This window comes from Micromonospora sp. DT201, assembly GCF_049841575.1.
Lineage (GTDB): Bacteria > Actinomycetota > Actinomycetes > Mycobacteriales > Micromonosporaceae > Micromonospora.
The window spans coordinates 18,462-76,132 of the sequence record NZ_JBNCKP010000007.1 but is presented as its reverse complement, the minus strand read 5'-3'; the positions used below and the strand labels follow the sequence as shown (position 1 = coordinate 76,132).

The 57,671-nt window shown below is 73.0% G+C and carries 11 protein-coding genes; 4 read left to right on the top strand and 7 right to left on the bottom strand.

The genetic code is table 11. The features are described 5' to 3' along the window. Positions 1–119 precede the first annotated feature (119 nt). Positions 120–1,487 carry a class II 3-deoxy-7-phosphoheptulonate synthase gene (locus ACLQ28_RS14955; RefSeq protein WP_425686983.1) on the bottom strand — a complete coding sequence of 456 codons (1,368 nt, stop codon included), beginning with the start codon at positions 1,485–1,487 and terminating at the stop codon, positions 120–122. Positions 1,488–1,955: 468 nt separating this feature from the next. Here ACLQ28_RS14955 and ACLQ28_RS14950 point away from each other — a divergent pair, with 468 nt between their 5' ends. The 3 genes from ACLQ28_RS14950 to ACLQ28_RS14940 all read left to right on the top strand — a co-directional run bounded on the left by ACLQ28_RS14950 (position 1,956) and on the right by ACLQ28_RS14940 (position 3,361). Continuing rightward, positions 1,956–2,225: a hypothetical protein gene (locus tag ACLQ28_RS14950; RefSeq protein ID WP_425686867.1), complete on the top strand. Its 270-nt coding sequence runs from the start codon at positions 1,956–1,958 to the stop codon at positions 2,223–2,225. A 268-nt stretch (positions 2,226–2,493) separates the two neighbouring features. Beyond that, positions 2,494–2,856, top strand: coding sequence for a hypothetical protein (locus ACLQ28_RS14945; RefSeq protein ID WP_425686866.1), 363 nt, complete (start codon positions 2,494–2,496; stop codon positions 2,854–2,856). Positions 2,857–2,995: 139 nt separating this feature from the next. Then, positions 2,996–3,361, top strand: a complete 366-nt coding sequence (locus ACLQ28_RS14940) for a hypothetical protein (protein WP_425686865.1) — start codon at positions 2,996–2,998, stop codon at positions 3,359–3,361. 65 nt (positions 3,362–3,426) lie between these two features. On the opposite strand, the gene ACLQ28_RS14935 is transcribed toward ACLQ28_RS14940, so the two are convergent. After that, a complete protein-coding gene (locus ACLQ28_RS14935) occupies positions 3,427–4,806 on the bottom strand; it encodes a phenylacetate--CoA ligase family protein (protein ID WP_425686864.1) in 1,380 nt (459 codons plus the stop codon). A 61-nt stretch (positions 4,807–4,867) separates the two neighbouring features. Here ACLQ28_RS14935 and ACLQ28_RS14930 point away from each other — a divergent pair, with 61 nt between their 5' ends. Continuing rightward, positions 4,868–5,656 (top strand): thioesterase II family protein, encoded by a 789-nt coding sequence (locus tag ACLQ28_RS14930; RefSeq protein WP_425686982.1) that lies wholly within the window; start codon positions 4,868–4,870, stop codon positions 5,654–5,656. Here ACLQ28_RS14930 and ACLQ28_RS14925 read toward each other — a convergent pair. From ACLQ28_RS14925 to ACLQ28_RS14905, 5 genes are read right to left on the bottom strand one after another with little or no spacing between them, the layout of a single operon-like run. Continuing rightward, a complete protein-coding gene (locus ACLQ28_RS14925; protein WP_425686863.1) occupies positions 5,625–9,314 on the bottom strand; it encodes a beta-ketoacyl synthase N-terminal-like domain-containing protein in 3,690 nt (1,229 codons plus the stop codon). The two genes, ACLQ28_RS14930 and ACLQ28_RS14925, sit on opposite strands and share 32 nt — an antisense overlap. Then, positions 9,304–20,763, bottom strand: coding sequence for an SDR family NAD(P)-dependent oxidoreductase (locus tag ACLQ28_RS14920; protein WP_425686862.1), 11,460 nt, complete (start codon positions 20,761–20,763; stop codon positions 9,304–9,306). Before ACLQ28_RS14920 ends, ACLQ28_RS14925 begins: the two co-directional genes overlap by 11 nt. After that, complete coding sequence (locus ACLQ28_RS14915) at positions 20,760–32,072, bottom strand: SDR family NAD(P)-dependent oxidoreductase (protein ID WP_425686861.1); 11,313 nt, start codon at positions 32,070–32,072, stop codon at positions 20,760–20,762. Before ACLQ28_RS14915 ends, ACLQ28_RS14920 begins: the two co-directional genes overlap by 4 nt. Beyond that, positions 32,069–44,710, bottom strand: a complete 12,642-nt coding sequence (locus ACLQ28_RS14910) for an SDR family NAD(P)-dependent oxidoreductase (RefSeq protein WP_425686860.1) — start codon at positions 44,708–44,710, stop codon at positions 32,069–32,071. Before ACLQ28_RS14910 ends, ACLQ28_RS14915 begins: the two co-directional genes overlap by 4 nt. Next, positions 44,707–57,477 carry an SDR family NAD(P)-dependent oxidoreductase gene (locus ACLQ28_RS14905; RefSeq protein ID WP_425686981.1) on the bottom strand — a complete coding sequence of 4,257 codons (12,771 nt, stop codon included), beginning with the start codon at positions 57,475–57,477 and terminating at the stop codon, positions 44,707–44,709. The genes ACLQ28_RS14910 and ACLQ28_RS14905 overlap by 4 nt, the downstream gene beginning before the upstream one ends. Between the last annotated feature and the right edge of the window lie 194 nt (positions 57,478–57,671).

Below are 57,671 nucleotides of genomic sequence, written 5' to 3'. Positions count from 1 at the left end.
GCGAGCTCGTCGCCGCCACGGACGGGTTCGCGCGAGGGACTGTGAGCGGCCGGTCGAACGCACGAGTGCGGTCCCGCCCGCCTCCTGACCCGAGCAACCGGCGCACCCGCTCAGCGAGGTCACCGAGTCGGCCGGGGCCGGCCCCGCAGCATCTCCGCGACGAGGAGAGCGAGCTCGAGGCTCTGCCGGGTGTTCAGTCGCGGGTCGCAGGCGGTCTCGTAGCGGCCGGGCAGGTCAAGGTCGGCGATGCCCTGCGCGCCACCCAGACACTCGGTGACGTCCTCGCCGGTCAGCTCGACGTGGATCCCACCCGGATGGGTGCCCAGACCACGGTGCACCTCGAAGAATCCCAGCACCTCGTCCACGATCCGGTCGAAGTGGCGGGTCTTGTAGCCGTTGGACGACTCGTGGGTGTTGCCGTGCATCGGATCGCACTGCCACACCACCTTCGCCCCGGACGCGTGGACCTTCTCCACGATCGACGGCAACACGTCCCGCAGCCTGCCGTTTCCCATCCGGCTGATCAACGTCAACCGACCGGGCACGTTGTCGGGGTTGAGCTTCTCGCACAGCTCGATCGCGGAGTCGGGTGACGTGCCAGGGCCGAGCTTGACGCCGATCGGGTTGGCGATGCGGGAGATGAAATCGATGTGCGCGTGGTCCAGTTGCCGCGTGCGCTCACCCACCCACAGGAAGTGCCCGGACAAGCCGTAGGCGCGACCGTCGCAGACCCGGGTGAGCGCCCGGTCGTACTCCAGGGCGAGAGCTTCGTGGGAGCAGTACAGGCTGACGGTGCGCAGGGCCTCACTGTCGGTCATGCCGCAGGCGCGGACGAAGTCCAGGGCCCGGTCGATCTCGCGGGCGATGGCCTCGTAGCGTTCCCCCGCCGGGGACACCCGCACGAAATCCCTGTTCCAGTCGTGCAGGCCGTGCAGGTCGGCCAGGCCTCCGGCGAGGTAGGCGCGCAGCATGTTCATCGCGGCGGCGGAGTTCGCGTACGCGCGGATCATCCGCTGCGGATCCGCCACCCGCGCCGTCTCGTCCGCGTCCGACGAGTTGATCATGTCACCGCGGTACGCCGGCAGGCCGAAGGAGTCCGTCGGCGCCGACCGTGGCTTGGTGTACTGGCCCGCCACCCGCGCGACCTTGACCACCGGCATGGATGCGCCGTAGGTCAGCACGACGGCCATCTGCAGCAACGTGCGGACGTTGCCGAGCAGGTGGCTCTCGGTGTTGTCGGCGAAGGTCTCCGCGCAGTCACCGCCCTGCAACAGGAACGCCCGGCCCTCGCACACCTCGGCCAGTCGCATCCGCAACTGGTCCACCTCGTACGGGGCGACGATCGTCGGAGCGTCATCAAGCACCTGGCACACCGAGGTCACCTCTGCGGTGTCCGCCCATGGCGGCATCTGCGCCCGCGGTAGATCCCGCCACCGGTCGAGACCGAGGGCGGTGTCCTCGGCGGAGCCGGTGGACGGACGGGACATCCGCTGGCCGGGGGCCTCCGCGCCCGGACGGCCGAGCCAGTGCCGATCTTCACGCACGCTGGGAAGGTCGGGGCCGGCGGGAACGTCTATCGCCATGATTCACCCTTTGCTCACGGTCCACTGTCATACCGGCTGTCGGCGCCTCCCGCCGGCACGACGCCGCGGGCGGTGGGGCTCGGGGCGCGGCGGGCGTGGCGGTGCCCTGGGATCTTCCGGCAGTACGTGCGCCTCACGCCACGACGCATCCGGAAATTCGATCGTGGACGAGGGCACCAGCCAAGCAACAAGATACTCGATCTCCCATAGATCGCTTCCTTTGAATGTTGCGAGGGTCGGCAGACCGAATTCGCCGTCACGCACGGGCTCGCCGCCAAGGCGATCCCGCACCCGGTAGCTGCCGTCCCCGAACGGGGGCCGGTCCACCTCCCTCGAATTCGGCAAACCCCCTGGAAGATGGAGGGAAGCACAATGAAGATCCGTCGCATCGCCGCGCTCGTGACCTCGACCGCGCTCTGTTCGGGCGCCCTGCTGCTGGGCGCGTCCTCCCCGGCGGCGGCCGCCGTACCGTCGGTCACCACTCCGGACGGCAAGGTCGTCTCCTACTCCTTAGGCGTTGGCCTGCACCAGGGCGAACTCAAGCCAGCTTCGGCCGTCGACTCGGTGTGGCTGGAGCGACCGGGCTCCACCCAGCAGCTTCGGGCGTCTCTCGCGCCTGCGCGAAGACGGGAACGGCCGTGACCTGCACCGGAGACGGCGCCTGAGCACACCACCCCCGGCCCGGCACGGCGACGCGGGCATTAGCCGCAAGCCCACACTTAATGCAAAGAGTATTTGATTCACTCTGGAGAGTGAGATTCCGGTCCGGGAGAGTCAACCCGACCGCACTCGCCGGTTCTGCCGGAAGTGGCGTTCTCCAACACTCCTCGAACTTTCGGCGTGTTCCGAGGACGGCCCGCGCCATTCACGGGCGGATCGGCCGGCGAGACGCCAAGCGAAAGGGAACACCATGAAGAAGCGGCTCGCCGCGGCGGTGGCGACCACACTCGGCGCTGGCGCCCTACTCCTCGGCGCGGCCGCTCCGGCCTCTGCCGCTACCCCGAGCGCCACCACTCCGGACGGCAAGACGGTCACCATCCGCGAGTTCGTCTCGGGCATGTTTGCCCTCGTTCAGCCCGTGTCGGCTGGCGACTCGGCGTGGACGGAGCGAAGGAACTTTACCGAGCAGCTGGGCAAGGTCACCGCCACCAGCGATGGCACAAGGCTCGAGTCGACGATGGTCGGTTCGGCCTTCTACGCGCACCGCGCCTGTGCGCAGACGGCGGGCGGGGTGACCTGCACCGGGTACTACAGCCCGTTTGGCCGCCAGTAACGCCGACAGCGCAGGCCCATATACGCCAGCCGCACCGGCTGGTCACGCCCGCTGACCGACCGAGCACAGCAGGGCGGTCATCAGGGCGTCACATCGCCGAGCCCCCCGCCGGCGAGGAACAACGGAGGAGAGGAACACCATGAGGAAGCGTTCTGCCGCACTCCTGGCGACCGCGATCGGCGCCAGCGCAATGTTCATGGGCGCCGCACCCGCAGCCGCGGCGGTCGACCCCCACCCGAAGGCCACCACCCCCGACGGCAAGCTCGTCCAGGTGCTGGACATCGTTTACGACTACCGCGCTTACCTGTCGCCGGCGCAGACCGGCGACAAGGTGTGGTTGGAGTCGTACGGCGGCGCGGCGGGCCCCAACTCCACGACGAAGACGGCCACCTCGGACGTCGACCTCCTGATCTCGGGGGGAGTTGCCTGGGGGGTCTATGCCAAGCTGCGCGCCTGCGCCCAGACGTCCGCGGGTGTGACCTGCACCGCCTGGAACAAGGCCTGATTTCGGCAACCCCCTGAGGGGCTGATGCGGCCGGAACATCCCGGCCGCACCGGCCCCTCGCCTCGTCAGCGGGACACTGCGGAGAACACCGTGCGGAACTTGCCGCCCGCGGTGCGCTGTGGGGGCTCCACGTCGCGCTCGACCCGCACGTCGGTGAGGCCGTGGCTGTCGAGCAGACCTCGCAGCGCTCGCTGAACCTGCGCCCAGACCTGGTCGGCATCAACGTCGTCCTGAATGATCAGCCGCACCGCGAGGCGCCGTGGGTCGGTCTGCACGATCTGGAACATGCGAACCCCCGCGGTGCTGTCGACGAGGGTGCCGAGCGCGAGGGGTGGCAGATCGACCGTCCGGCCGTCCGGGGCGGGAAAGGAGATCACCTCGGACGTGCGGCCCTGCACCCGAACCGCCGGCAGCGGATTGCCGCACGGGCACGGGTCCGGCCCCATCGTGACGCTGTCGCCGAGGTCGTAGCGGATGATCGGTTGCACCCGGTTGGCCAGGTTGGTGAGCAGCACCGTGTGCGACGGCTGCCCGGCCGGCACCTGGCGGAACTCCTCGTCGACCGGCTCCAGGATCGCCCAGTCGGCGTTGACGTGCAGCCAGTCGTGCTCGCAGCCGTGCGCCAGCCCCATGAACTCCGAGCAGGCGTACTGGTCGCGGACCTTGGCCGAGAAGGTCTCCCGGATGCGGGCGCGTTCCTCCGGCGGCAGGCTCTCCGCCGAGGTGATCACCAGGACCGGGCGGAGGCCGAGCCGGCCGGCGCGCTGCTCGCGGGCCAGCAGCGAGATGGCGCTGGCGTACCCGTTGAGGATGGTCGGGTTGAAGGCGCCGACGCCGCGCACCAGCTCGTCCAGTGGGGTGTGCACGGAGAAGATGCGAATGCTGCGCTTGCGGATCGGGCGTTCCCGGATCAGGCGCTGGGCGGTGGAGTAGCCGGCGAAGTGCCCGCCGACCGCCCAGATCGCGGCCACCTTGTTGCCCCGCCGCAGCATCGACAGGTAGTCGCGCCCGGCGAGCCAGGAGCCGCTGGCCCGCGCCACGGTGATCCCCGACAGCACGGCGTACGTCCGGTCGTCCTGGACGAAGACGCCACGGTGGCCGCTGGTGCCCGACGTGGTGACCACCTGGTAGCGGTCCCGGTAGAGGGTGCCGATCCGGTCGGTGTCGGCGACGAAGGCGCGCACCTCGTCCAGCGACACGGCGCGGTCGGTGACCCAGTCGTCGTACCGGCTCATCAGTTCGGCCTTGGTGGTGACCGGCAGCGACGTCACGTCCTCGATGCGCTCGGGCAGGTCGCGATACAGCTCCCGGTAGTACGGCGAGTCCGCCCGGGCCCGCGCCAGCAGGTCGGCGAGGCGGGTGCGCTGTCGTTCGGCGACGAGTTCCGGTCCGCCGCGGCGGACCCGGCGGAGATCCCAGACGACGGACATCAGGCTCTCGGCCATGATCGCTCCTCACTTCGGTTCATGCACGGTGGTGGATGCTACGCTGCGGCGGGTGACCCCGATGCGGCCAAGCCGATGGTTCCTGCGTCTGAACCCCCAGCCGGACCCGTTGTTCCGGCTGGTCATGTTTCCCAACGCCGGTGCCGGGGCGGGGGTGTTCCGGTCGTGGTCGACGGTGTTCGATCCGCGGGCCGAGGTGTGCGTCATGCGACCGCCGGGGCGCGACAACCGCAGCGACGAGCCGCTCTGCTCCGACCTTGAGGATCTCGCAGCCGGCGCGCTGGACGAGCTGGCGCCACTCGGGCCGGCGCCCCTCGCACTGTTCGGCCACAGCATGGGCGGCCTGGTGGCGTACGTGGCCGCCGTCGAGTGGCGGCGGCGCACCGGTGCCCCTCCCGTCTGGCTCGGTGTCGCGGCCCGGCGGGCACCGCAGTTCCGGCGCCGCCCGGACGCGTTGCTGGAGCTGCCCGACTTCGAGCTCGCCATGGTCCTCAACGGCCGGTACGGCGGCATCCCCGCCGAGGTGGCCGCCGACGCGGACCTGCTGGCGCACTACGCACGGATCCTGCGCGCGGACATCGCGGCGATGGACGGCTACACGCACCGACCGGGCGACCCACTGGACTGCCCGGTCGAGGTGTTCGGCGGGCGGCGCGACCCGGACGCGACCGAGCCGGAGCTGACCGGTTGGCAGGAGGTGACCACCCGACCGCTGCGGCGACACATGTTCGACGGCGGCCATTTCTTCCTGCACGATCACCGCGAGGCCGTCGCGGCCGCCACCGCCCGTGGGGTCCTGGCGGCGCTGGGCGTGGACCTCACCGGCCCAGCTCCCGCGCGATGGTCGTGACCACCTGATCCTCGGCCTGGTCGCCGTGCAGGAAGAAGTGGTCGCCGGGCACCACCTCGAGAGTGAACGGGCCGGTGGTCAGCTTGCCCCAGGCCCGCATCTCCTCCTCGGTGACGAAGGTGTCCCGGTCGCCGTGGAAGGCTGTCACCGGGATGGTCAGCGGCGGCTCGTCCGGGTCGTGCCGGTAGGTGTGCACGAGCCGGAAGTCGGCCAACCCCACCGGTTTCACTGCGGCGCGCACCTCCGCGTCGACGTCGATGCCGAACTCCTTGCGGATGAACGCCTCGTACCGCTGGTGGTCCTCCGGGGACGCGCCGGCCAACTCCTCCAACGCCGGCACGTCGTCGAAGCCGAACACCTTGAAGGTGTCCATCACCCGGCGGTACACCGGGTTCGGCTGCTCGGTGGGGGCGGTGTACGCGCCGACGAACAGGTGGCTGACCCGGCCGGTCCCGCTCAGGCGCCGGGCGACCCGGTACGCGACGAGCGCGCCGACGCTGTGCCCGTACAGGGCGACGGGCCGGTCGAGCCGGGTGGTGAGCACCTGTTCGAGGGCGTCGACGGCCTCGGTGAGGTCGGCGATGGGGCGTTCGGAGATCCGCTGTTCCTTGCCGGGGAACTGGATGGGGCAGACGTCGATGTGCTCGGGCAGCCGTTTCGCCCAGCGGGCGTAGAGCGATGCGCCCTTGACGCCGTACGGCACGCAGAACAGCCGGACGTCCGCGCCGGCCCGGTCGCTGCCGTGGGCGAGCCACGACTCGGGGCTCAGGTCGTAGTCCCGGCCGTACGCGGCACCGGGCTCGCCGCCGTCGCCGGTGCCGGTCAGCAGGGCGGCCAGCTCCCGGATCGACGGGCCCTGGAGCAGGTACTCGACCGGGATGTCGTGACCCAGGTCGGCCGTGATGCGGCGGCGCAGTTCGAGCACGGCGAGGGAGTCCATGCCGTACTCGGCCAGCGGCCGGTCCACTGCGGGGGTCTCCCCGGCGAGCAGGCCGCGGACGGCGGCGGTCAGGTAGCCGACGACGTCCTCGCCGGCGGTGCCGGTGTGCGTGTGGGTGGCCGCCTGCCGCACCAGCTCCACACGTCGCTGGTTGTCGATACGGGTGATCTGCACACCGGTGGCCCGCGCCACGAGTTCGCCGGAGTCGGCGAAGACGAGGATGTCGCCGCGCAGGCCCTCCCGTACGACGGCGTGGGCCCACAGCGGCCCGGTGGCCGGCCGGTCCACCACGAGCAGTTCGGCGACGCGACGGGTGATGAACGCGTCGCCGCCCAGCTCCGCGTGTCCGGCGGCGGCGAAGAGTTGCACGGCGGCGTCCAGCACGCCGGGGTGCACGGCCAACCCGCAGGCGTTCTCGTCCGCTGCGGCGGGCCGGAACCGGGCCAGCGCCTCGCCGTCACCCACGCTGATCCGGTCGACCCAGGTCACCGCGGGGCCCATCGTGAATCCCCGTGAGCGCAGGTCGGCGTGGAAGTCGTCGGCGGACATCGGGCGTGGGCAGCGTTGCGCCAGGCCGGCACGGTCGGCCGGTGTGGTCAGCATGCGGGTGGTGGTTGGCTCCGGGAAGAGCGTCGCCCGCAGGTGTGTGCTCCACTCGCCGTCGCCGGCCGGCCGGCTGTGCACGGCGCACGACCGTTCCGCACCGTCGGCGGCGGGCTCCACGACCACCTGCACGTCCCGCTCGGACTCGTCGGGAAAGTGCAGGGCCTCGACGAACTCCAGGCCACGCAGCAGGTAGCTGCGGGAGCCGGAGAGGTCACGCACCGCGGCGGCGACCATCGCGTGGTAGTAGCCGATGTGCAGCACGCCGTTGTTGTCCCGCAGCTCCGGCAGCGTGCCCGGGCCGACCCGCGCCTCGTACTGTGCGATGGGCAGCGGCGACGACACCCGGCGGCCGGGCAGCGGTGACACCGCCGACGGCGTCGCTGCGGACGGCGTTGTCGGCCAGCCGTGCCGGACCCGCTGGAACTGTCGCACCGGGAGCGGTACGGCACGTCCCGGCGCGTTCTGCGGGTCGCCGTCCGCCTGGTACGGCGCTCCGGCCGCCACGCCGCGCAGCCACACCACGAGGTCGTCGTGGTTCGACACGACCGCGGTGGCGCGGTGCGGAAAGACCGTCCGCCGGGCGGCGAGGGTGTGGCACACGTCGGCGAGCGCGAGGCCGGACCGGCCCTCCAGGTGCGCGGCCAGCTCCGCGGCGTGCCGCCGCAACAAAGCCGGTGTACGCGCGGACACGACCGCGGTGTACGGGCCCCCGCCATGCCTCGGCGCCGACGGCGGCGGCGCCTCGGCGAGCACGACGTGGGCGTTGGTGCCGCTGAAGCCGAAGGAACTGACACCGGCCACCCGGCGGTCGCCGGTGGTGTCCCAGGGCGTCAGCGCCGCCGGGAACCGCGCCGGGATCTTCTCCGGTGACAGGCGCGGGTTGATCCGGTTGAAGTGCAGGTTGGGCGGTATCTCGCCGTGCTGGAGCACCAGCACGGTCTTGATCAGACCGGCGATGCCGGCCGCCGCCTCCAGGTGCCCGATCGCCGGCTTCACCGCGCCGATCCACAGGGGTCGGTCGGGCGTACGGCCGGGGCCGAGCGCCTCGGTGAGCGCGTGCATCTCGATCGGATCGCCGAGCGCGGTGCCGGTGCCGTGCGCCTCCAGGTACCCGACCTCGTCCGGCGCCACCCCGGCCTGCCGTACCGCCTGCTGCACCACCGTACGCTGCGCCGAGCCGTTGGGCACGGTGAGCCCGCTGCTGCGCCCGTCCTGGTTGACCGCGCTGCCGTGGATGACGGCCAGCACCGGGTCGCCGTCGCGCTGCGCGTCGGCCAGCCGCCGCAGGACGACCATCCCGCAGCCCTCGCCGCGAACGTAGCCGTCGGCCGCCGCGTCGAACGTCTTGCACCGGCCGTCGCGGGCCAGCGCGCGCATCTTGCTCAGCACGATGAAGTTGCCCGGCGACATGAGGGCGTTGACCCCACCGGCGAGGGCGCTGTCGCACTCGCCCCGGCGCAGGCTCTCGACCGCCAGGTGCACCGCCACCAGCGACGACGAGCACGCCGTGTCCACCGCGAGGGCGGGGCCGCGCAGGCTCAGCGCGTGCGCGATGCGGCCGGCGGCGATGCTGACCGTGGCCCCGGTGGCCGTGTACGGCCCGATCCCGGCGGCCGGGCGCGGCAGCATGGCGTACTCGGACCCGGAGATCCCGACGAACACCCCGGTGCGGTCGCCGCCCGGGCCGCCGGCGACAATCCCGGCCGACTCCAGCGCCGCCCAGCTCACCTCCAGCAGCAGGCGTTGCTGCGGGTCCATCTCGGCGGCCTCGCCGGCCGGGACGCCGAACAGCTCGGCATCGAACTCCAGGATGTCCTCCCGGAGGAAGCCGCCCCGGTCGGTGTAGGTGGCGCCGGGTGCGTCCGGATCCGGGTCGACGTAGCTGCCGCCGCCCCACCGGCCGGCCGGCACCGGCACGACCGCGTCGCGTCCGTCGGCCAGCAGCCGCCAGAACGCCTCCGGGCTGTCCGCGCCGCCGGGGAAGCGGCAGCCCATCCCGGTGACCGCGATCGGCCCGGCGGCCCGGTCGTCCGATGATCCGCGTCGGTCCAGCTCGCGGCGCAGCTCCCGGATCGCGTGCAGCGAGCGCCGCAGCAGCAGGTCATGAGACATCGATGGGATCCCCTCCGGTCAGCTCGCCCAGCAACCGCTCCAGTTCGTCGGCCACGGCGGTCAGCGGCATCGCCGCGATGTCGGCCGCCACCTCGTCGTCGGCCTCGTCGGCCGGCAGCACGGGCAGCAGCCGCTCGAACTTGCTCCGTTCGGCCTGCAACACGCCGACCTCGGTGTGCCCGGCGGCCAGCACCGCGTCGAAGGCGGCGAGGCCGGCGGCGGTGTCGAGTTGGGCGAGGCCGAGGCGGCGGCGGACGAGCCGTGCGGTCTCCTCGTCCACACCCATGCCGCCGGCCCGCCAGAACGGCCAGACCACCGCCACCGAGCGTCCGCGTCGCTGGCCGGCCCGGCGCTCCTGCTCCCGGGCACCGGCGAAGGCGTTGAGGAACCGGTTGGCGATCGCGTAGTCGGCCTGCCCCGCGTTGCCCGCGAGCGCGGCCAGCGACGAGAACACCACGAAGAAGTCCAGGTCGTCGGCGGCGGTGGCCCGGTCGAGGTGCAGCGCACCGGACACCTTCGGGCCGAGCACCTCGCGGACCTCCTCGTCGGTCTTGTTGACCAGCAGGCTGTCGCGCAGCGCACCGGCGGCGTGCAGGACGCCGTCGAGGCGGCCGAAGCGGCGGCGTACCTCGGCCACAACCCGCTCGACGTCACCGGCATCGGTCACGTCGCCTTGCAGGTGACACACGCGGTCGCCCAGGTCGGCCAGCTCGGCGCGGCGAGCTGCGTCGAGCGGAGAACGCGACATCAGCACGACCGTGGCCCGGTACGTGGTGCAGAGATGCCGGGCGAAGATCAGGCCCAGACCGCCCCCGCCGCCGCTGATCAGATAGACACCGTCGCGGCGTACTGGGGGCACGGCCGTCGGCGCGGGGGCCAACTCGCGCAGCCGCCGGATCCAGCGCCGACCGCCGGAATACCGCGCCTCCCGCTCGTCGTGGTCGGTGACTGTGAATTCCGCGCCGCAGCGGGCGAGCAGCTCACCGGGCAATCCCACCGGCATGCCGACCGAGGCGCACCGCAGACGCGGACTCTCGTGCCCGATGCTGCGGGCCAGGCCACCTGTGGACTCGGCAGCCGGGTCGGGCCGGTCCGGGTCGTACGGGTAGACGTGCAGCAGCCGCAGTTCGGCGTCCGGCGCCGCGCGCAGCACCGCGCGGACGAAGGTCAGGACCGCCAGCGGGCCGTCGCGCAGCCCGGTCTCCGGCTCCGCGGCACGGGACCAGAGGTGGACCACACGGGTGGGCAGTCCGGCCGCCGACCCGCGCAGCTCGGTCACCAGCTGCTCGTGGTCGGCGGCGGAGTCGGGACGTACCTCGTACCGGTCGTCGCCCAAGCGGGCGAAGCCGGCGCCGGGGAGGACCAGCACCGACCCGGCCGGCGCGGCGGCGTGAACCGTGGCGTCGACGTCGAACAGCAACAGCCGGTCGGCGACGGTGACGTCGGGCAGGTGCTCACCCGGCTCCCACCCGACGCGGTAGCGCACCGTCTCGACGCCCTCCTCCACCACGGGCGGGTCGTCCGGCAGCACGGTGGCGAGGTACGCGGCCAGTTCGGTAACCGTGGGGTGGTCGAACAGGACGCTCGGGTAGAGCTCGACGCCCAACTCCTCCTCCAGCCGGTTGGTCAGCCGGGTGGCCAGCACCGAGTCCATGCCCAGGTCGAAGAAGCCGGTTCGCACGTCGGGCGGGGCACCGGGGTCGAACCCGAGCAGCGCGCCCACCATGTCTTGCAGGCGATCCTCCAGCCGGCCGGCGACGGGCGCGGGATCCGGTGCCGACGGCTGTCGGTCCACGATCCAGTACCGCTCACGGGCGAACCGGTAGGTGGGCAACGGAATCGGGCGTGCGGGGCGCTGCTCCCGGTGCACCTCGGCACCTGCCACCCACGCCTCCGCCTCGGACGCCCCGACGCCGGGTGCGTCGCGGCCCACCTGACCACGGGCAAGGCCGGGAACGCCGCCACCGGTGCTCAGCGCGTCCAGCATCCGCGCGGCGCTGTCGAGGTCCGCTGCCACGAACGCGGCCCGGTGGGCCAGCTCCTCGCGGCCGGTCCGCAGCGTGTACGCGACGTCGGACAGCCGGGGCGTGGCCGTGCGAAGGTGCGCGGCGAGCACGCCGGCGTACTCGCGCAGGCTCGCCTCGGTCCGCGCGGACAGGCACACCAGTTCCGGCCGTGGTTCGTCGGCGGGCCGTTCCGGAGGCAGCGGTGGCTCCTCGACGACGAGGTGCACGTTGACGCCGCCCACCCCGAACGAGCTGATCCCGGCGCGGCGGGGCACCGGGCTCCCGTCCACCACCGGACGCTCCCACGGTGCCCGTGCGTGTTGCAGGACGAACGGCGTCGCGGAGAAGTCGATCTCGGGGTTGACCCGGTCCGAGTGTGTCGGCGCGGGAGCCAGGGTGCCGTGCCGCATCTGGAGGATCACCTTGGTCAGCGCGGCGATACCGGCGGCTGCCTCGGCGTGGCCGATGACGGACTTGGCCGAGCCGATCGCGCAGTACCCGGTGCGGCCGGCCCCGAACGCCTCGGTCAGCCCCTGCACCTCGATCGGGTCACCGAGGCTGGTGCCGGTGCCGTGCGCCTCGACATAGCTGATCGTGTCGGCGGGGACCCCGGCCCGGTTCAGGGCGGACCGGACGAGGGCAGCCTGCGCCTTCGGGTTCGGCACGCTGAAGCCGAACGTACGCCCGTCGTGGTTGACCGCCGAGCCGAGGATCACGGCGTCGACCCGGTCACCGTCGGCCAGCGCCGCCGACAGTGGCTTGAGTAGCACCGCGCCCACCCCCTCGGCCGGCACGTAGCCGTCGCCGCCAGCACCGAACGAGTGGCAGCGGCCGTCGCCGGCGGTGAACCCTCCCTCGGTCAGCGTCACGTACTTGCTGGGATGCAGCGACAGGTTGACCCCGCCGGCGATCGCGGCCGCGCACTCGCCGCGGCGGATGCTCTCCACCGCCAGGTGCACCGCGTACAGCGAGGAGGAGCAGGCGGTGTCCAGGACCATGCTGGGGCCGCCGAGGTCGAACAGGTACGACACCCGGTTGGCGATGCCGAACGACTGCGAGTTGACAGGCGTCCACTCCTGGCCCGACTCGGCCGCGTACAACTGGTAGTTGTTGTAGGTCGCCCCCGCGAACACCCCGATCGGCGCTCCCGTGCCGGCGCCTCCCCCACGCCGGCTGCGCGGGTAGCCGGCGTCCTCGAAGCACTCCCACACCGCCTGGATGAACAGCCGTTCCTGCGGGTCCAGGTAGCGGGCCTCCAGCGGCGAGATCGCGAACAGTTGCGGGTCGAACGCGTCCACGTCGTCCAGGAAGCCGCCCCACCGGCAGTACGGCTTGCCGTCGGCCAGAGCGGCGAAGCGACGGTGGTCCCAGCGGTCGGCGGGGATCTCGGTGACGCAGTCCCGGCCGCCGGCCAGGTTGTCCCAGTAGGTGTCCAGGTCGGGTGAGCCGGGGTAGCGGCCACTGACCCCGATGACCGCGATCGGCTCCGCCGTGGCAGCGCGTGCGATGGCCGACACCGGGGCGTCCTGCTCGGAGAGGTGCCGGGCCAGGCCACGCAGGTTCCGCTCGGCGAACATCACAGTGGCGGACAGCTGCGGGAACCGTTCCCGGAGCCGGACGGTGAGTTCGCGGGCCAGCAGCGAGTCGAGACCGTACTCGTCGAAGCCGGTGTCGAGGTCGATCTCCTCCGGCCGCCAGCCGAGGGCGGCGGCGAAGACCTGCACCAGGTACGCCGCGGTGTCCTCGACGGGCTCCACCTCCTGCACGGCGGGCTCGGACCGGGCGTCGACCCAGCAGCGGCGGCGCTCGAACGGGTAGGTGGGCAACGACATCCGGATCGGCGGGGACGGATGCAGCTGACGCCAGTCGATTCCCGCGCCGGCCACCCACATGTCGGCCAACTTCGGCAGACGGCCGGCGGTGGCGAGGTCCCGGAGGAACCGCTCCCCCTCGGGGCCGTCCAGCATCGAGGCGAGCACCCGCCCGGTGTGCTGGGCGCCGCCGACGCGTACGCCGTCGGCGTCCTCGCCGGCAAGGAACGCGGTGAGCTTTCCGCGCAGGTCGGACACGTTCGAGGCGATCACGGCGAGGCGGTCGGTCATCGCCTCACGGCCCACCTGAAGCGTGTAGGCGAGCCGACCCAGGTCCACGTTGACCGGGACGGGCGGCGGCGCGGCGTGCTCGGTGCTGCCGCCGAGCACCCGGTTCGCGAGGTCGGTGATGCTGCTGTCGGCCGGGGTCAGCGTCGTGCCGTAGCGCTGGTTGAGCCGCCCGGTCAGGCGCGCGAGGGTGACCAGGTCGACGCCGTACTCGGACAGGTTCTCGTCGGGGCCCAGGTCGTCGGCGGACACGCCGGTCACCTCGGCGGCGAGCGCGCGGACCTCGTCGAGGACCGGCGTCGCGGGCAGCACGTCGTGCCCGCTGACCGGCTCGCCACCGATGAAGGCGAGCAGCCGCTCGGCCTGCTCGGTGAGGCGGTCGGGGTTCTTGGCGGACAGGGTGATGACCTGCGGGGTGGTGGTCGCGACGGTGGCCGGTGGGGGCTGGTGTTCCTCCACCACGAGGTGGGCGTTGACACCGCCGTAACCGAAGCCGGAGATACCCGCCCGACGCGGCCCCCCACCCGTGACCCACTCCCGGGTGCGGTCCAGGACGCTGAACGGGGTGCCGTCCAACCGGATGTACGGGTTCAGGGTGTTCAGGTGCAGATTGCCCGGCAGGACCCCATGACGCATCCCGAGCAGGACCTTGGTCAACCCGGCCATCCCCGCCGCGGTCTCCAAATGCCCCACGTTGCTCTTCACCGACCCCAGAGCACAGTGCGCGCTCGCCGGCGCGGCATGCCCCCACTGCTCATACAACGTCGCGAACGCCTGAGTCAGCGCCGTTGTCTCGATCGGATCACCCAACGCCGTGCCCGTGCCGTGCGTCTCCAGAAAAGTGCACGTCGCCGGATCCAGACCAGCCTGCCGCCACGCCTTCACGATCAACCGGGCCTGCGCCGTCGTGTTCGGAGCCGTCAACGACGCCGCACGACCACCATGATTGATCGCACTACCCCGAATCACCGCATACACGTGATCACCATCAGCGACCGCCCGGGACAACGGCTTGAGCAACACCGCCCCACAACCCTCACCCCGCACATAACCATCCGCCGCGGCGTCGAACACCTTGCACCGACCATCGGACGCCAACATGCCGGCGCGGCCGAAGGACAGGGTGGTCAGCGGGCTCAGGATCACGTTGACGCCGCCGGCGATGGCAGCGCTGCACTCACCCCGCTGGATGCTGCTCACCGCACGGTGCACCGCCACCAACGACGCCGAACAGGCCGTGTCCACCGGCTCGCTCGGTCCGTGCAGGTCCAACAGGAACGACACCCGGTTCGCGAGCATGGCGTGCGCCATCCCGGTCGAGCTGTGTGCCTGGATGTCCCCGGCCGCGCTCCTGAGCAGGTCGGCGTAGTCCATGCCGCTGACGCCGACGAACAGGCCGGTGTCGGTGCCGGCCAGGTCGGAGGCCCGGTAACCAGCATCTTCGATGGTCCGCCAGACGGTCTCCAGGAACACCCGCTGCTGCGGGTCCATCACGTTGGCCTCGGCCGCCGAGATGCCGAAGAAGCGCGGGTCGAAGCGGTCCACGTCGGATAGGAAGGACCCCCAGCGCAGGCCGCCGCCGGCCGGGTCCGCCTCCCAGCGCCGCCAGTCCCACCGGTTCGTCGGGACCTCGCCGACCAGGTCCCGGCCGGCGGTCAGGTCCGCGAAGAAGCCCTCCGCGTCGCCCGAGCCGGGGAACGCCCCGGCCAGGCCCACGATCGCGACAGCGTCCGCGTCGACGGGCGCGGGTGCCGCCACCGGCACCGACGGTAGGTGCTCGGCCACCGTCACGCGCGGGGTCGTCTTCGCCGGGACCACCACGTGGGCGGCCTCGGGCACGCGACCGGCCTCGGGCACGCGACCGGCGTCCGGCATCGCGCCGTGGCCGTAGTGGGCGGCAAGCCGCTCGGTCTCGCTCGCCACGATCATCTCGGCGAGCGCCGCCAACGTCGGGTGCTCGAAGAACACCGACGGCAGCAGGTTCAGACCGAGCTTGTCGTTCAGGGCGGTGGCCAGCTCGGTGAAGGACACCGAGTCGAAGCCGAAGTCGCTGAGGTCCGCCTCGATCTCCAGGTCGCCGGCCCGCATACCGAGCACCGCGGCGGCGGCACGGGCCACGTCCCGGCGCACCGAGGCGAGCACCTCGGCCGCGACGTCTCCGGCGACGGCCGGTGCCACCTCCGGCGCCGGGCCGTCGTTCAGCCAGCGGCTCAGCCGGTCGGGGTCGCCGCACAGCTCGATCACATGTGGTTCGTCGCCGGTCAGCGCACGACGCAGAATGTCCAGGCCGGTCGCCGTGGGCAGCGGGACCAGGCCCGTGGCCCGTTCCATGGCCCGCTGGGCGCTCTCGTCGATCCGCATGCCGCCGTCCGCCCAGTACGGCCACACCACCGACACGCTGCGCCCGGCCCGCCGCCGCAGGAACTCGTCGAGGAACCGGTTCGCGTACGCGTAGTCGCACTGACCAGGGTTGCCCACCAGTCCCGCCACCGACGAGAAACCGACGAAGACCTTCAAGTCGTCGGCGGCGGTGGCCTCGTCCAGCCACACCGCACCGGACACCTTCGGGGCAACCACCGACCGGAAGTCGGCCCCGGACTTGTCCCGCACCCACCCGTCCCGAATCACCCCGGCGGCGTGCACGACACCGTCCACCCGGCCGAAGCGCTCCCGTACCTCGGCCACCGCGGCGAACACGTCGGAACGCACCGACACGTCAGCTCGCACGAACGTCACCGCCTTGCCGAGACCCGCCAGCCACCGCGACGCCGACGCGTCCGGGGCCGAGCGGCCCAGCACCCCCACCCGCGCGCCGAACTGCCCGACCAGGAACTCCACCGCGAGCCGGCCCAGGGCGCCGAGCCCTCCCGACACCACGTACACGTCACCCGGCACGATCGACCCCGTGCCGGTCAGCGCGGGGGCCCGCCGGTAGCTCACGACCTCCCGTACGACGCCGTCCGCGCGCACCTCGACGGCCGCGTCGTCGCCGCTGATCTCCGACCACAACGCCGAGGCGAGCGGCTGCCCACGCAGGTCCCCCACGTCCACGACCCGCAGGCGCAACCAACCGCACTCCATGCCGACCGACCTGGCGAAACCGCAGAGGGCCGCCCCGGCGGCCGTTCCCTGATGCGCCACCACGATGCGTACCGGCGCGTCCACAGTCGTCCGCGCCACGGCCTTCACCAGCGCGAGTACGGCCTGGGCCCGCTGCTCGTCGGCGGAGTCACCGTCGGCGCCGGTCACCTCCCACGCGTACACGATGGTGTCTGGTGTGCCCCGGGCGGTGAGCCGTTCCCAGAGCCGTGCCATGTCGCCGGGGTCGTCGCCGACCCGGAACTCACCGCCGGGCAGCTCGGCGAAGGCCGCGCCGGTCGCCACCCGCGTGATGCCTGTCGCGTCCCAGCCGGGCAGATCCGCCGGGACGGCCTGGTCGGACACCACCACCACGTGCCCGACCGGGCGATGCCCCGTCGGCGGCGCGGTCGTCCACTCCTGCACGAAGCGAACGGTCGGCGGGACGGCCGTGCCCGGCACCGCCGGCGATATCGCACCGCTGGACGGCTTCAGGCTGCGCAGCGTCAAGCCGCGCACCACGACCAGCGGGCGACCGGCCTGGTCGACGACAGTGATGTCGAAGGCGGCAGTGCCGTCGTCCGGACCCCGACCGTCGGACCAGACGGCCACCGCGAAACAGTGCGCCGGCAGCGGGGCGAACACCTCGACTCGCCGGACCGCGAAGGGCACGTAGAGGGGCGCGTCGCCGCCCGGCGTGGTCTCGGGGAGCAGGCCGACGATGGACTGGAAGGCGGCGTCGAGCAGACCGGGATGCAGCACCCACCGGCCATCGACCGCGTCGGGCGGGAGGCGCAGCTCGGCGACCGCCTCGGTGGCGCCGCTGTGCAGACGCTCGACGGCCCGGTACCCGGGCCCGTACCACAGGCCCGCCTCCTCGAACGCGCGGTACGCGGACGCGCCGTCCCGCTGCCGGTCGCAGCGGGCGAGGACGGCGGCCACATCCACCGGCGCGGTGTCCGGCAGGTCGCCGAACAGCACCCGGCCCTGGCTGAACTTCGTGCCGTCGCCGTCGCCGACCACGAAGCCGGCGCTGTCCGGGCCGGCGGTGAGCTCCACAGTGATCCGCTGCCGCGCGCCGGCGGCCGGTCGGAGCCACACCACGTCGGCGAGCGCGGCGACCGGTCGGGACTCGGCACCCGCCGCGCGGGCGAATTCCAGCTGCGCGGCGCCGGGCAGCACGGGTACGCCCTGCACGACGTGGTCGGCCAACACCGCGTCGTCCGGGCCTAGCCGGACGGTGAAGGGCTGGGTGCCGGACGGCGGGGTGTGCGTGTACCCGTCCGGGATCCAGTAGTGGTCCGGGCTGAACGGGTAGGCGGGCAACTCGGCCAACTGTGGGTGGGCAGCGGGCCACGCCGCCGTCCAGTCGGCGTCGGCCCCGGCCGTCCACGCCTGCGCCCACTGCTCCCACGTCTGCCGGTCGGCGCCCGGACGCGTCGCCACCCGCGTCGGTCTCGGTCCGGTCGGAACCCTGCCGGTCCAGTGCGGCTCGCCGAGGGCGTCGATGGCCTCGTCGAGGGTCTCGGCCCAGATCGCGGCCCGGTGCTCGAACGCCTCCCGGCCGGTCTGCAACGTCCAGGCCACATCGGCCAGGTGCGGCCGATTCTCGCGCAGCGCCTCCGCCAGCCGTCCGCAGTGCGCTGCCAGCCGTTCGGGGGTACGCGCCGACACCACCAGCAACTGCCCGCCGCCGGGTCGCTCCGGCGCGGTCGTCCGTGGGGCCTCCTCGACCACCACGTGCGTGTTGCTGCCCGACATACCGAACGAGCTGATGCCCGCGCGGCGTACCACCCCGTCGGTGGCCGGCCACGACACTGTCTCGTTGTTGATGACGAACGGCGAGCCGTCCAGGTCGAGGAACGGGTTCAGCTCGTTCCAGCCGGCCATCGCCGGGATCGCCTCGTGGCGCAGCGCCAGAATGGCCCGCATCACCCCGGCGATGCCGGCCGCCGCCTCCAGGTGCCCGAGGTTCGCCTTCACCGACCCGAGGACGCAACTACCCGGCCGGCCCTCGTCGCCGAACGCCGTCCGCAGCGCGCGCACCTCGATCGGGTCGCCCAACAACGTGCCGGTCCCGTGCGCCTCCAGAAGACCGAGTTCGCCGGGTGACACCCCGGCGTCCGCCCACGCCTGCCGCAACACCTGCGCCTGCAATTCGGGCCGGGGAGCGGTCGGGCTGTTCGAGCGACCCACGTGGTTTGTCGCCGAGCCTCGTACGACAGCCAGCACCCGGTCGCCGTCGGCCAACGCCTTCTCCAGGGGGCGCAACACCAGCACGGCGACGCCCTCACCCGGGACGTAGCCGTCCGCGCCCGCGTCGAACGGCCGGCAGCGCCCGGTCGGCGACAGCGCCTGCGCCTTCGCGGTGTACACGTAGTGCAGGGGGCTCAGCAGCAGGTTGGCCCCGGCGACCACTGCCGTGTCGCACTCACCCGAGCGCAGCGCCCGCACGGCCAGGTGCAACGCCGTCAGCGACGACGCGCACGCGTTGTCCACCGGGATGCTCGGACCCTGGAGGTCGAAGACGTAGGAGAGCCGTCCGGCCAGTGCCGACGGCACGGCGGTGACGGCCTGGTAGTCCTGGATCGGTACGCGGGCCCGGACGATCTCGTCCCAGTACTCGTGGAACGACACCCCGAGGTAGACGCCGGTGCGGGTGCCCCGGATCCGCGCCGCACACCCCGCATCCTCGAACGCCTCATACGCCACCTCCAACAACAACCGCACCTGCGGATCCAGCCACACCGCCTCCCGCGGCGACACACCAAAAAACTCCGCATCAAACCGATCAACACCCGACAGAAAACTCCCCCACCGCCCATACGACCGATCCGCCACCGACCGATCCCCGTCAAACCACAACCGCCAATCCCACCGCCCCGACGGCACCTCCCCCACCACATCCACACCCGACACCAAATTCCCCCACAACGCCGACACATCCGACGCCCCCGCAAACCGCCCCGCCATCCCCACCACAGCCACCGCACCCGACAACCCACCACCACCGGGCCGTACCGACGACTCCCCCACCCACACCGGGCCCGCCGCCAACGGCCCGGCCTCGACCGGCGCCGGCTCCACCGAAACCGCCACCGGCGCGTGAGCGGCCACCGCCGACGCGTGCTCGGCAACGAAATACGCCGCCAACTCCGCCAGACTCTGATGCTCGAAGAACAACGTCGGATACAACTCCAGCCCGAGATCGTCCTCGATCCGCCGGGTCAGGTCGATCAGCTCGCCGGACTGCACGCCCAGCTCCATGAAGTTCGCCGCGCGGTCCAGACTCGTCGACTCGACGCCGAGGTGGCCGGCGACCAGCCCGGCCAGGTACGCCTCGACGCGCCCGGAAGGGTCGTCGGCGGGCCGCTCCTGCCCGGCGGCGGAGAACAGGGTGCTGTCACGCACGTGCCGGAAGGTGAAGCCGTCGACGGCCAGCAGCGGCCGGCCCGACTCGTCGGCCAGCACCAGGTCCAGGGTGAGGGCGTGCGCGTCCGCCCGGCGTACCCGGGCCCGGCAGTAGCAGACCTCGGGCAGCGGCCCGGATCCGTGCACGGCGGCGATCGCGACCGGAACCCACATGCCCGGCTTGCCCGGCGGTATCAGGATCTCGTCGTCCACGGCGGTGGCGCCCGTCACGAACCCGCCGTCGAGCAGCACGGGGTGCACGGCGAGCCCGGTCAGGGCGGCCCGCGCTTCGTCGGTCAGTCGGAGGCGGCCGAGGCTCTCGCCGTCGCCCACCCAGACCTGCTCGACGCACCGCAGCGCGGGCTCCCGCGCCAGCAACGGGTTGGTGGCGAGCTGTCCGGCGTCGCGGCTGCGCCCAGCCCGCAGCCCGTCGAGGTCCAGCGTGGACACCTCGGCGAGCCGGTCGCCGTCGCGCAGTTCGGCGGTGACGCTGAGCCGGGACTCCGCGTCCACCTCGTACCGGCTCTCGACCAGGTGTCGGCCCTCGCGCTCCGCGACGGTGACTGTCACCTCGGTGGCCGCGCCCGGGTCCAGCACGACCGGTTCGTGGAACGTCAGCCCGCGCAGGTGCCGCGGCGTGCCGCCGGCTCGGGTCAGCTCCAGCGCGAGGGAGCAGTGCGTCACCCCGAGCAGGACCTGCCGGCCGAAGACCTGGTGGGCGCGGAGATACGGGTCGTCGTGCCGGAAGGTACGGACGACTGTGGTCGGCGGTGATTCGAGGAGTGCCTTCACCTCGTCCCGGGAGAGCCGCCCGGCCCGGAAGTCGGCGAGAACGGCACGGATGTCGGTGTTCATGCCCGCTCCTTGCTCAGACGGACGACCGCAGCCGCCGCGTGGTCCAGGTCGACGTGCCCGTCCTGAAGCAGGTCGAGGAGGTCGTCGAGGCTCTCCGCCGGGGCGGTGACGGGTTCGCCGAGCCGGTAGCGGCGGCGGGTGAACCGTGGCGGCGGCAACGGTGACCGCGAGCCCGCCGCGCCCTCGTACTGCTCGACGACCACGTGCGCGTTGGTCCCACCGAACCCGAACGCCGACACCCCGGCGCGCCGCGGCGCCCCGTCCCAGGGCTGCGTCTCGGTCACCGGGAAGAACGGCGACTCGGCGAACCGGAACCGCGGATGCGGGCGCACACAGTGCAACGTCGCCGGGAGCACACCCGTCTGGACCGCGAGCACCGCCTTGATGAAGCCCACGACCCCGGCGGCCCGCATGAGGTGACCGACGTTCGACTTCACCGACCCGATCCCGCACCGGCCGTCGAAGACCCGCGACGCCGCCCGCACCTCGATCGGATCTCCCAGCAGCGTCCCCGTGCCGTGCGCCTCCAGATAGCCGATCGACTCGGCGGGTACGGCGGCGTCCACCAGAGCCGCCCGCAGCACCGCCTCCTGACCCTCCGGGCTGGGCACCGTCAGGCCCATGGTGCGGCCGTCGTTGTTCACCGCACCGCCGCGCACCACCGCCGCGACACGGTCACCACCGGCGACCGCGTCCGGCAGCCGGCGCAGGAGCACCAGACCACCGCCCTCACCGAGCACCAGCCCACGCGCGCTCTCGTCGAAGACCGCGCACACGCCGTCGGGCGCCAACGCCCCGGCCTCGCTGAATCCGACGTGCAGATCCGGCCCGATGATCAGCTCCACCCCGCCGGCGATCGCGACGTCGCACTCCCCGGCCCGCAGGGCGCGGCAGGCCGCATGAATCGCGACCAGCGCGGAGGAACACGCCGTGTCGATGGTCTGCGCCGGCCCGCGCAGGTCGAAGAAGTCCGACACCCGGGCGGCCATCATGTTCGGAATGGCGCCCACCAGGGCGTTGCGGCGGCTCTCCGCCGGCAGGTCGGCGATCCGTCCCCGCAGGTACGGGCTCTCGCCGCCGCCGATGAACACGCCGGTCCGGGAGCCCGCGACCTCGTCCGGCCGGTACCCCGCGTCGACGAACAGCTCCGCCGCCAGTTCCAGAACCAGCCGGTGATGCGGGTCCATCACCAGCGCGTCAGCCTCGGCGACACCGAAGTAGCCCGCGTCGAAGTCGAACGCCCCGTCCACGAACCCGGCCCACTTCGAGTACGACGAGTTCGGCCGCTGCCGCGTCGGATCGAAGACCGCGCCGACGTCCCACCGGTCCGCCGGCACCTCCGACACCAGACACCGGCCCGCCACCAGGTTGTCCCACAACGCCCGCACCGAAGCGGAGCCGGGGAAACGCCCCGCCATCCCCACCACCGCCACCGCGTTGTCCGGATGCGGAGCGGGAGGGGCCACGCCAGCCGGCAGCGCCGCTGCCCCGCTGCCCGACGACGCGGCGTCGAAGGACGGCCCGGCCGATGGCGTCGGCATGGTCTGCGCCAGGTGCGTCGCCAACGCGGCGATCGTCGGGTGCTCACTGACCGCGCTCGGCTCGACGACAGTGTCGAAGCGCGCCTCCAGGCGGTTCAGCAACGTCATCATCAGGATCGAGTCCAGGCCGTACGCGGACAGGTCCTCGTCCGGATCCAGCTCGGCCACGTCGACCTTCAGCACGTCGGCGCAGACCCGCGTCACGTCGGCGCGCAGGGCACCGTCATCGGCCGCAGCGGGCGGCGAAGTCGCCGCAGGCGTTGCGATCGAGTCGCGATCCGGCCCGAGGGCTGGGGCGGTGGTCAGGCCGAGGCCGACGCGCAGCCGGGCGGGGTCGCCGTACAGGAAGCGCACCTGGGGATCGGGAGGCTCGCCGGTCAGGACGGCGGTCAGCACGGCCAACCCTTCGACGGGCGGCAGAGGACGGGTGCCGGCCGTCTCCCACAGCCGCTTCCGCAGCGTCGCGTCGACCGTCATGCCGCCGCCGTCCCACAACGGCCAACCGACCGACACCGTCACGCCACCACGCCGGCTCGACCGCCACGCCGCGAACTCGTCGAGGAACCGGTTCGCGTACGCGTAATCGGCCTGGCCCACATTTCCGAGGGCGCCCGCCAGCGACGAGAACAGCACAAAGCGGTCGAGGTCGAGATCCGCTGTGGCCTCGTCCAGCCACCGCGCGCCGGCCACCTTCGGGCCGCACACCGTCGCCACGTCCACCGCCGACTTGCCCGCGACCAGGCCGTCACGCAGCACTCCGGCCGCGTGCACGACGACGTCCAACCGGCCGAAGCGCTCCCGCGCGGCCGTCACCGCCGCGAACGCCTCCGCCCGCACCGACACGTCGCCCCGCACGAACGCCACGGACGAGCCCAGGCCCGCGAGCCAGGCCGCGTCCGGCGCCGAGCGGCCCACCGCCACCACCCGCGCGCCGCCCGCCACCAGATGCTCGACCACCAGCCGGCCCAGCCCGCCCTGACCGCCGGTCACCAGACACACCTTCCCGACCGGCGGCTCCTGCCCGACCGGAGCGGTCGTCTCGCGCCAGCGCAACACCTCACGTCGTACGCCGAGGTAGCGGACCTCGACCTCGCCGCCCTCGCCGCTCAGCCGCCGCAGGAGCCCGGGATCCGCCACCGCGTCGTCGTCGATCCGCACCGCGCCGAACGCCAGGGCCGGGTGCTCCTGCCGGACGGTACGGGCGAATCCGGCCACCGCGGTGTGCTCCGGCGACGCAGCGGGATGCGCATACACCAGCGACACCGGGCGCCGCGACCGCGCCCAGGCCTGCGCGAGCGACAGCAGCGAGCCCATCGGATCGGCGGGCTCGCCGGGCGGCAGGGACCAGAGGTGCAGCACGGCCGAGGGTTCGTCGCCCCGAGCGGACAGCGCCTCCCGCACCATGCGGTGGTCGTCCACCGACAGTGGGTCCACCTCGTACTCCACGCCCGCGACCACCTCCCGGTACCGGTCGCCGGGCCGCACCAGCACGACGCCGGGACCGACCCGGCGGCGGTCGTGGTCGAGCAACAGAGTCGGCACGGGGGCCGACCCGGGCGCGGGGGCCGCGACCCAGTCCCCGGCGAAGAACAGCGGCCCGCCGCCGGCGGGTACGGCACGCAGGGCCAGGCCGCGCAACTCGACGCGGACGTCACCGTGGTCATCGGTGACGCGGACGTCGTACCGCCGCTCGGACTGCGTCCCGCCACGCGCGACCACGTGGGCGTACCCGGTCTCCGGCGTCGGACCGACCATCACCACCTCGGCGACGGCGAACGGCACGTACACCGTCGCGTCGCCCGCGGCCGACGGCTCATCCCATGCTCCGGCCACCGCCTGTAGGGCGCCGTCCAGGAAGGCCGGGTGCAGGTGGTAACCGGTGTCCGTCCGGCGGTGCTCGGGCAGTTCCAGGCGGGCCAGCACCTCACCCGGCCCGCACCGAAGCTCCCGCACGGCCCGGAACGAGGGCCCGTACCGCAGCCCGGCCGCGTCGAACGCCGCGTAGTAGGACGCGGCGTCCCGGCGGTCGGCGCACCGCTCCCGTACCTCGTCCAGATCGACAGGTTCCGGCTCGGACGGGATGCCGGTTTCGGCGTCGAGACGACCGTGCGGCACCCCGTCGGTCTCCCACTGGATCCGCAGCCGTCCGCCGACGGCGCGCACTGTGGTGTGCAACGACACCGGGTCACCGTCGACCTGCACCGGACGGGCGAGGACGACGTCGCGGAGCCGCCGCACCGGGCCGTCGCCAGCGGCCTCGGCGGCCTTCCGGGCGATCTCCAGCAGCGCCACCGCGGGCAGGGTGGGCCTTCCCGCCACGACATGGTCGGTGAGGGTGAACTCGCGTCCGGTCAGCTCCGTCCGGCCACCGTCATCCTCGAACCAGCACCGCGTCTCCGCGAAGGGGTACGTGGGGAGGGTGATCAGGTGGCCGGTCGGGTCCGGCCAGTCGACGTCCTCCCCGGCCGCCCAGGCGCGGGCCAGGCGGCTCGGCTCGTCCCCGGGCTCGGCGTCGTCCCGACCACCACGGAAGACTCCGGAGTCGTCGCCGACGGCGAACCCCGCAAGCGTCTGGGCGAGCGCGGCCGGGTCGTCCGCGACGATCGCGAGGCGTTCGGCCATCCGCTCCCGGCCGCTGCGCAGGGTGTACGCGACGTCGGCCAGCCGGATCGAGCAGTTGCCGCTCGGCAGCTGCCCCGTCACCGCGCGGACGGTGTCGGCGGGCCGGACGGTGCCGGTCCAGCCGTACCGGCCGCGCAGCCGTCCGGTGATCTCCGCGATGGTCACCTGGTCGACGCCGAGTTCGTCGAACTGCTCGTCGTCCGGCACCTCGTCCGCCGCCAGGCCCAGCACGGCGGCGACGACCGCTCGCACCTCGTCCACGGGTACGGGTTGGGCGGCGCCGAAGCCGCGCAGATGGTCGGCGAGCCGACCGGCGTACACCCGCAGCCGCTCCTCGGTCCGGGCCGACAGCACCACGACCTCCGGGCCGGGTGCCGGTGCCGGCGCGGCCTCCACCGGCGCCCATTCCTCGACGACGACGTGCGCGTTGGCGCCGCCGGCGCCGAAGGAGGAGATGCCGGCCCGCCGTGGCAGGTCCGGTGGCGACTCCCAGGGTGCGAGCGAGCGTTGCAGGACGAACGGCGTGCCGGCCAGGTCGAAGCCCGGGTTCGGCGGGTCGCAGTGCAGCGTGGGCGCGAGTTGCCGGTGCCGCAGCTGGAGGATCACCTTGGTCAGCCCGGCGATCCCGGCGGCCGCCTCGAGGTGCCCGATCAGCGACTTGGCCGAGCCGAGCCCGCAGTAGCCGTGGGCGTCCGTGCTGCGGCGGAACGCGCTGGTCAGGCCGGCCACCTCCAGCGGATCACCCAGCTCGGTGCCGGTGCCGTGCGCCTCGACGAACGTGACGGTGGCAGGGTCGACGGCACCCTCGCGCAGCGCGGCGTCGATCACGTCCGCCTGCGCGTTCGGGTCGGGCACTGTGAACCCCCGGGTGGCACCCGCGTGGTTCATGGCGCTGCCGCGGATGACGGCGTGGATGCGGTCGCCGTCGCGGACGGCCGCGGACAGCGGTTTGAGCAGCACCGCCCCGACGCCCTCGCCGGGCACGAACCCGTCGGCGCCGGCACCGAAGCTGCGGCACCGTTCGGTGGGCGAGAGCATGCGGGCCTGGCTGAGGGTGCTGAACCGGCTCGGGTGCAGGTACAGGTTGACGCCGCCGGCCAGGGCCATCTCGCACTCGCCGCGCCGGATGCTGGCACAGGCCAAATGGACGGCGGTCAGCGAGGACGAGCATGCGGTGTCGACAGGCATGCTGGGGCCGTGCAGGCCGAGCACGTACGAGACCCGGTTCGCGATCGACCACGGCGCGGTCTGCGGGTGCACCGCGACCCCGCTGGCCCACCGCTCCGGCCCCCACAACAGATACGTGTACGTGGTGACGCCTGTGAACACGCCGACGCGTCCGCCCCGCTCCCGCAGCCGGTGCCGGGGGTAGCCGGCATCCTCGAACGTGGCCCACGCCGTCTGCAGGAACAGCCGTTCCTGCGGGTCGATGTTCTCCGCCTCGCGCGGGGAGATGCCGAAGAAGAGCGGATCGAACCTGTCGACGCCGTCGAGGAACGCCCCGGAGCGGCAGTAGGTCTTCCCGTCCACGGCCCGCAGCGGGTCCGGATCGTAGTACCTCTCGACGTCCCAGCGGTCGGCCGGCACCTCGGTGACGCAATCCCGGCCCTCCGCCAGGTTGCGCCAGAACTCGTCCAGGTCGGCGGCCTGCGGGTAACGGCCACTCAGGCCGATGACGGCGATCGGCTCCGCCACCGGCAGCTCGGGCGGCACGGCGACCTCGGCAACCGCCGCGTACGCGGCGACCTCGGCTGTCGCCGCGTACGCGGCGACCCGTGGGCCGTGCGTGGTTTCGAGGTGGGCGGCCAGCGCGGTGGGCGTGCGGTGCTCGTACAGCAGGGTGGTGGGCACCGTGCCGAGCCGGCGGGTCAACTCGTCGCTGAACCGTCGCACCAGCAGCGAGTCGATGCCCAGGTCGTTGAGGTCGGCGTCGACGGCGAGGTCGTCCGGGTCGACACGCAGCAGGCCGGCGAGCACCTCACGCACCACAGTCAGCATCCGGCCGGCCGGAGGTGCCGGTTCGTCAGTCGGAGCCGCCGCAGCGACCGGTTCGTCGAGGTGCTGGACGGCGACGGCCGCGCCGGGGCTGTCGTACATCAGCTCGGCGTGCCACCGCAGCGGCCGGGCGCCGTACAGCACCGCCGCCTCGCCATGCCCGCCAGTCAGGACCTCGTCCCACAGCCGCAAACCCTCGACGGTGGGCAGTGGGTGGCTGCCGAAACGTTCCCGGGCACGCCGCGCGGCCTCGCCCGAGGCCGACATGCCACCGGACTCCCAGAGCGGCCAGTGCAGCGCCACGCCGCGCCCGGGGCCGTGCCGGTCCGCCACGTACGCGGCCTGGTACGCGTTCGCGTACGCGTAGTCGGCCTGCCCGGCGTTGCCCAGCACGCCGGCCAGCGACGAGAACACCGCGAAGAAGTCCAGGGGCTCGCCGGCGGTGACCCGGTCCAGCAGCACTGTGCCGTCCACCTTGGCGGCCGTCACCGCGCGGATCTCGGTGTCGTCCTTGTCGCCGAGCAGGCGGTCCCGGTTGACCCCGGCGGCGTGTACGACACCGCGCAGCGGGCCGAACCGCTCGCGGCCCGCCGCGACGACCCGCCGAAGGCCGGCCTCGTCGGTCACGTCGGCCTGGAGGTACGTCGCGGCGTGCCGGGTGCCGAGCCACGCGTGCAGGTCCGCGTCCGCCGGGGAGCGGCCGACGAGCACGACGCGGGCGGCCTGGGACAGCAGGTGGTCGGCGAGGATGCGGCCGAGCCCGCCGGCACCGCCCGTGACGAGGTACGCCGCTCCCGCGCGCACCGGCAGGGCGGGCTCCGCGCCGGCACCGGCGGGAACGAGCCGGCGGCGGTGGCGGACGCCGTCCACGTACCGGATCTCCACAGTGTCCGGGGCGGCGAACTCGTCCCGGCAGATGGCGGCCAGTCGGCCGTGGGTCCCGGCCAGTTCGAGGCGCCGACCGGTGAACCGGCTGTCCTCCTGGGCGACGCTGCGCAGCACGGCCGTGACAGCGGTGTCGGCCGGCGCGGCGGGCGCGGTGTGGACGTACAGCAGACGCAACCGTTCCACAGCGGTGTTGCCCAAAATGGCGCGGAGCAGCCCGGTCAGCGGCAGCAGGACGTCGTCGACGACCCGGTCGGGCGCGGGCTGCGTCCGCCGAAGGTGGATCACGTCGAGCCGACCGCCCAGGTCGGTGACGAGCCGGCTCAGGTGCGCGGGGTCGCGCAGGTCGGCGGTGATGTCCCGGCCGACGCGCTGGTATCGGGATCCCCGTGTCACGACCACGGCGCTCGGGTCGGTGGCCCGGAACTCCTCGGCCAGCCGCTCGTCGTCGCCGATCAGCACAGTGGCGTGGGTGGTCTCGGCGGGGGCGGGGCGGGCGGTGGCCGGTTCCCACACCTGGCGCAGCAGCGTCGGTGCGGGCGGTTCCGAGTCGTCCGGGTCGGCCGGGCGCGGGACCGGCACGTCGGCGCCCCAGTACCGCTCTCCCGCGAACGGATAGGTGGGCAACGAGATCCGTCGGCCCGAGGGCATCCCGTCCGCGTCCCCGCCACGCACCCAAGTGGCTGCTTGCTCGTCCGGGGCCTGGCCATGCACCGGAACGAGCCCGTGGTCGCGCACCTCCGGAATGACGTCGTAGCCGTTCACCCGCGCGTCGACGGCGTGGCCATTCGCCTCCGGGTGCATGGCGCGGCCGCGAAAGACGCCGGGGCCCGTCGGCCCGCCGTCGGCGTACGCGGTCAGCGCCGTCCGCGCCTCGTCGACGTCCCGCGCCACCACCGCCAGCCGCTCGGGCATGGGCTCACGGCCCACCCGCAGGGTGTACGCCACGTCCTCCAGCGCCGGGCGTGCGGTGCCGAGGTGCTCGGCGAGTTGGCTCGCTGCGGCGGTGAGGCGGTCGGGGTTCTTGGCGGACAGGGTGATGACCTGCGGTGTGGCGGGCGCTGTTGGCACGGCGGGGGCCTGGTGTTCTTCGAGGACGAGGTGCGCGTTGACGCCGCCGTAACCGAAACCGGAGATACCCGCCCGACGCGGACCACCACCGCTATCCCATTCCCGGGTGTGGTCCAGGACCGTGAACGGGGTGCCGTCCAACCGGATGTACGGGTTCAGCGTGTCCAGGTGCAGATTGCCCGGCAACCGGCGGTGCCGCATCCCCAGCAGGACCTTCGTCAGCCCGGCCATCCCCGCCGCGGTCTCCAGATGACCAACATTGCTCTTCACCGACCCCAGAGCACAATGCGCACTCGTCGCCGCCCCATGACCCCACTGCTCGTACAACGTGCCGAAGGCCTGAGTCAGAGCCGTCGTCTCGATCGGATCACCCAACGCCGTACCCGTCCCATGAGTCTCCAGGAACGTGCACGTCGCCGGATCCAGACCAGCCTGCCGCCACGCCTTCACGATCAACCGAGCCTGAGCCGCAGTATTCGGAGCCGTCAACGACGCCGCCCGACCACCATGATTCACCGCACTACCCCGAATGACCCCGTACACGTGATCACCGTCGGCGACCGCCCGGGACAACGGCTTGAGCAGAATGGCCCCACAACCCTCACCCCGCACGTAACCATCCGCCGCGGCGTCGAACACCTTGCACCGGCCGTCCAACGCCAACATGCCGGCCTGGGTGAAGGCGATGTGCGCGGTGGGGGTCGCCATGACGTTGACGCCGCCGGCGATGGCAGCGCTGCACTCACCGCGCTGAATGCTGCTCACCGCACGGTGCACCGCCACCAACGACGCCGAACAGGCCGTGTCCACCGGCTCGCTCGGCCCGTGCAGGTCCAACAGGAACGACACCCGGTTGGCCAGGACGGAGTGGGCGATGCCGGTGGGCGTGTGCGGCTGGAGGCCCCGCCCGCCGGCCAGCATCAGTTCGAGGTAGTCCATGCCACCCACGCCGACGAACAGACCCGTGTCGGTGCCGGCCAGGTCGGAGGCCCGGTAACCGGCGTCCTCGATGGTCCGCCAGACGGTTTCCAGGAACACCCGCTGCTGCGGGTCCATCAGATCGGCCTCGGCGGCCGAAATACCGAAGAAACGCGGATCGAAGCGGTCCACATCGGACAGGAATGCACCCCAGCGCACCGGCGTACGGTCACCGCCGGTCCACGGGTCGCCGTACCACCGCCGCCAGTCCCACCGGTTCGCCGGGACCTCGCCAACCAGGTCCCGGCCGGCGGTCAGGTCCGCGAAGAAGCCCTCGGCGTCGCCCGAGCCGGGGAACACCCCGGCCAGACCCACGATCGCCACCGCGTCGCCGGGCACCGCGACCGGCGCCGCCTGCTCGCGCTCGGTCACCGCGACCGGCATCGCGGGTTCGTGCTCGACCACCGCGATCGGCATCGCGGGTTCGTGCTCGGTCACCGACACGCGCGGCGGCTCGGCGACCGGCTCGGCACCGTAGTGGTTGCGGAGCTGGTCGAGGTGGTCGCGGCGCAGGTGGTCGGCGAACGCCGCGAGCGTCGGGTACTCGAAGAAGACCGACGGCAACAGGTCGAGCCCCAACTGCTCGTTCAGCACGTTCGCCAGTTCGGTGAACGAGATCGAGTCGAAGCCGAACTCACTGAGATGGGCGTCGAGGTCGACGTCGGCGGGATCGACGTCGAGGACGGTGTGGACAGCGGCGAGCAGGTCCGCGCGAACCCGACCGGCGAGCCGGTCGGACGCATCGGCGGCGTCGGCCGAGCCGGCGCCTGTCGACTCCTGCGGGCCATCGGTCGCCGCGAAGGTCCACAGGATCCGGTCCCGGTCGCCGTGCAGCTCGACGATCAGCGGCTCGTCGGCCGCCAACGCGCGTTCGAACATGGCGAGGCCCTCGCCGGCGTCGATCGGCCTGATCCCCGCGACGGTACGCATCAGGCGCTGCGTGGCCTCGTCGATGCGCATGCCGCCGTCCGCCCAGTAGGGCCACGCCACCGACACGCTCCGACCCGACCGCACCCCCGCACGCCACCGCACGAACTCGTCCAGGAGCCGATTGCCGAACGCGTAGTCACACTGACCGGCATTGCCCAGCAGCCCCGCCACCGACGAGAAGCCGACGAACACCCGCACGCCATCAGCGGCCGTCGCCTCGTCCAGCCACACCGCCCCCCACACCTTCGCCGCCACCACCGACCGGAACCCGGCCACGGACTTCTCCCGCAGCCACCCGTCGGCCGTCACCCCGGCCGCGTGCACCACCCCGTCCACCGGGCCGAACCGTGCCCGCACCGACCCGACCGCCGCGATGACCTCCGCGCGTACCGACACGTCGGCGCGCACGAACACCACCGACTCGCCCAACCCCGCCAGCCACCGCCGAGCCGCCGCGTCCGGCTCCGACCGACTCAGCACCCCCACCCGCGCCCCGCGCCGAACCAGCAACTCGACCACCGGCCGACCCAGTCCACCCAGCCCGCCGGACACCACGAACACGTCACCCGCCGACACCGCGTCCGTACCCACGGCCCCGACCGGCACCCGCCGGTACCCCAACGCCTCCCGCCCCGCCGCACCGAACCGCACCTCGACCGCCGCGTCCTCCCCGGCGACCTCCGGCCACAACGCCGCAGCCAACGCCGCGCCGCGCAGCTCGCCAACGCCGACGACTCGCGGGCGCAGCCAGCCGCACTCCCGGGCCACGGACCGCGCGAGGCCGCCCAGTGCGGCACCCACCAGGGACCCCGGGTGCACGATGACGACCCGGACCGGGGTGTCCGAGGGCACCCGCGCGGCCGCGCGCAGCAGGCAAAGCAGGAACGCGACCTCCCGGTCGATCTGCTCCGGGCGCGGCGGGCGGTCACCTGGCGCATCGAGGTCAGAGACGAACACCACCGCATCGGGTACGCCAGGGGCGCACAGGTTCTCCCACAGCAGGCCGGCCTCCTCCGGCTCGGTGGGGGCGTCGACGAGCGACAGCCGGTCGACCGGCCAGGCACCGACGGCCCCGTGCAGGTCTCCGTCTCCGATCAGGGCCACGTGTCCGAGACGACGGCTCGCGGTCGCCGCCGACGGCGTCGGCTCCCAGACCTGGTGGAGCCGGACCAGGTCGTCCGCGCCGGAGGCCAGCGCCCGCAGCAGCGGCATCGCCTGCTCCGGCGTCAATTCGCCGGCGCGTACGCGATGTAGCACGTCGTCCACAGTCAGGGGCTCAGCGTTCACGACAACGTCTCCCACTCCCGCTTGACCTCGTGCACCTCGGCCTGGCCGGCGTGCAGCCGCCGCAGCAGCTCGGTGAGGCGTTCCTCGTTCGGCACTGTCGGCGGTGGCCCCGCGACGGGGGTGCGCGTGACCGGCCGCAGCACCACGTCGCCGAGCCGCACCAGTACCGCGCCGGAGTCGTCCAGCAGCGTGACGGCGAAGCGGGCCCGCCCCGCGGCGGGCACCACGTGGGCGTAGCGGACGTGCTCGGTGGAGGCGTACGCGTCCACGCTGCCGACCGTGAACGGGATCTGCGGCCCCGCCGTCCACGCCTCGGCCGACGGGAACAGGCCCGAGATGGCCTGCATGCCGCCGTCCACCAGCGACGGGTGCAGGTGTAGGCCGGCCGTCGGCGTCCCGTCCGGCAGTACGAGCTCGGCCAGCACCTCGTCCTGGGCGCAGTGCAGCGCGCGAATCGTCCGGAAGGTGGCGCCGTACCGGATGCCGGCGTCGGTGAAGCCGCGGTACAGGTCGACGCCGTCGACGCGCCGGGTGCAGCGCCGCAACACGGCGTCGACGTCGACCACGGGGTGCCGGGCCTGCACCACATCGGGGGCGACGACGATCTGTCCGGTCGCGTACGGGACGTGCTCATCGGCCGCCCGCGGGTCACGGACCGCGAAGTCCAGCACGCCGGGTCGAGCGCTCGCCGTCACGCCGACGTGCAGCATCCGGGAAGGGTCCACCGTCACCGCACGCGTCCAGGTGACCCGGCGAAGCCCCACCACAGGCGCCCCGGCCGCCACCTCCCCCGCGGCGCGGGCCAGTTCGAGCACTGCCGCCCCGGGCAGCGTCGGCGTCCCTGCCACGATGTGGTCCCGGACGTAGAACTCGGCGCCGTCCAGGTCCACGGCGAAGGGCTGACCGGGCGCGGCGGTGAGGTTCGCGGTGAGATTCGCGGTGATCATCGGGTGGGCGCGGCTGCCGGCCTCCCGGACGGCCGGGTCGGCCGGGTCCAGCCGGTACCGCTGGCCGGCGAAGGGATAGGTCGGCAGCGGCAGCCTGCGGCACGACTCCCCGGCGAACACCTGCCGCCACGACGGGTCGACGCCGGCACGGTAACCGGCGGCCAGCGCGGCGAGTGCGCCTTCGCGATCCGGGCCGCCGACCGCCTCGGCGCACCTCCGCTGCGCCTCCGCGATCGGCAACGGTTCCGCCGACTGACCTGCCGGGTCACCTTCCAGCCAGCCGCGCAGACCGTCGATCAGCCCAGCGGTGTCCCGGACCACCCACGCCGCACGGCGCCGGTGGTGTGCCCGGCCGACGAGGCTGGTGAAGGCGACGTCGCGGATCTCCGGTGCGGTCGCCGTCGACTCCAGCCAGCGCAGCAGGTCCTCCGCGCGGGTACGCAACGCCTGGTCGGTGTGACCGGAGAGGCCGACGAGGTAGCACGGCCGGGCCGATGGCTCGACCGGCGTGGCCGCCTCGACCGCCTGGCGTACGACGACGTGAGCGTTCGTGCCGCTGAACCCGAACGCGCTCACCGCGCCGTACCGGGGGCCGTGCGGCTCGTGCCAGGGCCGGGACCGGGTGTTGACGTAGAACGGGGTGTCCGGCAGGCCGATGAGGTCGTTGCCCTCGCGGAAGTTGAGGGACGGCACGTGCATCCCCTCCCGGACACAGAGGATGAGCTTGATCAGGCCGGCCATCCCGGCCGTGGCGAGGGTGTGACCGATGTTGGTCTTGACCGATCCGATCGCGCAGAACTCGGTGCGGTCGGTGTGCCTGCGGAACGCCTCGGTGAGCGCGGCGATCTCGATCGGGTCACCGAGCCGGGTGCCCGTCCCGTGCGCCTCCACGTAGCCGATGCGCTCCGGGCGTACGCCGAACCGGTCGTAGACCTCGGTCTCCAGGGCCGTCTGCGCCGCGCCGTTCGGCGCGGTGATGCCGTTGGTCTGCCCGTCCTGGTTGAGCCCGGATCCCACGACGACGGCGTGCACGTGGTCACGGTCGCGCAGCGCCGCGTCGAGCCGCTTGAGCACGACGACGCCGACGCCCTCGCCGGGCACGAAGCCGTCCGCACCGGCGTCGAAGGTACGGCAGGCGCCGGTGGGCGAGAGCATCTGCGCGCGGCTGGCGAGGTGGTAGAACAGCGGCGTGTTCATCACCATGACCCCGGCCACGACGGCGGTGTCCACCTCGCCCGAGCGCAGCGCCTCGGCGGCCATGTGCAGCGCGGTCAGCGACGACGAGCAGGCGGTGTTGACGGTGATGCACGGGCCACGCAGGTCCCACAGGTAGGAGAGACGGGCCGCGAGGATCGCCTCGCTGTTACCGAGGAACGCGTGTGCGCTCAGCGGCTCGACTGCTTCCACCGTACGCAGGTAGTCGTTGCCGTTGTAGCCGACGTACACGCCGCAGCGGCTGCCGGCGAGGTCCTCGCGTGCGTAACCGGCGTCCTCCAACGCCCGCCAGGTCTCCTCCAGCAGGAGCCGCTGCTGCGGGTCCATCCGTTCGGCTTCCTTCGGAGAGATGGCGAAGAACAGCGGGTCGAAGCGGTCCACGTCGTCGAGCAATGCCCCCCACCGGCTGTAGCTGCGGTCGGTGCGCCGCGGATCGGGGTCGTAGAACTCGGCGGCTGGCCATCGGGTCACCTCCCGCACCGCGCTGCGCCCCTCGATCAGGTTGCGCCAGAACCGGCCCAGGTCCGGGGCGTCGGGGAAGCGGGCCGACATGCCGATCACCGCGATCTCGGCGTTGCCCGGCACCGGCGGCGAGGCCGCGCTCGGCACGGGCGGCGAGGCCGCGCTCGGCACGGGCGGCAAGGCCGCGCTCGGCACCGACTGCGAGGCCGCGCTCGGCGGCGGCGCCGTGACGGGCGGACTCGTCGGCGGCGGCTCGGGCGGTGGCCGCAGGGCACCGGCGTGCTCCGCGGTGATGTGCGTCGCGAGGGCCGCGATCGTCGGATGGCTGAACATGTCGGTGGGATGCAGGGCGAGGCCGAGGTCGTGGTTGAGGCGGTTCACCACCTGGATGGCCACGACCGAGTCCACGCCGAGGTCGGTGTGCGCGAGGTCCCGGTCGAGCGTGTCCGGGTCCAGGCCGAGCACGTCGGCGAAGACCGCCGCCACCCGCCCGGCCACCCCGTCCGGCCGGACCGCCGCCCCGGCGGGGCGCGCGTCGTCCGCCGGGGCCGGCGGCGACACCGGCGGCTGCACTGGCGACTGCGCCAGCGGCGACGGCCGGTCCGCCCCGAGCGGTACGAACCCGTCGCTCGTCGCCGTGAAGACGGTCTGGTGGACGGCGTCCCAGGCACCGACGTGCTCGAACCCGGCCGTGTGCAGGGCTTCCCGCCACTTGCCCCGGTCCAGCAACGGCGAGTGTGGCAGCCGCCGGTCCCGGTCGTCGTGCCGCCACCAGCCGTTTAGCAGGCCGAACGTCAGCGTGGCGTACACCCGGTTGCGAGTGCCTTCGTTGACCACCAGGCGGCCGCCCGGCCGCAGCAATCGTTTGACGTTGGCCAACGTGGCCGCGACGTTCGCGGTGGCGTGCAGGACGTTGGCGGCCACCACGAGGTCGAATCCGGCGACCGGGAAGCCCTGCGTGGCCGGGTCGCGCTCGATGTCCAACTGCCGGCAGCGGACGCGGGAGTCACCGGCAAGCCGCTGCTCGCCCTGCCGGACGAAGGCGGCGGACACGTCGGTGTAGTGGTACTCCACCCGAGCATCGAGCACGTCCAGCACCCGGCGGGTGGTGGCGCCGGTTCCGGCGCCGATCTCCAACACGGTGACGGGCCGGTCGGCGTGCTGCGCAAGGGACGCGACGAACCGGGCGACGTCCCAGCCCACGAGCGTGTTGGCGTGGTCGGCGACCGGGTCGCCCGCATACACCGGCGCCACCAGATCGTCACGGCCGCCGGGGAACAACACCTCCTGCGGCGTCACCCTCCCGTCGAGAAGGTCCCGGTAGCGTGGCCACACCGCGTCCAGCAGACGCAGATACGGCGCCAGGGTGGGATGCCGGGCCAGGATGTCTGCCGACCGCCCCGGGAGGTCATCCAGCCGGCGGCCGTCGGTCACGGCCCCCGCCCGGAGCAGGTCGCCGTCGCGTCGCACCCAACCCGCGTCGGTGACCACCGCGAGGAGAGCGTCGACGAGGCGGACCTGACCGCTGGCCGCCAGCGCGTGCACCCACGCGACCGGCACCGCCGTGCCCGTGCTCGGCAGCAGACCCGCGTCGCGCAGCAGCCCGGCCACCAGGTCCGTGCAGTACTGCTCCAGGTCCCGCCAGCCGTCGGCGAGGGCCGCCATCGTGGTGGGGTCCGGTTCCGGGACGACCGAGTCGACGCCGGACGCGGGCACGCTGGACGCGGGCACGTTCGGCACGAGCACGGGTTCCGCGACGATCGGCAGGGTGCTCCGTAGCACCGCCGGCTCGGCTTTCACCGCGACCAGCTGTGGTAGCGCGGCGCTCAACGCCAAACGCATCGTGGCCAGGCCCTCGGGTGGCTCGATGGAGTGCACGCCGTCGGCGGCGAGACGTTGCCGGTAGGCCGCGTCGGCCACCACGCCGACGCTTCCCCAGTACCCCCAGTTGACGACGGTCACGGGGTGACCGAGCGCGCGCAGGTGCAGGCCGTACGCGTCCTGGAAGCCACAGGCCGCGGCATAGTTGCCCTGGCCACTGCTGCCCACGAAGGACTGCACCGACGAGAAGAACAGCACGAAGTCGAGCGGCTGGTCGGCGAACTCCGCGCAGAAGGCGACGGTGCCCCGCACCTTGGGCGAGAGCACGTCGAGGAACGCGTCCTCGTCCATCGCCCGCAACGTCTGGTCCCGCAGCACGATCGCCGAGTGCACGATGCCGTGCACGGCGCCGAACCGTTCGACGATCTGCTCCTTGGCGGCCCGCAGTCCAGCCGGGTCGGTGGCGTCGACACGCAGGTAGACACCCGTCCCGCCACAACTGTCGATCTCGGTCAGGGCCCGCCGTTGCCGATCACCGAGGTCGCCGCGACCGAGCAGCACGACCGTCGACCCGGCCGTGGCGAGATGGCGGGCGAGCACACCGCCGACGCCGCCCGCCCCACCGAGGATCACGTAGACGCCGTCGCTACGCCGTGGCACCGGCGGGAGGTCGGCGGGAGCCACGCCCTGGACCGGTCGGAAGCCGCGTACGTACCAACGGTCGCGGTGCAGGACTGCCGCGCCAGCCGCTCCGGGTGCCGGCAGCCGGGCCGGATCAACGAGCCGCGCGACCACGCCGGGCGGCGCGCTCACGTCGCCGGCGGCCAGGTCTGCGACCCGGACCCGCCACGCCGGATACTCCCGTGCGACGGTACCCGCCAGAGCGTGCAGGCCGGCGGCGAGCGGCGCCGGGACGGCGTCGTCCACCGGACAGACGCCGGCGGTGACCACACAGAGCCACAGCGGCCGCCCGCCCAGGCCGCGCCGGTCCAGTGACCGGACCAGCCGGTGCAGAGCCAACACGCCGTCGCGCTGGGCGGCGTCGACCCGGTCGAGGGTGGCCGGTCCGTCCGGGGTGCACAGCAGGTACACGCCGGCCGGCTCGACGGCGTCCTCGGGTATCTGGAGGGTGTCGGCCCGGATCAGGTGGGCGTCGCGACCGGCCGACAGTGCCTCGGCGAGCCGGGCGCTGTCGGTGTCGTGCAGGATCCACACCGGGCCGTCGGGTGCGCCGGGCTCGGGCTGGGGGTCGGGGTCGGGCTCCTCGACCGGAACCCACACCGGCGTGAACAGCTGCGGCAGGGTCGGCGTGGGCTCCGCCGTGGGCTCGGTGGGGGGTGCCGCCGCTTCGGTGAACCAGTGCCGCTGCCTGTCGAACGGATAGGTGGGCAGCGAGACGCGCCGCCCGGCGCGCGCGTGTGCGGCCGTCCAGTCCACCTCGACACCGCGCGTCCACAGGGTGGCGAGTTGCCCCCACTGCCCCTGGCTCACCAGCGCCGCCAGATAGGCGCGGCCGGCCGGCCCGGACACCAGGGCATCGGCGAGGTCGTCTGCGGCATCGGCGCGCCCCTGCCGCGCATCGGCGGGGTCGCCGCCGGACGCGTACGCGTCCAGAACCTCGACGAGGTGGTCCAGGTCGTCGGTGACGACCGCGATCCGCTGTGCCATCGGCTCGCGGCCGGTTTGCAGGGTGAAGGCCACGTCGGCCAACTCGGGGCGGGAGTACGGTGCCGGCACGTCGGCCGGGATCAGCTCGGACAACGGACGGCTGGGATCGATGTCGGCCGCGGCCACGCCGATCCGTGCGGCCAGTGCCGCCCGGCCGAACGCGTCCACCGCGAGGTCGGTCGGCGTGCTGGTCGGGTCGATATCGGCGGCGGCGACGCCGAGGAGCTCGGCGACGGCGTGGCGTACCGCGTCGGTGCCCACCGGGGCGACCGGGGCAGGTGGCCGGAGCGCTGCGGCGAGCCGGGCAGCGTACGCCCGCAGGCGTGGCTCGTCGCGGGCGGAGAGGACGACGACCTGCGGCCCGGACGGGGTGAGTTCGCGGGCCGGCGGGGCCGGTGGCTCCTCCATCACCACGTGCGCGTTCGTGCCGCCGAACCCGAAGGAGGACACACCGGCGCGGCGGGGAACACCGTCCGGTGTCCGCCACGGAATCGTACGGTCGTGCAGCCGGAACGGGCCGGTGTCCAGATCCAGCAGCGGGTTCGCCGAGCGTTGGTGCAGCATGCCGGGCAGTGCGCCCCGGCGCAGCGCCAGCGCCACGGTGACGAGCCCGGCCAGGCCGGCCGCCGGCTCAAGGTGACCGATGTGCGTCTTGACGGTGCCGAGCGAGCACCACGGGGCGTCCGGCACGGACCGGCCGGTGCCACGCGACCAGATCTCGACCGCGCGGCGCAGGCCGTCGTACTCGATGGGGTCACCGAGCGAGGTGCCGGTGCCGTGCGCCTCGATGTAGGAGATGGACGTGGCGTCAACGCCCGCGCGCGCCCACGCGGTGGTCACCACCTCGGCCTGGGCGTCCAGGTTCGGTGCGGTGAGCGAGCCGGCCCGCCCACCATGGTTGACCGCCGAGCCGCGCAGCACCGCGTGCACCTGGTCGCCGTCGCGGATCGCCGCGCTCAGCGGCTTGAGGACCACGGCGAGCACGCCTTCACCGCGAACGTAGCCATCGGCCGCCGCGTCGAAGGAATGGCACCGCCCGGTCGGGGAGAACGCGCCCGCCTCGTTGGCGAGCACGTAATAGTACGGGTCGAGCATCAGGCTGACACCGCCGACGATCGCCGCCGCACAGTCACCCCGCTGCAGTGCGGCCACCGCCCGGTCCACCGCCACCAGCGAGGACGAGCACGCCGTGTCCACCGTCTCGCTCGGCCCGCGCAGATCGAACGTGAACGAGAGCCGGTTGGCAAGCATGTTGAGCACGTTCCCGGTGCCGACCTGCACCCGTTGCACGCCGGCCTGTCGCAACAGCTGGTGATAGTCGGTGAACTGCGCGCCGACGTACACGCCGACCCGATGGCCGGCCAGGGCGGAGATCCGCCAGCCGGCGTCCTCCACCGCGGACCAGGCGACCTGGAGAAGCAGCCGCTGTTGGGGGTCCATCAGCTCGGCCTCGCGGGGCGAGATGCGGAAGAAGGGCGCGTCGAACCGGTCCACACCGTCGAGGAAGGCGCCCCACCGGGATCGGGTACGGCCGACCGCCAGCGGATCGGTCGAGAAGACCGACCGCCAGTCCCACCGGTCCGGCGGCACCTCGGTCACCTGGTCGCGGCCGGCCATCAGGTGCGACCAGAATTCGTCCAGGTCGCTGGCCCCGGGGAGGACGCCGGCCATGCCCACCACGGCGATCGGCTCGGCCACACCGGCAGACACGGACGGCACCGGTGGCACGGACGACACGGCGGGCACCGACGGCACAGGCGGCACGGCCGGGGCGGGTAGCGGGGGCGCCACCGCCGGACGGCTCTGGACGGCGAAGCGGGCCGCGACCGCGTCGGGGTGCGCGGTACGAAGGTGTTCGACAACGCCGGCGAGGGTGCCGGAGGTGAAGAAGACTGTCGCCGACAGCCGGATGCCGAACAGTGCGCCGACCCGCTCCGCCAGGTCGCGGATGCTTATCGAGTCGAAGCCGTAGTCGTTCAGGCTCTCGTGCACCTGGATGTGACCGGGATCGGTCTCCAGCACCTCACCGGCGAGTAGGCGCAGTTCCGCGTACAGCCGATCGGTGCCGTCCAGATCGAGCTCGGGCGTCTCAGCGGCCGGTTGCGGCGCGGTCAGCAAGTCCGCGACCTGGTCCACGGACGCCCGTGGCCCCGCGAGCACGACCGCCCGGGTCAATCCGCGGCGCAGCACCTCGTCGAAGGCGTCGAGCGCCGACTGCCGTTCGAGATACTCCAGTCCGGCCGTACGCAGGTACAGCTCCTCGGCGCCGTCCAGACGCATCCCGCCGTCCCGCCAGAGCCCCCAGTCCACGACGACCGTCCGGCCCGGGCGGTGGTGCAGTTCCCGCCACCGGGCGAACTCGTCGGCGAACCGGTTGGCCATCGCGTAGTCGCCCTGCCCGAAGTCACCCAGCAGGGAGGACGCCGAGGAGAAGATGGCGAACAGGTCGAGTGGCTGGTCGACGGTGACCGCGTCGAGCAGCGGTAGCCCGACGAGCTTGGGGGCAAGCACCGCGGCCAGGTCGGGCCAGTCCTTGTCGGGCAGGCCACGGCCGTCGAGCGTTCCCGCGGCGTGCACCACGGCGTGCAGCGCGCCGAATCGGTCGCGGATTCGGCGTACCAGTTCCGTCAGCGCGGCACGGTCCGTGAGGTCGGCCGGCCAGTAGACCGCGTCCGTCGCGCCGGCCTCGCGCAGGGCGGCCAACCGCGTGTCGGTGTCGGGAGCGGACGGCGATCGTCCGGTCAGGACGAGCCTCGCCCGGCGGGTGGCGGCCAGCCGTTCCGCGACCGCCCCGCCGAGGCCACCGAGGCCACCGGCGACGAGGACGACGGCACCGTCGCGGACGGCGATGCTCTCGCCGGTGGGCCGGGCATCGCGCAGGGCCGGACGGGTCCAGGAGCCGTCCGCGTACCGGGCTTCGGGCAGGCCTCGGGAGGCGCACATGGCGGCGCCGGCCCGGATCCGTGTGGACGCGTCGGCGACGCCGGCGTAGGTGAGATCGAGGTGAGGAGCGGCGGCCCGCAGCGAACGGCCGAGGCCGGCGAAGGCGGCGGCGTACGGGTCGTCGCTGTGGCCGACCACCACGATGCGGTCCGGGGCCGGGCCGACCCGACGGGCCAGCGCGCCGATCAGTCCGAGCACCGGCCGGACGGTGGTCTCCAGTGGGGTGTGGTCCAGTGCGCCGATCGTCCCGGGGGCGGTGGGTAGCAGGCAGAGCACCGTGTCGATGCCCTGCTCCGCGCACCGATCCAGCAGCTGCGGGACCTCCAGCCGGGTCAGGTCCGCGCTGAGCGCGGGGCCGAGCGCCTCGCGGGCTGCCGGCAGGTCCGCGCCGGTGGCCACGAGCAACAGGCGGTCCGCTGGGACTGCGGCGGGAACCGTAATCGGCTCGTCGGTGACGTCCAGGAGGTGCACTCGCGGTTCCTCGACGCGGGCGGGCGCATCGGAACGAGTGCCGAAACCGTCGGGCAGCGGGTAGCTGTCCGGGCTGAAGGGATAGCTGGGCAACTCGGCCAGGGGCGGGTGCGGGGCTGGCCACGCCGCCGGCCAGTCCACGACCGCCCCGGCCGTCCACGCCTGCGCCCAGGTCCGCGGATCGTCGCCCGGACTGACACTCAGGCGCTTCGGCTCGGCCCCGTCCGGGACGCTGCCCGTCCACACCCCGTCCGGTGCGCGGCCGGCGGCGATGGCTTGCAGGGCGCTGACCGCCTCGTCGAGATCCTCGGCCCACACCGCGGCCCGGTGCGCGAAGGCTTCCCGGCCGGTCTGCAACGTCCACGCTACGTCCGCCAGGTGCGGCCGGTCCCGCTGCAACGCCTGCGCCACACGGCCGCACTGCACCCGCAGCCGCTCGACGTTGCGGGCCGACACCACCAGCAGTTGCCCACCATCGGGCCGACGCGGCACGGCCGGGTGCGGCGGCTCCTCGATCACCACGTGGGTGTTGCTCCCGGAGATGCCGAAGGAGCTGACGCCGGCGCGGCGGACGACCCCTTCGGTCGCCGGCCACGGCACCGCCGCGGAGTTGATGACGAACGGCGACCCGTCCAGATCCAGGAACGGATTGAGCCGCTCCCCGTTGGGCATCGCGGGAATGAGTTCGTGCCGAAGCGACAGGATGGCCCGCATGACCCCGGCGATGCCGGCCGCCGCCTCCAGATGACCGAGACTGGCCTTGACCGATCCGAGCACGCAGCTACCCGGTGTGCCCGCGTCGCCGAAGGCAGCCCGCAGCCCGCGTACCTCGATGGGGTCTCCGAGCAGCGTGCCCGTGCCGTGCGCCTCCACCAAGCCCAACTCGGCCGGCGACACCCCCGCGTCTGCCCACGCTTCCGTCAGCACCCGCGCCTGCAGCTCCGGTCGCGGGGCCGTCGGGCTGTTCGACCGGCCGACGTGATTTGTCGCCGAGCCGCGGACCACCGCCCAGATCCGGTCACCGTCGGCCAGCGCCTGCTCCAGGGGCCGCAGCACCATCACCGCCACACCCTCGCCCGGCACATAGCCATCCGCGTCCGCCGCGAAGGGGCGGCACCTACCAGTCGGGGACAGCGCCCCAAGGCGGGCCGACGTGATCAGGTGCAGTGGACTGAGCAGCAGGTTCACTCCCGCCACGACGGCGGTGTCGCACTCACCCGAGCGCAGCGCCCGGACGGCCAGGTGCAACGCCGTCAGCGACGACGCGCACGCGTTGTCCACCGGGACACTCGGACCCTGGAGATCGAACGCGTACGACAGCCGGCCGGCGATGGCCGAGACGACGCTGCTGTTGACCTGGTAATCCTGCAGCGGCACGCGGTTGCGGACGATCTCGGCCCAGTAGTCCTGGAAGCAGGTGCCGACGTAGACGCCGGTGCGGGTGCCCCGGATCCGAGACGCACACCCCGCATCCTCGAACGCCTCATACGCCACCTCCAACAACAACCGCACCTGCGGATCCAGCCACACCGCCTCCCGCGGCGACACACCAAAAAACTCCGCATCAAACCGATCAACACCCGACAGAAAACTCCCCCACCGCCCATACGACCGATCCGCCACCGACCGATCCCCGTCAAACCACAACCGCCAATCCCACCGCCCCGACGGCACCTCCCCCACCACATCCACACCCGACACCAAATTCCCCCACAACGCCGACACATCCGACGCCCCCGCAAACCGCCCCGCCATCCCCACCACAGCCACCGCACCCGACAACGACCCCGCACCCGAACCCCCGGCCACCGACCTGGCCACAGCCACCGCCGGCCCAGCCACCGTCGGCGCAGCCGCCACCGGCCGCACCGGCCCAGCGTCGTCCGGCAGCACCACCGCAGCCGCCGACACCGGCGCCGCCGCACCCACCACCGATGCGTGCTCGGCAACGAAATACGCCGCCAACTCCGCCAGACTCTGATGCTCGAAGAACAACGTCGGATACAACTCCAGCCCGAGATCGTCCTCGATCCGCCGCACCATCGTGATGAGCTGTGTGGAGTCGATGCCGCACGACATGAAGGGCTCGGTGGCCGGCAGGTCCTCGATGCCGGTCTCGCGCACGACCACGCCGCGGAGATAGGCGGTGACACGACCGAGGAGATCGTCGCCGCCCGGGCCGGTCGGATCGGCCGCCAGGCCAGCCGCCGGGGTTGCGGGCGGGCGATCGTCGGCAGGTCCCGGCGAGACCGCGTCGAGGTCGGCCGAGACGCCGCCGAGGAAGCGGTAGGTCAGCCCGCGGACGACGACGAGCGCACGTCCGTCCTCGGCGCGCAACACCGCGTCGACGGTGGCGGCCTGCGCGCTCGCGCGGACCAACCGGACGTCGGCGGCGCACGACGGGCCCGGCACGGCGTACACGCTGAGGTCCTCGATGAGCATCGGAATCCACATGCCGGCTCCGGCGCCACGCAGCAGCGCCATGCTGGCGACGAACACACCGTCGAGAAGTGAGGGGGGCAGCGCGAGGCCGGTGTCGTCCGAGGTCCGGGTGAGTGCGGCGGTCAGACGTCCGTCGGCGATCCGGGCAGTGCGCAGGGTACGCAGCGCAGAGCCGCGACGGGTGCTCACCGAGCCGTACAGTTCGTCCTCGCCGATCGGGTCCCCGGGTGTCGTGGGGGCCGGCGGCGGTGCGACGTCCGCCGGCCGGTACGCACCGCGAGCGACCTCGGTGCTGGAGCCGTCGGTGTCGAAGCGGACGTCGAACCGCTCCTCGTCGCCGGTGCGGGCGACGGTGATCTCACCCCGGGCGCCCGGGCGGAGCAGCACCGGCGCGGTGACCGTCAGGTCCGCCACCCGCACCGGTAGGGCGCCACCGGCCGCGAGGTGCGCCTGGACGGCGAGGGCGGCGTGCGTGACGCCGAGCAGGACCCGGGTGTCCGCGCGGCCGTCGAAGGGGTTGCTCCCAAGGTGGTCGCGGAGCTGGGGCTGGTCGTAGTCGACCGGGTACCGGAACGGCTGCGGACCGGAGATCAGGGTCTGCGCCTGAGCCGGCGAGATCTCCCGACGGGCGAGCGCACGCAGCACTTCGTGGACGTCGGCGCTGTTCATCTCGTGGTCGCCCCGTTCGTGACCGGCGCGGACGCCAGGGATGTGATCAGGTTCGCTGCCGTGTCGGCGCTGAGTCGGCCGTCGTGGACGGAGGCGAGCAGGTCGAGCAGGCTCCGACCCGATTCCGGGGCGGCAGTCTCCCCGAGCCGGTAGCGACGTCGCTGGAACCGGGGCGGCGGCAGTGGCACCCGCGTCCCCTGTGCACTCTGGTGCTGCTGCACGACCACGTGCGCGTTGGTCCCACCGAATCCGAACGCCGACACGCCGGCCCGGCGCGGCACCCCGTCGGCCGTCGACCACGGCTGCGTCTCCGTCACCGGGAAGAACGGGGACTCGGCGAACCGGAACCGTGGATGCGGACGCACGCAGTGCACGGTCGCCGGTAGCACCCCCGAGTCGACAGCCAGCACCGCCTTGATGAACCCGACCACCCCGGCGGCCCGCATCAGGTGTCCCAGGTTCGACTTCACCGACCCGATTCCGCACCAGGCCCGCCCGGCACCGGATCCGAACACCCGCGACGCCGCACGCACCTCGATCGGATCTCCCAACAGAGTCCCGGTCCCGTGCGCCTCCAGATAGCCGATCGACTCCCCCGGCACCCCCGCGTCCGCCAACGCGGCCCGCAGCACGGTCTCCTGGCCGTCGACGCTGGGCACCGTCAACCCCATCGTCCGGCCGTCGTTGTTCACCGCACCGCCCAGCACCACCCCGGCCACCCGGTCCCCCGCGGCGACCGCGTCCGGTACCCGGCGCAGCAACACCAGGCCACCACCCTCACCCAGCACCAGACCGTGCGCGCCTTCGTCGAAGACCGCACACACCCCGTCCGGCGCCAACGCACCCGCCTGGCTGAAGGCGATGTGCAGGTACGGATCGACAAGAAGTTCGACGCCACCGGCGATGGCGAAGTCGCACTCGCCGGCCCGCAATGCCCGGCAGGCCGCGTGAATGGCAACCAGCGCCGACGAACACGCCGTGTCGATCGTCTGCGCCGGCCCCCGCAGGTCGAAGAAGTCCGACACCCGCGCCGCCATCATGTTGGGGATGGTGCTGGTCAACAGGTTGCGGACCGCGTCCGGCGGCACCGCGCCGACGTCCTTGGGCAGGTAGTTGCTGTCACCGCCGCCGATGAAGACGCCGGTCCGCGAACCCGCTACCTCGTCCGGCCGGTAGCCCGCGTCGGCGAACAGTTCCGCCGCCAACTCCAGCACCAGACGTTGATGTGGATCCATCACCACCGCGTCGGCGTCGGCCACCCCGAAATAGCCGGCGTCGAAATCGAACGCCCCCTCGGTGAACCCCGCCCATTTCGAGTACGACGTACCCGGCCGCTGCCGCGACGGATCGAACGCCGCGCTGACGTCCCACCGATCCGCCGGCACCTCCGACACCAGCGGCCGACCGGCCAGCAGGTTCTCCCACAGCGCCGCCACGGACGGCGAACCGGGAAAGCGCCCCGCCATCCCGATCACCGCCACCGACGTGTCCGGAGCGGCGGTCGGCGGACGAGCCGCCACCGGAGCCGGCTCGGGCGACGCCACCGTCGCGGCCAGGTGCGCCGCCAACGTGGCGATCGTCGGATACTCACTGACCGCGCTGGGCTCGACGACCGTGTCGAACCGCGCCTCCAGACGGTTCAGCAACGTCATCATCAGGATCGAGTCCAGGCCGTACGCCGACAGCTCCTCCTCCGGGTCGAGCTCGGCTACGTCTACCTTCAGCACCTCGGCGCAGACCTCGGCGAGTTCGTGGTTCAGATCGCGCCGCGCGCCCGGCGGCACCGGCTCCGCCCGCGCCGGCTCGTCCGTCGTCCCGGGCAGCGGGGCGCCCCTGTGGGTCTCGCCGTGCCACACCGCGATCCGCGGCTCACCCAGGTGGTGCGCGTGTGCCAGCGCGGCGAGTCCGACGTCAGCGGCCAGCGGCGCCATGCCAGTGGCACGTCGCAGTCGTTGCCGGGTGTCCGTGTCGACCGTCATGCCGCCGTCGGCCCACAACGGCCACCCCACCGACACCGTCACACCGGGACGCCGCTCGGACCGCCATACCGCGAACTCGTCCAGGAACCGGTTCGCGTACGCGTAGTCGGCCTGCCCCACATTGCCCAGCGCCCCCGCCAACGACGAGAACAGCACGAACGAGTCGAGATCCAGGTCAGCCGTGGCCTCGTCCAGCCACCGCGCCCCCGCCACCTTCGGAGCGCAGACCGCCGCCACGTCCGCCGCCGACTTCCCGACGACCAGCCCGTCGCGCAGCACCCCCGCCGCGTGCACCACGACGTCCAGCCGACCGAACCGCTCCCGCGCCGTCGCCACCGCTGCGAGCACGTCCTCGCGTACCGACACGTCGCCGCACACGAAGACCACCGACGGATCGAGTGCCGCCGGCTCCGACCGGGACACGGCCACCACCCGCGCGCCGGCCGCCACCAGGTGCTCGACGACCAACCGGCCCAGGCCGCCGGAAGCGCCCGTCACCAGGCACACCGCGCCGGGACGGACCCAGCTCCCGGCGGAGGTGGCGGACATGCCGTCGAGTTCGTGCCAGCGCAGCACGTCCCGATGGTCGCCGCGCCGAATCTCCGGCTCGCCGTGCTGAACGGAGAGTTCGTCGAGGGACTCCGCCAGCGACAGCGGACGGGTCGTCTGCACCACCACGACGTCGAGGTCGCGGTGTTCCCCTCGTACCACCCGCGCGGTGGCGGCCAGCGCTGCCGCGGCCGGCTGGTCGGCCGGGACGACGCTCACGATCCGGGCGCCGCGCCGGCGCCGGGCCAACGCCCGGCAAAGGTTGATCATCAGGAGAGGTCCGTGGTCGGCCTCGGAGCCTGCCGACCACAGGTGCAGCACCGCGTCCGGGGTGGCGTCCAGCTCGGTGAGCCTGTCGAGCAGGCGGTCCAGGTCGTCGAAGGACGCGGGATCGAGGACGTACCGCCGGCCGGGTGTCACCTCGGTGAATCCGGTCCCGACGTCGGCCACGACCAGGTCGGCACGGTCCTCGCCGTCGCCCAGCACCAGCACCCGCCGGGGAGCCGGGCCGGATCCGACCGCGGGCGCGGGTTGCCACCGGGGCGCGAGGAAGCGGCATCGCACGTCGTCGCCCGGACGGGCCATGGCCCGGGCCGACAGACCACGCACGACTGTGGTCACCCGGCCCTGGTCGTCGGTGAGGCGGATGTCGAACCGGCCAGCGTCGGAGCGGGTCGCGTACGCGTAACCGGTGTGCGCGGTGGCGGCCAGGATCCGCACGTCCTGCACGGCGAACGGCACCAGTGGCCCGCCGTCCCCGCCGGTGCCGTCGAGCAGTCCGGACACCGCCTGGAAGGCACCGTCGAGCAGCACGGGATGCAGCACCATGCTCGTCGTGTCGGTTGTCGCGTCCGTGGGGAGTCGCAGCCGGGCGATGGCCTCGCCGTCGCCGCGCCACATCCGCTCGACCACCCGGAACGCCGGGCCGTAGTCCGCTCCGTCGGCGCGGAACCGCCGGTAGATCTCCGCGCCCTCGACGGTGCTCGCGGCCCGCCCGGTGATCGCGGCGACGTCCGCCTGTTCCGCATCCGCAGGCATGTCGTCGAAGACGACAGTGGCCATGGCGTGGACCACGGGGACGGGACCGGTCCGGAACTCGACCCGGACGGTGCCGGGGTGCCGGCCCGGTGCCAGCACGACGTCCAGGGTGACCGGCTCGGCGGCGACCACGACGGGACGTGCCCACAGGAGGTCGCGCACGGCGGCGGCCGGCCGGCCGTCGGCATCGCCGAGCTCGGCGGCGACGCGGGCCAGTTCGGTGTACGCGGCGCCGGGCAGCGTGGCCCGTCCGGCGATGACGTGGTCGGCGAGCCAGCGATCGTCTTGGCGCAGCACGACCCGGAACCGCGGTTCCTCAGGTGTCGAACAGTCCTCGTCGATGAGGGGGTGCGGCCGGTCGGGCGCGGGGGCTTCGACTGTGGGCAGCCAGTACCGATCCTCGGCGAACGGGTAGCCCGGCAACGGAATCCGGCGCGGGGCGCGGTGCAGGGCCGCCCAGTTCGGCTCCCGACCGTCGAGCCAGGAGCGGGCGGCTTCCTCCGGGGACGTCGCTGCGTCATCGGTACGGCCGAGCGCGCCGGCGGGCACACGACCGCGCAGCAGCGGCGGCGGGTTGGCCCCGCCGGCGAAGTCGGCGAGCAGGCCGGCCAGCTCGTCGGCGTCGGCGCTGACGATGGCCAGGCGTTCGGTCATGGATTCTCGGCCGGTCTGCAGCGTGTACGCCACGTCCGCCAGATCGGGCTGTCCGCGGCGCGGTCCCGCGGTGGCGGACAGTTCCGCCACCGACGCGCGTGCGGCGGGCGGCGGACCGGCCAGGCCCAACCGCCTGCCGACCTCGGCCATGGTGACCGGGTCCGCACCGAACTCGGTGAGTGACGAGTGGATGTCGACGTCCGCCACGTCGACGGCGAGCACGTCGGCGACGATGCCGCGCACCTCCGTGACCGTGGCATCGGGCTTCGCGCGCAGGACGTCGGCAAGCCGACCGGCAGCGCTGCGCAGTCGCTCCTCGTTCCGGGCGGAGAGGACGACGGCCTGGGGTAGCGAGGGCCCCGCCGGGCGGGTCTGGGCGGGTGGGTACTCCTCCACGACGACGTGGGCGTTGCTGCCGCCGAACCCGAAGGAGGAGACGCCGGCGCGGCGCGGCACACCCGGCGGCGACACCCACTCGCGGGTGCTGTCCACCAGGTGGAACGGCCCGTCGTCGAGGTGCAGGAGCGGGTTCGGTTCGGTGAGGTGCAGCAGGCCCGGCAGGGTTCGGTGGCGCATCGCCAGGATGACGTTCACCAGACCGGCCAGCCCGGACGCGGCCTCCAGGTGACCGATGCGGGTCTTGACAGTGCCGAGGCCGCACCACGAGCCGGGCGGCACCGGGCGACCGGTGCGCTCCGACCAGAGCCGGATCGCACGGCGCAAACCGTCGACCTCCACCGGGTCGCCGAGTTCGGTTCCGGTGCCATGGGCCTCCAGGTAGGAGACGGACTCGGGCGACACGTCGGCGCGTATCCAGGCGGTGGCCACCACGTCCGCCTGGGCGTCCGCGTTCGGTGACGTCGGTGAGCTGGCACGGCCTCCGTGGTTGACGGCGGAGCCGCGAAGCACCGCGTACACGTGGTCGCCGTCGCGCAGTGCGGCCGACAGCGGCTTGAGGACCAGGGCCAGGATGCCCTCACCGCGCACGTACCCGTCGGCGGCCCTGTCGAAGGTGCGGCACCGGCCGCTCGGTGAGTTCACGCCCATCTGACTGGTGACGACGTGGTAGGTGGGCGTCAGCATGAGATTGCAGCCGCCCACGACGGCGGCGTCGCAATCGCCGTTCCGGATCGCGGTGAGCGCCCGGTGCACCGCGACCAGCGACGATGAGCAGGCGGTGTTCACCACCTCGCTCGGGCCGCGCAGGCCGAGCAGGTAGGAAACCCGGTTGGCCAGCATGGTCAGCTCGGTGCCGGTGCCCACCTGGGGCTCACTCACCCCCTGGGCACGGAGAAGTTCCTGGTAGTCGCTGAACTGCGCGCCGACGTAGACGCCGGTCCGCGTGCCGGACAGCGCGGAGGGCCGCCAGCCGGCGTCCTCCACGGCGGACCAGGCGGCCTGGAGCAGCAGGCGCTGCTGCGGGTCCATCAGCTCCGCCTCCCGGCCGGACACCCCGAAGAACCGGGCGTCGAACCGGTCGACGTCGGGCAGGAAGCCACCCCACCGAGATCGGGTACGGCCCTCCCCGAACCGGTCCGGTGAGTACACCGTCCGCCAGTCCCAACGGTCCGGCGGCACCTCGCCGACGAGGTCGCGGCCGTCCCGCACGTGTTGCCAGAATTCGTGCAGATCGCCCGAGCCCGGCAGCCGCCCCGCCATGCCGACCACGGCAACCGGATCCGGCTCACCACTAGCTGTCGAGACGGGTGCGAACGACGGCACAGACGCGGACAGGGGCGCCGATACGGTCGGCTCGCCCATCGCCTGCGGATCCGCCTCTGCCTCTGTGCCCGAGCGGGCGGAGGCGAAGCCGGCGCGCACAGCGGCCAACTCCGACTCGACCAGGTGCTCGGCCACCAACCGCAGCGTGCTGCGACTGAAGAAGACAGTCGGTGACACCGCCACCTGGAAGTGGCTGCTCAGCCGGTCCGCGAAGTCCTTCAGGCTGAGCGAGTCGAACCCGAACTCGCCGAGTCCCTCGTCCACGGGCAGCCCCCCGGCCTCGACGACCGCGGGGGTGTTCTCCAGGCGGAGCAGCGCGGCGGCGAGCGTACGAACCTCGGCGAGTACCCAGTCGTGCAGCTCGGCCGACCGCTCCCCGGACGACGGGACAGGATTGTCGGCAGTCGGCCGCATCGGCGCGGGGGGATCGAGCTGACCGATCAGACGGCGGACACCGGTCGTGGTGCCGGCGACGATCATCCGGCTGCCTCCGCCGCCCGACAGCATCCGGTCGAACGCGGCCAGGCCCTGCGCCGCGTCGATCGGCGTCAGGTCGCCGTGGCCCGCGTAGAGCTGCCGACTGGACTCGGCGAGTCGCATGCCGCCGTCAACCCACGGCCCCCACTGCAGCACCACGCTGGCACCGCGCCGCAGCCCTCGCTCGCGCAGCCGCTCCCGCCAGGCGCCGAACCCGTCGAGGAACCGGTTGGCGACGGAGTAGTCACACTCACCGAAGTCGCCCACCACCGACGACGCCGACGAGAACAGCACGAAGGCGTCCAGCGGGTTCGCCGCGGTGGCCGCGTCCAGCACCGCCGCGCCGATCGTCTTGGGCCGCAGCGTGGCCTCGACCGTCGGCCACTGCCGGTCGGGCAGGATCCGCTGATCCAGTACGCCGGCGGCGTGCACCACGACGGAGACCGCTCCCGCGCGGGCCTGGAAGTCGGCGAGTGCTGCGGACACCTGGACCGGGTCGGCCACATCCACAGGTGCGTACCGTGGCTCCACCGCGCCCAGGCGGGTGAGCTCGGCCAGTTCCCGTTCGATGCGGGCATCCACCGCGGACCGGCCGAGCAGCAGCAGCCGGGCGCCATATCGCCGAGCCAGGTGGCGCGCCACCAGAAGACCCAGTCCACCAGCGCCGCCGGTCACGACGCAGACGGCACCCGGCCGGATCACGACCGGCTCGTCGGAGTGCGGGTCCGGTGCTGCGCGCAGGGCCGGGATCGTCCGCTCGGCGCCGGACCGGCGGATCTCGGGCAGGGTGTGGCTGGGCCATTCCGCCAACGCGGCGCGGACAACCGCGGCGGGGTCGTCGGTGTCGACGACGTCCACCACGGTCAGCGACACGTGCGGCGCGGCCAGCCGCAGCGACCGGCCCAGCGGGCCGAGTGCGACGGCGCAGGGATCCGGTCCGGTTCCGGGTCGGCGGCCGGCGGCCACGACGAAACGCACGGGGTACGGCAACGCGGCCGCCGCACGGACCGCCCGCAGTACGGGCAGAGTGCTGGCGGTCAGGTCCCGCGCCACCCGGGTCGGATCGCCGACGTCATCGCCACTGGGCGGGGGCACCAGGAACAGCACCCCGTCGAACTGGTCCCCGCCGCGTTCCAGGAGGGCGACCTCACCCTCGACGGCCGTGGCGCCAATCAGCGTCAGTGCCACGGCGCGTTCCCGCGCACCGCCGAGCAGCAGTACCCGTCCCGGGGTCGCCGGCAGGGCCGGAGTGGGCGCCGGCTGCCAGAAGGACTCCAGGACGTGCATGCCCGAACCAGGCTCACCGGCGGCCGGTGGCGCGGCAGCCGGTGCGGCCCAGTACCGCTCGCCCTGGAACGGGTAGGTGGGTAGCGGAACCGGCCGGCCGGAACCGGCCGGCAGCCTCGACCAGTCGATGTCGGCGCCGCCGCACCAGGCGCGGGCGATCCCGTCGTCGTCGTTCGAGGGAGGTGTCGGCTGCTGGGCCACCGGGTCGGCGCTGCCGCGTACGAGACCAGGCACCTCGATCTCTCCCCCGGCGAAGCGGCGCAGGCGCTCGGCGAGGATGGTCGTGCTCCCGGCGCGGACGACGAGCCGTTCCGGAAAGGCGCTGCGCCGGGTCCGCAGGGTGACCGCGACGTCGGCGAGCCGCGGCGCGAGCCGGTCGGCGATGGCCGGGTCGACGCGGTCGGCGATGGCGCGCGCGTACCGGCGGAGCGCCGCACCGTCGCGGGCGGAGAGGGGAACGAGCATCTCGTCCGGTCCGCTGCCGTCCACACCGGTTTCCGGCGTCGGCGGTGCCTCCTCGAGCAGCAGCATCGCGTTTGTCCCGCTGAAACCGAACGCACTGACGGTGGCCCGCCGTGGCTGGTCGGGTCGGACCGGCCACGGGACCGGGCTCGTGGGCACGTAGAAAGGGCTGGACGCGAAGTCGATGTACGCGTTGGCCTCCCGGTAGGCCGCCTGCGGCGGAATGGCACAGTGCCGCATCGCCATCAGTACCTTGATGACACCGGCGATCCCGGAGGCGCCCACGGTGTGCCCGATGTTGGCCTTGACCGAGCCGATGGCGGCGAACTGGCGGCGCTGCGTGTGCTGGCGGAAGGCGTTGGTCAGGGCCGTCACCTCGATGGGGTCGCCCAGTTCGGTGCCGGTGCCGTGTGCCTCCACGTAGCCGATGGTGTCGGGGTCGATGCCGGCGCGGGCGTACAGCTCGGTGGCCAGCGCGGTCTGCGAACGGGTGCTGGGTGCGGTGAAGCCGTTCGTGCGACCGTCGTGGTTGATCGCCGTGCCTCTGATGACGCCGTAGACGTGGTCCCCGTCGCGCTGCGCGGCGGCGAGGGGTTTGAGCACCAGGGCGGCCAATCCCTCGCCGGGAAGGAAGCCGTCGGCACCCGCGTCGAAGGGCCGACAGGCGTCGTTGGGCGACAGCACCCCGAGCTGGGACATGTGCACGAAGAAGCGCGGCGTCGTGGCGATGAAGACGCCACCGGCCAGGGCCAGTTCACTCTCCCCGGAGAACAGGCTCTGACAGGCCAGGTGGATGGCGACCAGGGAGGACGAGCAGGCGGTGTCGACGGCGAGGTTCGGCCCGGCCAGGTCGAGGAAGTACGAGATGCGGCCGGAGAGCGTCGAGGTCTGGTTGTTGAGCATCGTCGTCGGGCTGTGGGCGACGTCGTGGTCCTCCTGGAGCGCGTCGTAGTCGCCGCCGGTGCTGCCGACGAACACCCCACAACGGCGACCGGCCACCGCACCGGCGTAGCCGGCGTCCTCCAGCGCGTTCCATGCCTCTTGCAGGAACAACCGGTGCTGGGGGTCGGAGACCTCCGCGTCCCGGCCGGACATGGTGAAGAAGAGCGCATCGAACCGCTCGATGTCGTCGAGGAAACCGCCCAGCCGACAGTAGGTGGTGTCGGTCCGGGCGCGGTCCGGGTGGTGGAACCGGTCCACGTCCCACCTCTCGACGGGCACGTCCCGGAACAGGGTGCGCCCGTGCACGAGGTTGTCCCAGTACTGTTCGGCGTCGACGCTGCCCGGAAACGTGCACGACAGACCGATGACGGCCACGTCGCGGTCGGCGGGCCCGATGGTGCCCGGCACCGCAGGCGTCGAGGCGGGAGCGTGGGCGCGTGCCGGCTCCGGCTGGACCGCCGCGTGCCGGGTGGCCGCCGCCGGAAACGCCCGCAGTACGTGCGCGGCGAGCTCGCCGACGGTGATGTGCGCGTAGAGGTCCGGCGTCCGCAGACGGGTGCCGAGCGTGTCGTTGATCCGGTTGACCAGTTCCGCCCCGATCAGCGAGTCCACGCCGTACTCGGCGAAGGGTTGGTCGTCGGCGAGCTGGCGGGCGTCGGTCTCGAGCGCCAGGGCGAGGCAGGCACGGATCCGCTCCCGTACGCCGGTCTCGGGGTCACCGGCGGCGACGTCCGCGACCACCCGGACCGGCGCGGCGTCGGTCTCGACCACCCGGCTGGCCGTTCCGGCCGGCGTTGCCGTTTCCCCGGCGGTCACCGGGCCCGGGTTCTGCGCGATGATGACGTTCTGGCCGACGCCGCGGCCGGGCCGTGGGGGCGGGCCGAGGAGCAGCGCATCGGTCAGGCCGGCTTCGCGCAGCACCGCCTGCCAGCCGTCGGCGGCGATCACCGGGGAGTACGGCAGCCGGAGGTCCGCGTCCTCATAGCGCCACCAGCCGTCGAGCTGGCCGACGATCATGGCGATGACGTCGACGGTCGTGGTCAGCTCGTTGAGCACCAGCCAGCCACCGGGCCGCAGCAGCCGGCGCAGGTTCGCGACGGTACGCCGGACGTCCGCGGTGGCGTGCAGGACGTTGGTGGCCACCACCAGGTCGATCCCGCCGGCCGGATACCCCTGGGCGGTGACGTCGCTGTCGACGTCCAGGGTGCCGAATTCGGCGAAGGGGGTGGCCGGCCCGAATTCGTGCGCCCCGAACTTGGCCATCGCCAGCGACACGTCGGTGTAGTGGTACCGCAGCTGCGCGGCGTGCCGGCCGACCGCCGCGAAGACCCGCCGGCTGGTGCCTCCGGTGCCGGCGCCCACCTCGACGATCTCGACCCGTTCACCGGGGGCGAGCCGGGCGACCCGATGGTCCAGATAGCGCTCGATCGCCCAGGCGACAGTGTCGTTGCACAGGTCGGCCATGGTGTGCCCTTGGTACAGCGGCTGGATGAGCGCGAAGGATGAGCCCGGAAAGAGCACGTCGGTCGCCGGGATGTCGTCCCGCAGCACCCGGGCGTAGTTGTCGAAGCAGATGCCGAGCAGCCGGGTGAAGGGTTCCGCCTCCCGGTAGGCGCTGTCCAGGCGGGCGCGCTCGGTGGCGAGCTCGGTGCTGGTCGGCACCGGCCGGGTGAGCGCGACTGTGTCACCGGTCAGCTCGACAGTCGCGGACCGGTTCAGCATGTCGAGCAGCGCGTCCCACTGACGGCGGTGCCGGGCGGCGACACCGAGGCGGGTCATCGCCGCGCCGACCGCGACGGCGGGGCCACCGGCCTCCAGAGCGCCGTGGTCGACGAGCATGCGGGCGATGCTGTCGTGCGCCCACCGGCGCAGCTCGTCGTGCGCGCGCTCGTGCAGGTCGCGTTCGGCCGCGCCGAGCCGGGGCGCCAGGGCCGACGGGAGCAGCCGGGACGGCGCGTCCGGAGCGGTCGGACGTGCCGGCTCGACGCTGGCCTGCCGTGGCGACCCGGTGCTGGGCCTGCCGATCCAGTGGCTCTCCTCGGCGAACGGGTAGGTGGGCAGCGGCACCCGGTGACGCCGCCTGCCCTCGTGCAGCCGCGACCACGGGACCTCGCCGGCCCGTACGTAATCGTCGGCCACTGCCCGCAGCCCGTCAGCGCTGCCAGCGGCGCCGGTCGCGATGACACGGCCAGCATGGTCGTCTTCGCTGACCGCGGCGCGCAGCGCCGAGCGCAGGTCGTCGAGGTCGTGCGCGAGCAGGACGAGCCGGTACTCGAAGTGCGCCCGTCCGGTCTGCAGGGTGTACGCGACGTCCGCCAGCGCGTACCGGTCACCGTCGCGGTCCGCCCAGTCCAGCAGGTCCGCCAGTCGTCTGGCGAGTTCGGCCGGGCGTCGACCGGAGATCGGCAGCAGGACGACTGGCGGGTCCTCGACGACACCGATGGCCGGCGTCCGTGGTGGCGCTTCCTCGATCACGACGTGGGCGTTGGTGCCGCCGAATCCGAACGAGTTGATGCCGGCCCGCAGCGGTGCGCCGGGCGGGGCCTGCCACGGCAGCGGTCGTGTGGTGAGTCGGAACGGTGTGCCCGGAAGCTCGGTGTCGCCGTCCGGGCCGCCGGTGATCGTCGGTGGGATCTCGCGGTGGCGCATGGCCAGCAGCACCTTCGCGACCGCTGCCACACCTGCCGCCGTGATGGCGTGCCCGACGTTGCCCTTGTGCGTGCCGATCACCAGGTCGCCGGCCGACTCGAACGCGTTGGCGAGCGCCCGCAGTTCCACCGAGTCCCCGAGCCGGATGCCGGCGCCCTGCACCTCGAGGTACTGGACGGTGTCCGGCGGCACCCCGCAGTCGCGGTACAGGCCCCGCACCAGCTCGGTGGCCGCCGGGGTCGCCGGGGTCGTGATGCTGTGGGTACGACCGTTGTGTCCGACGGCGGTGCCCCGGATGACGCCGTAGACGTGGTCGTCGTCGCGCAGTGCCGCGTCGAGCGGCTTGAGCAGCAGCGCCCCCGCGCCCTCGCCGACGACCATGCCGTCCGCGGCGGCGTCGAAGCTGCGCACCCGGCCGGACGGGGAGAGCATCTCCGCTTTGGACGCGAGGACGAGGAACCGCGGCGACGGTGCCAGGAAGACGCCACCAGCCAGCGCCATCTCCGATTCGCCGCGCTGGATGCTGGCGCAGGCCAGGTGCAGCGCCACGAGCGACGAGGAGCAGGCGGTGTCGACAGCGAGGTTCGGGCCGGTCAGACCGAGCAGATGGGAGACCCGACCGGCGAGGATCGACACGTCGGTACCGAGGAAGACCTGCGAACCGACGTCCTCGGCGGCGGCCACCTGCTCCTGGTAGTCGGAGGCGCGGGCGCCCACGAACACACCCACCCGACGGCCGGCCAGCTGCTGCGGCGCGTAGCCGGCGTCCTCGAAGGCGTGGTACGCCTCCTGAAGGAAGATGCGTTGTTGCGGATCCATCCGCCGGGCTTCCCGGGGCGAGAGGCGGAAGAAGCCGGCGTCGAAGGCGTCGATCCGGTCGAGGTGCCCGGCCCATTTGCTGACCGCTCGGCCGTTCGCCGCCGGGTCGGGATCGTAGAAGTCCTCGGGCCACCCCGGTCGGTTCAGCTCGCGAATCCGACTCGTGCCCTCGCGTACCGCCTGCCACAGGTGGTCCGGCGTCGGCAGGTCGGCGAAGCGCGCGGAGAGGCCGACGACCGCGATGTCGCCGCCCGCTGGCGGGGGCGCGGTGGCGGCGGTGCGGGCCGGCGCGACCGCCGGGCGCTCCGGCGCCGGTGCTGGGTCGGCGGCGCGGGAGCTGCTCTGCTCGGCTGCCTGTTCGACCAGGGCGGCCAGCTCGGCCG

What these genes read in the sequence shown, in the direction of transcription:
- ACLQ28_RS14955 (WP_425686983.1), bottom strand. Translation starts at nt 1,487, where the DNA reads ATGTCCCGTCCGTCCACCGGCTCCGCCGAGGACACCGCCCTCGGTCTC.
- ACLQ28_RS14950 (WP_425686867.1), top strand. Translation starts at nt 1,956, where the DNA reads ATGAAGATCCGTCGCATCGCCGCGCTCGTGACCTCGACCGCGCTCTGT.
- ACLQ28_RS14945 (WP_425686866.1), top strand. Translation starts at nt 2,494, where the DNA reads ATGAAGAAGCGGCTCGCCGCGGCGGTGGCGACCACACTCGGCGCTGGC.
- ACLQ28_RS14940 (WP_425686865.1), top strand. Translation starts at nt 2,996, where the DNA reads ATGAGGAAGCGTTCTGCCGCACTCCTGGCGACCGCGATCGGCGCCAGC.
- ACLQ28_RS14935 (WP_425686864.1), bottom strand. Translation starts at nt 4,806, where the DNA reads ATGGCCGAGAGCCTGATGTCCGTCGTCTGGGATCTCCGCCGGGTCCGC.
- ACLQ28_RS14930 (WP_425686982.1), top strand. Translation starts at nt 4,868, where the DNA reads ATGCGGCCAAGCCGATGGTTCCTGCGTCTGAACCCCCAGCCGGACCCG.
- ACLQ28_RS14925 (WP_425686863.1), bottom strand. Translation starts at nt 9,314, where the DNA reads ATGTCTCATGACCTGCTGCTGCGGCGCTCGCTGCACGCGATCCGGGAG.
- ACLQ28_RS14920 (WP_425686862.1), bottom strand. Translation starts at nt 20,763, where the DNA reads ATGAACACCGACATCCGTGCCGTTCTCGCCGACTTCCGGGCCGGGCGG.
- ACLQ28_RS14910 (WP_425686860.1), bottom strand. Translation starts at nt 44,710, where the DNA reads ATGAACAGCGCCGACGTCCACGAAGTGCTGCGTGCGCTCGCCCGTCGG.